The organism is Streptomyces gottesmaniae, assembly GCF_031845845.1.
Taxonomy (GTDB): Bacteria; Actinomycetota; Actinomycetes; order Streptomycetales; family Streptomycetaceae; genus Streptomyces; species Streptomyces akebiae.
The window spans coordinates 286,574-344,244 of the sequence record NZ_JAVRFJ010000003.1 but is presented as its reverse complement, the minus strand read 5'-3'; the positions used below and the strand labels follow the sequence as shown (position 1 = coordinate 344,244).

General features: G+C 71.9%; 44 protein-coding genes and 1 pseudogene (2 of these 45 running past the window's edge). 22 read left to right on the top strand and 23 right to left on the bottom strand.

Annotated features, from left to right (window positions below; all coding sequences use genetic code 11):
* Together RM704_RS05670 and RM704_RS05665 are read left to right on the top strand one after the other, a co-directional pair.
* A protein-coding gene (locus RM704_RS05670; protein WP_033529662.1) for a LamG-like jellyroll fold domain-containing protein crosses the window boundary here: on the top strand, positions 1-450 show its final stretch. Its footprint begins 1,380 nt before the window's first position; the window shows 450 of its 1,830 coding nt (coding positions 1,381-1,830); its start codon lies off the left edge, out of view; its stop codon occupies positions 448-450.
* A 20-nt stretch (positions 451-470) separates the two neighbouring features.
* Positions 471-2,165 (top strand): PHP domain-containing protein, encoded by a 1,695-nt coding sequence (locus tag RM704_RS05665; protein ID WP_033529663.1) that lies wholly within the window; start codon positions 471-473, stop codon positions 2,163-2,165.
* Positions 2,166-2,238: 73 nt separating this feature from the next.
* Here RM704_RS05665 and RM704_RS05660 read toward each other — a convergent pair whose 3' ends face one another.
* The 4 genes from RM704_RS05660 to RM704_RS05645 are packed head-to-tail and all read right to left on the bottom strand — an operon-like array spanning position 2,239 to position 6,083.
* Entirely contained in the window at positions 2,239-2,694 is a 456-nt protein-coding gene (locus tag RM704_RS05660) for a MaoC family dehydratase (RefSeq protein ID WP_033529664.1), read from the bottom strand.
* Positions 2,695-2,708: 14 nt separating this feature from the next.
* Positions 2,709-4,217, bottom strand: coding sequence for an o-succinylbenzoate--CoA ligase (menE, locus tag RM704_RS05655; RefSeq protein ID WP_033529665.1), 1,509 nt, complete (start codon positions 4,215-4,217; stop codon positions 2,709-2,711).
* A 49-nt stretch (positions 4,218-4,266) separates the two neighbouring features.
* Positions 4,267-5,145 (bottom strand): amidohydrolase family protein, encoded by an 879-nt coding sequence (locus tag RM704_RS05650; RefSeq protein ID WP_033529987.1) that lies wholly within the window; start codon positions 5,143-5,145, stop codon positions 4,267-4,269.
* Positions 5,146-5,165: 20 nt separating this feature from the next.
* Positions 5,166-6,083 carry an SDR family NAD(P)-dependent oxidoreductase gene (locus tag RM704_RS05645; protein ID WP_033529666.1) on the bottom strand — a complete coding sequence of 306 codons (918 nt, stop codon included), beginning with the start codon at positions 6,081-6,083 and terminating at the stop codon, positions 5,166-5,168.
* 252 nt (positions 6,084-6,335) lie between these two features.
* On the opposite strand from RM704_RS05645, the gene RM704_RS05640 reads away from it, so the two are divergent.
* Positions 6,336-6,761, top strand: coding sequence for a MarR family winged helix-turn-helix transcriptional regulator (locus RM704_RS05640; RefSeq protein ID WP_033529667.1), 426 nt, complete (start codon positions 6,336-6,338; stop codon positions 6,759-6,761).
* 4 nt (positions 6,762-6,765) lie between these two features.
* The gene (locus RM704_RS05635) at positions 6,766-7,635 is read left to right on the top strand and encodes an IclR family transcriptional regulator (RefSeq protein WP_033529668.1); all 870 of its coding nucleotides are present in this window, start codon (positions 6,766-6,768) and stop codon (positions 7,633-7,635) included.
* Positions 7,636-7,671: 36 nt separating this feature from the next.
* Here the strand turns inward: RM704_RS05635 and RM704_RS05630 are convergent, their stop codons facing one another.
* Both RM704_RS05630 and RM704_RS05625 read right to left on the bottom strand, forming a co-directional pair.
* Positions 7,672-9,471 carry a sulfatase-like hydrolase/transferase gene (locus tag RM704_RS05630; protein ID WP_033529669.1) on the bottom strand — a complete coding sequence of 600 codons (1,800 nt, stop codon included), beginning with the start codon at positions 9,469-9,471 and terminating at the stop codon, positions 7,672-7,674.
* Between the two features lie 282 nt (positions 9,472-9,753).
* Positions 9,754-10,851 (bottom strand): EstA family serine hydrolase, encoded by a 1,098-nt coding sequence (locus RM704_RS05625; protein WP_033529670.1) that lies wholly within the window; start codon positions 10,849-10,851, stop codon positions 9,754-9,756.
* Between the two features lie 172 nt (positions 10,852-11,023).
* On the opposite strand from RM704_RS05625, the gene RM704_RS05620 reads away from it, so the two are divergent.
* A complete protein-coding gene (locus RM704_RS05620) occupies positions 11,024-13,540 on the top strand; it encodes a serine/threonine-protein kinase (RefSeq protein WP_033529671.1) in 2,517 nt (838 codons plus the stop codon).
* A 226-nt stretch (positions 13,541-13,766) separates the two neighbouring features.
* The gene (locus tag RM704_RS05615; RefSeq protein WP_033529672.1) at positions 13,767-15,170 is read left to right on the top strand and encodes a glycoside hydrolase family 16 protein; all 1,404 of its coding nucleotides are present in this window, start codon (positions 13,767-13,769) and stop codon (positions 15,168-15,170) included.
* A 70-nt stretch (positions 15,171-15,240) separates the two neighbouring features.
* On the opposite strand, the gene RM704_RS05610 is transcribed toward RM704_RS05615, so the two are convergent.
* Complete coding sequence (locus tag RM704_RS05610; protein WP_033529673.1) at positions 15,241-16,128, bottom strand: helix-turn-helix domain-containing protein; 888 nt, start codon at positions 16,126-16,128, stop codon at positions 15,241-15,243.
* Between the two features lie 134 nt (positions 16,129-16,262).
* Between RM704_RS05610 and tkt the strand changes: the two genes are divergently transcribed.
* The 4 genes from tkt (at position 16,263) to gnd (ending at position 21,862) form a co-directional block, all read left to right on the top strand.
* A complete protein-coding gene (gene tkt, locus RM704_RS05605; protein WP_033529674.1) occupies positions 16,263-18,332 on the top strand; it encodes a transketolase in 2,070 nt (689 codons plus the stop codon).
* Between the two features lie 133 nt (positions 18,333-18,465).
* Positions 18,466-19,995, top strand: coding sequence for a glucose-6-phosphate dehydrogenase (gene zwf / locus RM704_RS05600; RefSeq protein WP_033529675.1), 1,530 nt, complete (start codon positions 18,466-18,468; stop codon positions 19,993-19,995).
* A complete protein-coding gene (gene opcA, locus RM704_RS05595; protein ID WP_033529676.1) occupies positions 19,992-20,933 on the top strand; it encodes a glucose-6-phosphate dehydrogenase assembly protein OpcA in 942 nt (313 codons plus the stop codon). Before zwf ends, opcA begins: the two co-directional genes overlap by 4 nt.
* A 50-nt stretch (positions 20,934-20,983) precedes the next feature.
* Entirely contained in the window at positions 20,984-21,862 is an 879-nt protein-coding gene (gene gnd / locus RM704_RS05590) for a phosphogluconate dehydrogenase (NAD(+)-dependent, decarboxylating) (protein ID WP_033529677.1), read from the top strand.
* 87 nt (positions 21,863-21,949) lie between these two features.
* Here the strand turns inward: gnd and RM704_RS05585 are convergent, their stop codons facing one another.
* Complete coding sequence (locus tag RM704_RS05585; protein ID WP_052146280.1) at positions 21,950-22,780, bottom strand: phosphotransferase; 831 nt, start codon at positions 22,778-22,780, stop codon at positions 21,950-21,952.
* A gap of 250 nt (positions 22,781-23,030) precedes the next feature.
* Between RM704_RS05585 and RM704_RS05580 the strand changes: the two genes are divergently transcribed.
* From RM704_RS05580 to RM704_RS05570, 3 genes are all read left to right on the top strand, one after another.
* On the top strand, positions 23,031-25,970 hold the full coding sequence (locus tag RM704_RS05580; protein ID WP_052146250.1) for a peroxidase family protein: 2,940 nt from the start codon (positions 23,031-23,033) through the stop codon (positions 25,968-25,970).
* Positions 25,971-26,035: 65 nt separating this feature from the next.
* Entirely contained in the window at positions 26,036-27,508 is a 1,473-nt protein-coding gene (locus tag RM704_RS05575; RefSeq protein WP_033529678.1) for a hypothetical protein, read from the top strand.
* Positions 27,509-27,620: 112 nt separating this feature from the next.
* A complete protein-coding gene (locus tag RM704_RS05570; RefSeq protein ID WP_033529679.1) occupies positions 27,621-29,096 on the top strand; it encodes a pentapeptide repeat-containing protein in 1,476 nt (491 codons plus the stop codon).
* 6 nt (positions 29,097-29,102) lie between these two features.
* Here the strand turns inward: RM704_RS05570 and RM704_RS05565 are convergent, their stop codons facing one another.
* Both RM704_RS05565 and RM704_RS05560 read right to left on the bottom strand, forming a co-directional pair.
* Positions 29,103-30,893, bottom strand: coding sequence for a sugar phosphate isomerase/epimerase and 4-hydroxyphenylpyruvate domain-containing protein (locus RM704_RS05565; RefSeq protein ID WP_033529680.1), 1,791 nt, complete (start codon positions 30,891-30,893; stop codon positions 29,103-29,105).
* 106 nt (positions 30,894-30,999) lie between these two features.
* On the bottom strand, positions 31,000-31,875 hold the full coding sequence (locus tag RM704_RS05560; RefSeq protein ID WP_033529681.1) for a shikimate dehydrogenase: 876 nt from the start codon (positions 31,873-31,875) through the stop codon (positions 31,000-31,002).
* A gap of 130 nt (positions 31,876-32,005) precedes the next feature.
* Between RM704_RS05560 and RM704_RS05555 the strand changes: the two genes are divergently transcribed.
* The 3 genes from RM704_RS05555 to RM704_RS05545 all read left to right on the top strand — a co-directional run bounded on the left by RM704_RS05555 (position 32,006) and on the right by RM704_RS05545 (position 35,067).
* On the top strand, positions 32,006-32,671 hold the full coding sequence (locus tag RM704_RS05555; protein ID WP_033529682.1) for a TetR/AcrR family transcriptional regulator: 666 nt from the start codon (positions 32,006-32,008) through the stop codon (positions 32,669-32,671).
* A 304-nt stretch (positions 32,672-32,975) separates the two neighbouring features.
* Positions 32,976-34,316: an MFS transporter gene (locus tag RM704_RS05550; protein ID WP_033529683.1), complete on the top strand. Its 1,341-nt coding sequence runs from the start codon at positions 32,976-32,978 to the stop codon at positions 34,314-34,316.
* Positions 34,317-34,488: 172 nt separating this feature from the next.
* Positions 34,489-35,067: a hypothetical protein gene (locus RM704_RS05545; RefSeq protein WP_311589807.1), complete on the top strand. Its 579-nt coding sequence runs from the start codon at positions 34,489-34,491 to the stop codon at positions 35,065-35,067.
* A gap of 39 nt (positions 35,068-35,106) precedes the next feature.
* On the opposite strand, the gene RM704_RS05540 is transcribed toward RM704_RS05545, so the two are convergent.
* Positions 35,107-36,222 carry an ABC transporter substrate-binding protein gene (locus RM704_RS05540; protein WP_033529992.1) on the bottom strand — a complete coding sequence of 372 codons (1,116 nt, stop codon included), beginning with the start codon at positions 36,220-36,222 and terminating at the stop codon, positions 35,107-35,109.
* A gap of 86 nt (positions 36,223-36,308) precedes the next feature.
* Between RM704_RS05540 and RM704_RS05535 the strand changes: the two genes are divergently transcribed.
* Genes RM704_RS05535 through RM704_RS05525 form a run of 3 tightly spaced genes read left to right on the top strand, consistent with a single transcriptional unit; the run spans position 36,309 to position 39,593 of the window.
* Positions 36,309-36,887, top strand: coding sequence for a TetR/AcrR family transcriptional regulator (locus RM704_RS05535; RefSeq protein WP_033529684.1), 579 nt, complete (start codon positions 36,309-36,311; stop codon positions 36,885-36,887).
* On the top strand, positions 36,884-38,344 hold the full coding sequence (locus RM704_RS05530; RefSeq protein WP_033529685.1) for an MFS transporter: 1,461 nt from the start codon (positions 36,884-36,886) through the stop codon (positions 38,342-38,344). Before RM704_RS05535 ends, RM704_RS05530 begins: the two co-directional genes overlap by 4 nt.
* A gap of 25 nt (positions 38,345-38,369) precedes the next feature.
* The gene (locus tag RM704_RS05525) at positions 38,370-39,593 is read left to right on the top strand and encodes a serine hydrolase domain-containing protein (protein ID WP_033529686.1); all 1,224 of its coding nucleotides are present in this window, start codon (positions 38,370-38,372) and stop codon (positions 39,591-39,593) included.
* Positions 39,594-39,774: 181 nt separating this feature from the next.
* On the opposite strand, the gene RM704_RS05520 is transcribed toward RM704_RS05525, so the two are convergent.
* The 3 genes from RM704_RS05520 to RM704_RS05510 all read right to left on the bottom strand — a co-directional run bounded on the left by RM704_RS05520 (position 39,775) and on the right by RM704_RS05510 (position 43,137).
* Complete coding sequence (locus RM704_RS05520; protein WP_033529687.1) at positions 39,775-40,608, bottom strand: alpha/beta fold hydrolase; 834 nt, start codon at positions 40,606-40,608, stop codon at positions 39,775-39,777.
* A 137-nt stretch (positions 40,609-40,745) separates the two neighbouring features.
* A complete protein-coding gene (locus RM704_RS05515) occupies positions 40,746-41,594 on the bottom strand; it encodes an alpha/beta fold hydrolase (protein WP_033529688.1) in 849 nt (282 codons plus the stop codon).
* A 394-nt stretch (positions 41,595-41,988) separates the two neighbouring features.
* Complete coding sequence (locus RM704_RS05510; RefSeq protein ID WP_033529689.1) at positions 41,989-43,137, bottom strand: EstA family serine hydrolase; 1,149 nt, start codon at positions 43,135-43,137, stop codon at positions 41,989-41,991.
* A 444-nt stretch (positions 43,138-43,581) separates the two neighbouring features.
* Between RM704_RS05510 and RM704_RS05505 the strand changes: the two genes are divergently transcribed.
* Complete coding sequence (locus RM704_RS05505; protein WP_311589796.1) at positions 43,582-46,752, top strand: AfsR/SARP family transcriptional regulator; 3,171 nt, start codon at positions 43,582-43,584, stop codon at positions 46,750-46,752.
* A 263-nt stretch (positions 46,753-47,015) separates the two neighbouring features.
* Positions 47,016-47,636 (top strand): sigma-70 family RNA polymerase sigma factor, encoded by a 621-nt coding sequence (locus RM704_RS05500; RefSeq protein WP_052146251.1) that lies wholly within the window; start codon positions 47,016-47,018, stop codon positions 47,634-47,636.
* An 81-nt stretch (positions 47,637-47,717) separates the two neighbouring features.
* Here the strand turns inward: RM704_RS05500 and RM704_RS05495 are convergent, their stop codons facing one another.
* From RM704_RS05495 to ribA, 4 genes are all read right to left on the bottom strand, one after another.
* Complete coding sequence (locus RM704_RS05495) at positions 47,718-48,899, bottom strand: saccharopine dehydrogenase family protein (protein ID WP_033529691.1); 1,182 nt, start codon at positions 48,897-48,899, stop codon at positions 47,718-47,720.
* Between the two features lie 7 nt (positions 48,900-48,906).
* Positions 48,907-49,947, bottom strand: a complete 1,041-nt coding sequence (locus RM704_RS05490; RefSeq protein WP_033529692.1) for a saccharopine dehydrogenase — start codon at positions 49,945-49,947, stop codon at positions 48,907-48,909.
* A complete protein-coding gene (locus RM704_RS05485) occupies positions 49,944-51,089 on the bottom strand; it encodes an NAD(P)/FAD-dependent oxidoreductase (RefSeq protein WP_033529693.1) in 1,146 nt (381 codons plus the stop codon). The genes RM704_RS05490 and RM704_RS05485 overlap by 4 nt, the downstream gene beginning before the upstream one ends.
* A gap of 185 nt (positions 51,090-51,274) precedes the next feature.
* Positions 51,275-51,934 (bottom strand): GTP cyclohydrolase II, encoded by a 660-nt coding sequence (ribA, locus tag RM704_RS05480; protein WP_033529694.1) that lies wholly within the window; start codon positions 51,932-51,934, stop codon positions 51,275-51,277.
* Between the two features lie 78 nt (positions 51,935-52,012).
* Here ribA and RM704_RS05475 point away from each other — a divergent pair, with 78 nt between their 5' ends.
* Entirely contained in the window at positions 52,013-52,792 is a 780-nt protein-coding gene (locus tag RM704_RS05475) for a creatininase family protein (RefSeq protein WP_078937277.1), read from the top strand.
* A gap of 71 nt (positions 52,793-52,863) precedes the next feature.
* On the opposite strand, the pseudogene RM704_RS45440 reads toward RM704_RS05475, so the two are convergent.
* The 5 genes and pseudogenes from RM704_RS45440 to RM704_RS05450 form a co-directional block, all read right to left on the bottom strand.
* Positions 52,864-54,267 (bottom strand): annotated as a pseudogene (locus RM704_RS45440) (lysylphosphatidylglycerol synthase transmembrane domain-containing protein); the annotation flags it as partial.
* Positions 54,264-55,298, bottom strand: coding sequence for a methyltransferase domain-containing protein (locus RM704_RS05465; protein WP_033529695.1), 1,035 nt, complete (start codon positions 55,296-55,298; stop codon positions 54,264-54,266). The pseudogene RM704_RS45440 and the gene RM704_RS05465, both read right to left, overlap by 4 nt.
* Positions 55,295-56,539 carry a glycosyltransferase family 4 protein gene (locus RM704_RS05460; protein WP_033529696.1) on the bottom strand — a complete coding sequence of 415 codons (1,245 nt, stop codon included), beginning with the start codon at positions 56,537-56,539 and terminating at the stop codon, positions 55,295-55,297. Before RM704_RS05460 ends, RM704_RS05465 begins: the two co-directional genes overlap by 4 nt.
* Positions 56,536-56,934 carry a 6-pyruvoyl trahydropterin synthase family protein gene (locus RM704_RS05455; RefSeq protein WP_033529697.1) on the bottom strand — a complete coding sequence of 133 codons (399 nt, stop codon included), beginning with the start codon at positions 56,932-56,934 and terminating at the stop codon, positions 56,536-56,538. The genes RM704_RS05460 and RM704_RS05455 overlap by 4 nt, the downstream gene beginning before the upstream one ends.
* Before the next feature lie 169 nt (positions 56,935-57,103).
* Positions 57,104-57,671, bottom strand: partial view of a zinc-dependent alcohol dehydrogenase gene (locus RM704_RS05450; RefSeq protein WP_033529698.1) — the 3' portion only. 413 nt of this gene lie beyond the right edge of the window; only the last 568 of its 981 coding nucleotides appear in the window; the start codon falls outside the window, past its right edge; the stop codon is at positions 57,104-57,106.

Genomic DNA, 57,671 nt, shown 5'->3' with positions numbered 1-57,671 from the left:
CGGCTGCCCGCCGACTGGAATCCCTCGCGCCACGCCTGGGCGGGCCTCCTCGGCCGGACCGGCACGGGCGGCGCGGCCGGCAAGACCGCCGACGACCCGGACGAGCCGCTCGCCACGCTGTCGCTGTCGAACGACCGCGAACCGCAGTGGGCGGTGCGCCCGCTCGACCAGCAGGGCATCGCGACCAACTGGGGTCAGGAGACGCCGTTGGAGACGTGGTGGCACCTCGCGGTCGTCAACGACGGGCGGCACACCACGCTCTATGTGCAGGGCTGCCCGGTCGTGCGCAACCCGAGGGCCACCGCCGTCGGGCTCACCTCCGTCGGACTGCCCTGGATCCTCGGCGGCTACGAGTACGCCGGGAAGATCGACCAGATCCTGCACGGACGCCTCGGTGACGTCCGCGTCGTCGAACGGGCGCTGCCCGTCAAGTCGTTCATGAACCACTGAGACGCGAAGGAACCGCCACCATGTTCGACCTGTCCGGCACCCCCGAGCAGCAGGTGCCCGCCTGGGCCGATCCGTCCGTCTCCGCCGCCGACCTCGACGCGCAGGGGGTGTCGCGCCGTGGACTGCTGCGGGGCGCGGGCCTGTTCGGTGCCGCGTTCGCGATGGGCGCGACGGGCGCCCTGACCACACCGGCCGCGGCTGGTTCCCGCCCGTACGGGGGTGAGGACCCGCGGCTCGCCTATCTCGTCGGCGACCACCACATCCACACCGTCTACAGCCACGACGCCAAGTACACGTTCTCCCAACTGGCCGCGGCGGGCGCCGAGTACGGTCTCGACTGGATGGTGTTCACCGAGCACTCCAACTTCGGGCACGCCGACTTCGGGGCCGCGCTGGAGCACGAGGAGATACTGCGCGCCCGCGCCGAGAACCCCCGCCAGCTGATCTTCCAGGGCCTGGAGTGGTACATCCCGGCCGCCGAGCACTGCACGGTCTTCACCGCCCCCGGCCGGCACGAGGTCGACCTGCTCACCCGCTTCGAGAGCGCGTACGACGGCAAGCTGCTGGGCTACACGGACGGCTCCGTGGGCGGCGCGGACACCGCCCGCAACGAGGCCCACGCCGTGCGGGCCCTCAAGTGGCTTGCCGAGCAACGTCGTTCGGGCTACGTCGACGACGTGCTGGTCCTCGCCAACCACCCCTTGCGCCTCGGCATCGACTCCCCGCACGAACTGCGCGGCTGGCGGGACGCGGCCCCCGAGATCATGATCGGCATGGAGGGCGCGCCCGGCGCCCAGGGCGCGGCCCTCCCCGGCCGGCGGGGAGCGAACTCGATCCGGGGCGAGTACGAGAACAAGCCCTCCGCCCAGTCCTGGCCCGGCTACCCGGCGGAGGCGTACCTCACGTACGGCGGCTTCGACTGGTCGACCGCGACCGTGGGCGGACTGTGGGACGCGATGCTGGCCGAGGGCAGGCCGTTCTCGATCACCACCAACTCCGACGCGCACCGGATCGTCCTCGACACCTGGAAGAACGGCGACTGGCCGGCCGGGCGGAACTTCGACAACACCGGCAAGCTGCCCGACCCGGTGAACACCGACACTCCGCAGCCCGGCAGCGACTTCTGGCCCGGCCAGTTCAGCCGCACCCATGTCGGCGTCACCCGCTGGGGGTACCGCTCGGTGATGGCGGGTCTGCGCGCGGGCCGCGTCTGGGTCGACCACGGCCATCTGCTCGACGGCCTCGATGTCCGGGTGAAGCGCGACCGTGACCACGGCCGGGGCGTCACCCTGGGTGGCCGGCTGCGGGTCCGCAAGGGCGAGAAGCTCACGCTGACGGTGGCCGTGACGACCGCGTCCCGCGCCAACCCGCACGGGATCCTGCCGGAGTTGGCCCATGTCGACGTCATCCGGGGAGCGGTGCGCGGCCCGGTGAGCGACCGCGACGCCTGGCAGGCCCCGGACACGAGGGTGGTCCACACCAAGGACGTGAGCGGTCGCGAGGGCACGTACACGCTGCGCGTCCCGCTCACGGCAGGCGACGAGTCGTTCTACGTCCGTCTGCGCGGCAGCGACGGCAAGCGGAACGGCGCCGGGTATCTGGGCGCCGCCGTGGACCCGCACGGCCCGATCCCCCACGAGCCGGGCGACGGCGATCCGTGGGAGGACACGTGGTTCTACTCGAACCCGGTCTTCGTGGACGTGGTGGGAGGCTGAACGGGAGCGCCCCCGCAGGGGCGTGGGGAACCGCGCGACCGGCCACGACGGACGCGCGGTTCCCCACGAACCCTCACGCGTAGAAGCGAGAAAGGCTCTGCAGCACGGCCGCCGGCTTGGGCGCGCCCTCGATCTCGATCGTGCCGTCGACGGTGATCTGCACGCCTCCCGGCACGTCCTCCACCGACGCCAGCTTCCCGACGAGCCGGATCTTCGACCCGACCTTCACCGGCGACGGGAAACGCACCTTGTTCAGGCCGTAGTTGACCTTCGTCGAGACGCCCTCGACGTCCAGGAGCTCGGTGAAGAGCGGGATGAACAGCGACAGGGTCAGGTACCCGTGGGCGATCGGCGCGCCGAAGGGGCCCTGCGCCGCCTTCTCGGGGTCGACGTGGATCCACTGGTGGTCCCCGGTCGCGTCGGCGAACGTGTCGATGCGCTCCTGGGTGACCTCGATCCACTCGCTGGTGCCGAGGTCGCTGCCGGCGAGCTTCTTGAGCTCGTCGATGCCGTTCACGGTGATGCTCATAGGACGTTCCTTAGCTAAGAGTTGGTGCCGTAGCGCTTGCGCACCCGGGCCTTGAGGAGCTTTCCGGAGGCGGTGCGGGGCAGCTCGTCCGCGATCACCACCGACTTCGGGATCTTGTACTTGGCGAGTCGTCCGGCCAGCGAGGCCAGCACCTCGTCGGCGTCCAGGGCACAGCCCTCCCGGGGCACGACCACGGCTCGCGGCACCTCGCCCCACTTGTCGTCGGGGACGCCGATGACCGCGCACTCGACGATGTCGGGGTGGGCGAGGAGCTGGTCCTCGATCTCGGCGGGGTAGATGTTCTCGCCCCCGGAGATGATCATGTCCTTGATGCGGTCGACGATGAAGACGTAACCGTCCTCGTCGATCCGGGCCGCGTCCCCGCTGCGGAACCAGCCGTCGGCGAAGACCGCGGCCGTCTCCTCGGGCAGCCCCCAGTAGCCGGGCATGACATGGGGACCGCGGACGACGACCTCGCCGGGCTCGTCGACGTCGACCGGGGTCATGTCCGGGCGGACGACCCGTACGTCGCTGAAGAAGTGCGGCACGCCCGCCGACCCGGCCTTGCTCACGGCGTGCTCGGCGTCGAGGAAGAGCGTGCCGGGGGCCGCCTCCGTCATGCCGTAACCCTGGAGGAAGGTGAGCCCGCGCTCCTGGAACGTGGCGATGAGCGGGGTCGGCACCGGGGAGCCGCCGCAGGAGAGCATCCTGAGCGACGACAGGTCGGCGTCGGCCCAGCGCGGGTGCCGGGCGATCTGGTCGAACATGGTCGGCACGCCGAACATGAAGGTGATCCGGTGCCGTTCGATCAGGTCGAAGGTGGCCTCCGGCACGAAGGCCTCGACCAGGACGCAGGTGCCGCCCTTGAGCAGCACCGGCAGGGTGAGCATGTTCAGCCCGGCCGTGTGGAACAACGGGGCGGAGACCAGGGCGCGTTCGTCGGTGATGACGTCCTGGTCGACGAGTACGTTGACGGCGTTCCAGATGATGTTGCCGTGGGTGAGCATCGCGCCCTTGGGGCGGCCCGTGGTCCCCGAGGTGTACATGATGATGCAGGTGTCGTCGGCCGTGACCGGCTGGTCGATCGGCTCGGCCCCGGCCCTCGCGAGCAGCGCCTCGTACTCGGTGCCGATCTCCACGAACGTGCGCACGTCGGTCTCGTCGCCCGGCAGTCCGGCGACGAGTGCGGTGAACCCGGCGCCGTACACCAGCGCCTTGGCCCCGGAGTCCGCCAGCTGGTAGGCGATCTCGGGGCCCGCGAGGCGGGTGTTGAGCGGGACGAAGACCGCGCCGAGCGTGCCGGCGGCGAACAGTGTCTCCAGGTACGAGGGGTGGTTGGGCCCCAGGTAGGCGATGCGGTCGCCGCGGCGTACGCCGGAGGCGCGCAGGGCGTGGGCGAGGCGCGTGGTGCGCTCGTACAGCTCCCCGTAGGTGAGGCTCGTCTCGCCGTGGATCAGCGCGGTGCGGTGCGGGGTCTTGCGGGCCCGGCGGGCGGGCCACGACCCCAGTCCCTCATTGCGCATGTCTGTGCCCCTGTCCGTCATTGCACATGGGGAGGTCCATCTGCGTCCTCTACGGTTTCGTCAGGCCGAGCAGGCGGGCGGCGTTCTCCTTGAGGATCTTCGGCTTGACCTCGTCCTTGATCGACAGCTTCTCGAAGTCGGCGAGCCAGCGGTCGGGGGTGAGGACGGGGTAGTCGGAGCCGAAGAGCACCTTGTCCTTGAGCAGGGTGTTCGCGTACTGCACAAGCTGCGGCGGGAAGTACTTCGGCGACCAGCCGGACAGGTCGATGTGCACGCCCGGCTTGTGCGTGGCGACCGCCAGGGCCTCGTCCTGCCAGGGGAACGACGGGTGCGCCAGGATGATCTTCAGGTGCGGGAAGTCGGCGGCGACGTCGTCCACGTGCAGCGGGTTGGAGTACTTCAGGCGGATGCCGCCGCCCCCCGGCACGCCGGCGCCGATGCCCGTCTGGCCGGTGTGGAAGAGGGCGATCGTGCCCGTCTCCTCGATGACCTCGTAGAGGGCGTACGCCACCGCGCGGTCGTTGGGGAAGAAGCCCTGGACGCTGGGGTGGAACTTGAAGCCCTTGACCCCGTACTCCTCGACCAGCCGCCGGGCCTGCTTCACGCCCGCCCTGCCGCGGAAGGGGTCGATGGAGGCGAAGGGGATCAGCACGTCCGCGTTGGCGGCGGCCGCCTCGGCGACCTCCTCGTTGGGGACGGGCTCGGTGCCGGTCGCGGACTCGGCGTCGACCGTGAAGATCACGGCGGCCATCTTCCGTTCGCGGTAGTAGGCGGCCGTCTCCTCCAGGGTCGGCTTCCGCTTGCCCTCGACCTTGAAGTAGGCGGAGGAGGCGTCGTGCAGTTCGTCGTCCAGCGACGACGTGCCCTTCTTCGAGGACACCTCCGCGTGGGTGTGGACGTCGATCGCGACCAGCTCGTCCACGTTCATGACGGGGTCTGCGGCACTCATCACGCCTCCGGGATCTTCGGGGCGGGGATGCCCACGGTCTGCGGCTCGGCACCCAGCGAGGTCGGCCAGACGTCGGCGAGGGCCTCGGGGGTCCAGCCGCCGTTCGCGTACGCCGTCTTGATCTCCTGCGGATGCGACCAGAGTGCCACCTTGTCGCCGCCGATGCCGATGGCCTGGCCGGTGACTCCGCGCGCCGCCTCGGAGGCGAGGAACGGGATCAGGGCCGCGCAGTCCTCGGGGGTGCCGAAGCCCTCGCCCTTGCGCAGGAAGTCGGGGAACGGCTTGCCCTCGCGCAGGGCCTCCACGTACGGGGCGAAGACCGGGATGGTCTCGGTCATCGCGGTGGCGGCGACCGGCACGATCGCGTTGACGGTGATGTTCGCGCGGCCCAGCTCCATCGCCCAGGTGCGGGCGAAGGCGGCGATGCCGGCCTTGGCGGCGGCGTAGTTGGTCTGGCCGAAGTTGCCGCGCTGGCCGGCCGGGGAGCCGACGAGGATGAGGGAGCCGCCCTCGCCCTGTTCGCGCATGCGGATCGCGGCGGCACGGGCACAGGTGAAGGTGCCCTTGAGGTGGGTGGTGATCACCGCGTCGAAGTCGTCGTCGGACATCTTCCACAGCACCTTGTCGCGGAGGATGCCCGCGTTGGTGACCAGGATGTCGAGCCGCCCGAACTCCTCCACCGCGCGGGCCACCAGACGTTCGGCGGCCTCGGTCGTACCGACCGGGACCACCTCGGCGACGGCCTTGCCGCCCGCCTCGGTGATGGACTTCACGGCCGCCTCGGCCACGGCCTCGTCGATGTCGTTCACGACGACGGAGGCCCCGGCGGCGGCGAGGGCCTGTGCGTAGGCCAGGCCGAGGCCACGGCCACTGCCCGTGACGACGGCGACCTTGCCGGTGAGATCGATGCTGGGCACGAGTGGGGTCCCTTCGAGTGGCGGAGCGGCTTCGAGGTCGAAGTGCGGCTTCGAAATCGAAGTTAAGAGCAATAGTTGTTGACGTCAATAGTTGTTGTTCCCCGGGCGTTGCGTCATGCTGGGACGGTACGCACGCGCCGCCCCACCCAGGGGCGCAGGCCTGATCCGCACGACAGGCCCTGGACCAGGGAGCCCGCCATCACCCGCCAGCAGACACAGGACGCCGCTTCGATCGACGCGCACGAGCCGTGGATGCGCGGGCTGCACGCGGACACCGGCTACCTGCTGTACCGGCTGGGGCTGCGGTCCGGACAGCTGTTCAACGCCTCCCTCCAGGAGTCGGGCCTCAGGCTGCGGCACTACGCCCTGCTGCGCTTCCTGGCCACGTCCCCGGGGGCACTCCAGCGCGAGCTGAGCGCGTCGCTCGGCTACGACCCGAGCGCGATCGTCGGACTGGTGGACGACCTGGAGAAGCTGGGCTTCGCCGAGCGGCGCCCCTCCCCCGACGACCGCCGCAGCCGGATCATCGTGCTCACCGAGGACGGCCGGTCCTTCCTCCGTGACACCGACGAGGCCGGACAGCGCGTCTCCGACGAACTGGTGGAGCCCCTCGACGCCGCCGAGCGCGAGACGCTCCATGTGCTGCTGCAGAAGATCGCCGAGGCCGGACTGGGGTGACACGATGCCGATGACCACCGACGCGCTGCCGACGCCGGGGCCCGTGCCCCAGCAGACCGCGCCGGGCGGCACACCGCCCGGGGCCGTCCGCTCCGCGCCCGACCGGCTGCTCGCGGTGCTGGCCGCCTTCGACCACGGCCACCCGGCGCTCTCGCTGACCGACATCAGCCGCCGGGCCGGGCTGACCCTCACCACGGCCCACCGCCTGGTCGGCGCGCTCACCGAGTGGGGCGCCCTGGAGCGGGACGCGGACGGGATCTACCACGTCGGGCTCAGGCTCTGGGAACTGGCGGCGCTCGCCCCGCGCGGGCTCGCACTGCGCCAGATCGCGCTGCCGTACCTGGAGGACCTGTACGAGGCGACGCACGAGAACGTGCAGCTCGCGGTCCGCGACGGCGACGACGTCGTCTACATCGAGTGGCTCTCCGGACGCTCCGCCGTCGGCGTCCACATACGGGTCGGCGCCCGCTGGCCCCTGCACGCCACGGGCGTGGGCCTGGCGCTCCTCGCGCACAGCGACCCGGCCTCCCAAGAGGCCTACTGCCAGGGGCCGTTGGCCACCTTCACCCCGTACACCATCGGGGCGGCGCCCCAGTTGCGCCGGGTGCTCGCCGAAGTGCGGCGCACGGGCGTTGCGGTGAGTGCCCGTCAGGTCACCGAGGACGCGCTGTCGGTAGCCGCCCCCGTGCGCGGGCCCGGCGGGGCCGTGGTCGCCGCCGTCTCCGTCGTGGTGCCCCACATGGGCGCCCAGGTACCCGTGCTGACGCCCGCCGTGCGCGTGGCGGCGCGCGGTATCTCCCGCGCCCTGGGCTGGCAGCCGGACGAACCCCGCCGAGGTTCACTGATCCCGGGCCGGGGCTCCTCGCCCACCTGACCGGCGGTGCCGCGGGACAGCAGCCCCGAAGGGCGCCTATCTCGTGGCCGACGCCTGCGCCGCGTACATCACCGCGACCCCCGCGTGAGTGGCGGTACCCCGGGCCGTGAGCCACCCCTGCCCGGCATCGGCAGCCGGCGTGACCTCCCAGCGGACGACGAACCGCCCACCAGGGCGGATGCGGTCCGCAGTCACCGTGCCGAGCGCACGCACCCGCCAGCTGCTCGGCGCGGCGAGCGCGAGCCGGGCGGCGGTCCAGGGACGGGCCGACCCGTTGGCGAAGGTCGCGGTGACGCGGAACCCACCGCTCGCGCGGGCGACCTCGAGGGTGACGCCGTAGGGCGCACGCCGGTAGTCGTCCACCCACGAGGACCGCATGAGCCGCACCAACGCGTCGGCCTCGGCGGGCCGCGCCGCCGCGAGGTCGTTCCGCTCCCCGGGATCCCGCGCGAGGTCGTACAGCTCGACCTCCCAGCGGTCGTCGGGCGCCTCACGGTCCTGTCCCGGGGCGAACCGCACGGCCTTGTGGTCCCCGCGCCGCACCGCCTCGGCCAGCCGCCGCGTCCGGCCCCCGTCGACCCGGTCGGCGCGCGGGGTGACCCCGCTGTGGTTGCGGTAGAAGTACAGGTGGTCGTGGCGGGCGGCCTCTTTGCCGCCGGCACGCAGCAGCGGAGCCGCGGAGAGCCCGTCGATGTCCGACGGGGCGGGCGCGCCCGCGAGTTCGGCGAGGGTCGGCAGCAGGTCGATCAGCGGGGTCGGGCGGTCGGTGGTGCCGACGGGGACGCGCTGCGGGGACCAGGCGATGAGGGGGACGCGGATGCCGCCCTCGTACAGATTGCGCTTGTAGCCGCGCAGCGGGCCGTTGCCGTCGAAGAGGTCGGGGTCGGTGCCACCCTCCTCGTGCGGGCCGTTGTCGCTGGTGACGAGGACGACGGTGCGCCGGTCGATGCCGTGTGCCCGGAGTCGGTCCACGAGGGAGCCGACCAGGCCGTCGAGCCCGCTGACCTGGGCGGCGTGGGCCTTGTCGGGGCGGGACCAGGGCTCGTCGGCGTACGCGCCGGGCTTCGGGGCGAGGCTCGGGGCGTGCGGGAGGGTGGGGGCGAGGAACAGCAGGAACGGCTGGTCCTTGTGGGTGTCGACGAAGCCGAGGGCCCGCTCCTCGATGAGGTCGGGGGCGTAGACCTCGCGTGCGCCGTCCCGGTTCTCGGGGATCTCCTGCTTCTCACCGTTGTCCCACAGGTACGTCGGGTAGTACTCGTGCGCGTGCCTGTGCGTGAGATAGCCGTAGAACTGGTCGAAGCCACGGGAGTTGGGGTGGCTGGGCTGGTTCGGGCGCTCCGGGCCGAAGCCCCACTTGCCGATGAGCGCGGTGCGGTAGCCGAGGGCGCGCAGCGCCTCGGCGAACGTGAAGTCCCGCTCGGTCAGGGCGCCCTGGCCGCCCGGCCCCCAGGGGTTCTCCCGGACGGTGGCGTGGCCGCTGTGCAGCCCGGTCAGCAGGGAGCAGCGCGACGGGGCGCACACCGGGGCGGCGGCATAGGCGTCGGTGAAGCGCAGCCCCTCGGCGGCCAGGGCGTCCAGGCGCGGCGTGTCGATCAGTTTCTGTCCGTAGGAGCCGAGTTCGCCGTAGCCGAGGTCGTCGGCGAGGACGACCACGAAGTTGAGGCGCTGCGACGGGGTCCGGGCCGCGGGCACGACCGGCGCGGACGGCCGACTCGTCCCGGGAGCGGCGGCTTCGCGGGCCCCGACCTCGCGTCCCTCGTGCGCGACACAGCCGGCCGCCGCCCCGGTCGCGCCGACGGCGGCGGTCCCGGCGAGGAAACGGCGGCGGCTGGGCATGCGAACTCCTGGGGGATCGACGGGCGGTCGTGGTCCGATGGTGGACGAGGTGCTCGGAGCAGAACCATGCACAGGGCATGAACAGCTTGTTGCGACAGGTCGGCGGAGACCGCGACGACCGACCGCGCGCCCCCGCCCCTGGAGAGGGGGAATGCGGGGTTCTGGTTCCATCGGCTGCGGGTGATCTTGCCAGACGCCCGTGACATGCCTCTCACCGCCCCCGAAGGTGTCCCGGGGGCGGTGAGAGGTGATACCGCCGATGCGGTTGTGCCGTGGGGTCGTTCAGGCCGACAGGCCCTCGTAGGCGGCCGCGAGGATCATGAAGCCCCGTTCGTCGCCGAGACCTCCGTCGATCATCTGGTTCATCACGTACGCCACGGTCATCCGGGCGTCGAGGTCGACCAGGACGAGCGAGCCGCCCCAGCCACCCCAGAAACAGGTACGGGGGTTGGGCAGTTGCCCGCCGTTCAGGCCGTAGCCCATGCCGTAGCGCATCGGGACACGCAGGACGCTGTCGGTGCCGTCGAACTGCTCCTCCAGGACCCGCTCGCACCCCTCCTCCGACAACAGCCGCACGCCCCGCGCCGCGCCGCCGCAGGCCAGCAGCGACTGGACGGCGGCGACCGAGCGGGCGTTGCCGTGACCGTTCGCGGCCGGGATCTCGGCCCGGCGCCAGGCGGTCGTGTTGGGGGTGCCGTCCGGGATGACGGGGTTGGGCGGCGGGCCGTCCCCGGGCGGGGAGGAGGGCGGCATGATGATCGGCGCGACCCGGTGGTCGTGCTCGGCGGAGAGCCCGACGTGGAAGTCGGCGCCCAGCGGTCCCGTGACCTCGTCGGCGAGGAAGGTGCCCAGGCTGCGGCCGGTGACCCGACGCACGATCTCCCCGAGCAGATACCCCTGGGTCATCGCGTGGTAGCCGGCCTCGGTACCGGGTTTCCAGGCCGGCGCCTGCGCGGCCAGGCGCGCGGTGACGGTCGGCCAGTCGTACAGGTCCTCCAGCGTCGTGGGCTCCTCGAAACGGGGCAGCCCGGCCGTGTGCGAGAGCACATGGCTGACGCGCACGTCCTCCTTGCCCGCCGCCGCGAACTCCGGCCAGTACGTCGCCACCGGGGCGTGCAGGTCCAGGGCGCCCCGGTCGGCGAGCATCAGCACGCACAGGGCCGTCATCGTCTTGGTGGTGGACCACACGTGGGTGAGGGTGTCGCGCTCCCACGGAACCGTGCGGTCGAGGTCGGTGTACCCGCCCCAGAGGTCGACCTCGGGCTCGCCGTCCACGTACACGGCGACCGAGGCGCCCACGTCCTTGTCGTCCAACGAGGCCGCCAACGCCTCGCGCACCGCGGTGAACCGGTCCGTGCACGTGCCCTGAGTGTTCGCCATGCGGGGAAGGTAACGGGCCGCATCGGGCGGAGCCATCGAATAAGCCGGGATCCGACGAGGAACCGCTCACCGGTCCCCTCCGGCTCTCCGGCGCCCCACGTCGGGCGGCCCCGTACGGATCGCCTAGGCTGATCCGTACGGGGCTGTCGTACGGACAAGAGCGCGAGGGGAAATGCCGCTGAGGGACGACGATCCCGCCGTCATAGGCGGGTACGCCCTGGAGGACCGGCTCGGCGCGGGTGGCATGGGGGTCGTCTATCGCGCGCGGTCCGCCTCGGGGCGCCTGGTCGCGATCAAGCTGGTGCACGCGCAGTACCGCGACGACGAGGAGTTCCGCTCCCGGTTCCGTCAGGAGGTCGCGGCGGCGCGCCGGGTGAGCGGAGCGTTCACGGCTGCCGTGGTGGACGCCGATCCGGAGGCCGCCAGGCCCTGGATGGCGACGCAGTACGTTCCGGCTCCGACGCTCTCCGATCTGGTGCGCGAGGAGGGTCCGTTGGACGGTGTCCGGATCCGGGGCCTCGCGCTGGGGCTGGTCGAGGCGCTGCGCGACATCCATCGGGCCGGGGTCGTGCACCGGGACCTGAAGCCGGCGAACGTCCTGATGGCCGAGGACGGCCCGCGCGTCATCGACTTCGGCATCTCGCGCGCCGGGGACAACCTGCCGCTCACCGTGACCGGACGCGTGATCGGCACCCCGCCGTTCATGTCACCGGAGCAGCTGCGCTCGGCGAGGGACGTCACCGCCGCGTCGGACGTGTTCTCGCTGGGGTCGCTGCTGGTGTACGCGGCCAGCGGGGACAGCCCGTTCAAGGCCGAGAGCCCCTATCTGGCGGGCTATCAGGTCATGTTCGAGGCCCCGAAGCTGGACGCGGTGCCCGAGCCGCTGCGGGCCATCGCCGAACGCTGCCTGGACAAGGACCCTGTGCGCCGCCCGGGTCTCGCCGAACTGCACGGGTTGTTCCTGGAGTTGGCGACGTCGCCCGGCGGCGGCACCGGGGGCGCCTCGCCGACCCCGACGCCGGTGCCTGGGACGGGGTCGGGATCGGGATCGGGATCAGGGCCGGGAACTCCGACGGGCTCCGGGCGGGCGGACTCCGGGCGAACGGAGACCGACCGGGCGGACTCCGCGCGAACGGAGACCGACCGGACCGACCCCCACCGAAGGACCACTGGACGGCCCAGGACCGACCGGAGGACCACCGGACAGGCCGACGCGGAGCGACCGGACGCGGACCGAACGGACACGGACCGAACGGACACGGAACGAACGGATGCCGGCCGGGCGGACGACACGACCGCGAACGACCGGCGGCCCGACCACCGGCCGGCGGACGGCGGACGCCTCGACAGCGACCCGCTGGACGGCCGACCCGCGGGCAGGCGCCGCACCAGTCTCCGTGGCAGACGGCAGTTGCTCCTCGTCGGCCTCGGCGCCGCCCTGACCGTCTCGGCGCTGAGCGCCGCGCTGCTCCTGTACGCGGGGGCCGAGGACGACACGACGGCGTCCGGCGGCGACAGCGGCAGCGCCGTGGGCTACCGTTCCGCGTCGCTCCCCGACGGCTGGCGGCCGTGGCAGACACGGCTGCGGGCCGACAGCGGTCTTCCCGCCGATCACATCCCGGTCAACTACGACGAGACGGGCTGCGTGACGGACGGGACGGACCTGTACTGCGGCGGTACGGGTTTCCTCGTCGCGAAGGTGGACGCCGCCACCGGGAGCACGGGATGGCGGTACGGGCAACTTCCGCAGACCGCCCGGCCCATCGGCGTACGGGACGGCCTGGTCTTCGTCTACACGGAACCCGACAGCACCCAGCGGCGCCTGGTGGCCCTGGACACCCGGACCGGGAAGGAGCGGTGGGCCCGGCCCATCAGCGCGAGCGAGACGGCGCCCCTCTTCGACCGCGGCGTGCTCACCCTCACGCCCGACCACTCCGAGGTGATCGCCTACGACACGGCGGGCAAGGAGCTGTGGCTGACGTCCGAGCCGGCCGGGGTCAACTGCATCCCCTCGGCGCTCGGCGGCGACCCGTACGAACTGTGCTGGGAGGGCGACGACTTCCTCGACACCCAACCGTTCACGCTGGTACGCCTCGATCCGGACGACGGCACTCCGCGGGCACGCACCCCGCTGCCGAAGAAGTCGCTCGCCCTGGGCGCCGTCGACGGACGACCGCTGTTCCTGAAGGCGGAGACCACCGATGAGGTCTACCAGGCGGGGTACGAGCGACCCTACGACGCGTTCCTGCGGGTGGATCCGGACACCGGGAAGGCCACCCGGATCCCGCTGAAGCGCGCGCTGCGCGGTGCGGCGACACTCGTGGACGGGGTCGTGTACTTCGTGCGGACCAGCGGGTCGGTCACCGCCGTGTCGGCGAAGAGCGGCAAGGTGCTGTGGGAGCGGACCACCGACATGGAGAACCTGTCCGCGCCGGTGGTGTCGGCGGACCGTGACGAGATCTACTTCGCCAACCGGTTCGGCCGGCTGCTGGCCCTGGACAGCAGGACGGGCGCCGAGGTGTGGCGCACGGACGCGCTCGACGACCCGGGGGACATCGCGACCGACACCCCGCCCGGGGTGCTGCTCGTGGACGACGCGATCGTGGCGACGGCCGGGAACATGGCCTTCTCCGTAAACCCGGACGAGCCGACGAAGGCCGGGGCGTCCGTGTCCACCGTCGGGGACTGACCGGTCGTCACACCGCCGTGTGGGCGCGGACGCCTCCCGAGGCAGGCCGGTCTTCACATCGTGAACTCGGCGCTGCCGCAAGGACTTTCTCCGCTTTAACTCTTGACGCCCGCGGCGCCGGAGCGCACATTGACCGCACGCTCTTCTCTGAGAGCGCTCTCAGGACGGGACTCCACGGAGCGCTCCCCCACCCGCGCATTCACTCCGTACACCCGAAGAGGCCGCCATGAGTGAAACCCCCGGCACAACCGTCACCGGCACACCCGTGGGACGTCGCCGCCCGCTCCGGCGCGCGTTCCTCGCCGTGGCCGCCGCGCTGGCGGTGGCCACGGCCTGGGCGACGACCGCGCAGGGCGCCGCCCCCACCCCGCCCGCGGGCTGGACGCAGGTATTCGTCGACGACTTCAACGGCACCGCCGGCACCGGTGTCAACACCTCCAACTGGCAGTACGCTACCGGCACTTCGTACCCCGGCGGCCCCGCGAACTGGGGGACGGGCGAGGTCGAGACGATGACGAACAGCACCGCCAACGTCGCCCTCGACGGCAACGGAAATCTCCGCATCACCCCGATCCGTGACGCGGCGGGGCGCTGGACCTCGGGCCGGATCGAGACCAACCGCACCGACTTCCAGCCCCCGGCGGGCGGCAAGCTGCGGGTCGAGTCCCGGCTCCAGATGCCGAACGTCACCGGGACGGCCGCCGAGGGCTACTGGCCGGCGTTCTGGATGCTGGGCGCGCCCTACCGAGGCAACTACCAGAACTGGCCGAGCGTCGGCGAGCTGGACATCATGGAGAACGTGCACGGGCGCAACCAGGTCTGGGCCACCATGCACTGCGGCACCAACCCCGGCGGCCCGTGCAACGAGACGACCGGCATCGGCAACTCCACCGCGTGCCCCAACACGACCTGCCAGTCCGGGTTCCACACGTACACCATGGAGTGGGACCGCTCGGGGACCCCCGAGACGATCCGGTTCCTCGTCGACGGCACCCAGTTCCACTCGGTCAACGCCAACCAGGTCGACGCGACCACCTGGACCAACGCCACCAACCACGGGTTCTTCGTCATCCTGAACGTGGCCATGGGCGGCGCCTTCCCCGACGCGTTCGGCGGCGGGCTCGACGGTGACACCCGCTCCGGTGTGCCGATGGTCGTCGACTACGTGCAGGTACTGTCGGCCGCCGGGGGCACCACCACCCCACCGCCGACGGGCACCCGTGACGCGTACAGCGCCATCCAGGCCGAGTCGTACAACGCTCAGAGCGGCACCCTCACCGAGACCACGACCGACAGCGGGGGCGGCCAGAACATCGGTGCCCTGGCCAACGGCGACTGGGCGCTCTTCCAGAATGTGAACTTCGGTTCCACGGCCGCGACGCAGTTCGTCGCCCGGGTGGCCTCCGGCGCGGGCGCGGGGGTGAGCGGACTGGTCGAGGTCAGGCTCGACAGCCGCTCGAACGCACCGGTCGGCAGTTTCTCGATCGCCAACACCGGCGGCTGGCAGTCGTGGCGGACGGTGCCCGCGAACATGGCCCGGGTGACCGGCACCCATGACGTGTATCTGACCTTCAGCAGCGGTCAGGCACAGGACTTCGTGAACGTGAACTGGTTCAACTTCGGCCGCTGACGGCCGACTTGGGCGACGGGCGGGACTCCACGGCGGTGGAGTCCCGCCCGTCGCCGTGCGTCGCGGTGCGTCACCGCAGCTCCGCCCGGAACGCCACCGGCGTGGTCCCGGCGTGCAGTTGGAAGAACTTGGAGAAGTTCGCCGCGTCGGGGAAGCCGACGGCGACGCCCACGCGGCCGATCGGCAGGTCCGTGTGGGCCAGCAGCCGCTTCGCCTCCAGGACGACCCGCTTGTCGATGAAGCCCTTCGGGGTCTCGCCGGTCGCCGCGCGGACCGCGCGGACGAGGGTGCGGCGGGAGTAGCCGAGGGCGTCCGCGTAGGCGCTGACGCTGTGGTTGGCGGCGAAGTCCCGTTCGACGGCGTCCCGGAAGCGGGTGAAGGTGGTGTCGTCGAGCCTGTGCTCCTCCTCCGTCGAGCCGGCGGCGAGATGGGCGAGGCGCAGGAGGAAGGCCGTCAGGGAGTGCCGCAGGACGGCGGTGTGGAGGCCGGGCGGCAGGGTGTCGGTGTCGACGTACTCGCGTTCGAGCTGGGCCGACGAGGCCCGTAGTCCCGCGAGTTGGGCCGCGTCCGGGCGGAGCAGCGGCGGCAGGTCGTAGCGGTAGAGGCCGGTCGACTCGACGGTGGCGCGGGGCAGGAAGCCCGGTTGCATGGTGAGGACGGTCCCGCGGTACTCGGTGGCGTGTGAGAAGCGATGCACCTGCCCCGGCCGTATCCACAGCAGTTCGCCCGCGCCCGCCTCGTACTCGGTGAAGTCGACCATGTGGCGCACCGGGCCGCCGTCGAACAGCATCACCACGTGGAAGTCGATGCGGTGGACCCCTTCCAGGGGTATGTCCGCGCGCCAGGGGCGCCGGCCGTCCATCGGGCCGATCCGCATGCCGACGCCGGAGAGGCTGCGGTCGACGGGGAACGGGAAGGTCTTGATCCGGTCACCGTCGGGGAAGTCTCTGTCCGTCATGTCCTCGCCGTCGCGTCGTCGGTGTCCCAGTTTCACCGAAGGCTGGCACACCGCCACCTCGCCCCACAAAAGTCAGACTTTTACTTTTGAAGACGCCAGACAAATTCCGCCGTCTCATCGAGGACTTCTTGAAGATGAACTGGACAGAACTCGACCGGCGCGCCGTCGACACCGCCCGCCTGCTGGCCGCCGACGCCGTGCAGAAAGTCGGCAACGGGCACCCTGGTACGGCGATGAGCCTCGCGCCCGCCGCGTACACGCTCTTTCAGAAGGTGATGCGTCACGATCCCGCCGACCCCGAGTGGACCGGCCGTGACCGCTTCGTCCTCTCCCCCGGCCACACCTCACTGACCCTCTACACCCAGCTGTACCTGGCCGGGTACGAGCTGGAGCTGGACGATCTCAAGGCGTTCCGGACGCACGGCTCGAAGACGCCGGGTCATCCGGAGTACGGGCACACCGCCGGGGTCGAGACCACCACGGGTCCGCTGGGCCAGGGGGTCGCCAACGCCGTGGGCATGGCGATGGCCGCCCGTTACGAGCGCGGTCTGTTCGACCCGGACGCTCCGGAGGGGGCCTCCCCTTTCGACCACACCGTCTGGACGATCGCCTCCGACGGCGACCTGGAGGAGGGCATCTCCGCCGAGGCCTCCTCGCTGGCGGGCCATCAGAAGCTGGGCAACCTGGTCCTCCTGTACGACGACAACCACATCTCCATCGAGGGCGACACGGCCACGGCGTTCTCCGAGGACGTGCTGAAGCGGTACGAGGCGTACGGCTGGCACGTCCAGCGGATCGAGCCGGCGTTCAACGGCAACGTCGACGTGCACGCCCTGTACGACGCGCTGTTGGCCGCGCGGGACGAGACCGGCCGGCCCTCGATCATCGCGATGCGCACGATCATCGCCTGGCCGGCCCCGGGCGCCCAGAACACCGAGGCCTCGCACGGCTCGGCGCTCGGCGCGGACGAGGTCGCGGCCACCAAGCGGGTCCTCGGCTTCGACGCGGCCAAGAGTTTCGACGTCGCCGACGACGTGCTCGCCCACACCCGCCGCGCCCTCGACCGGGGCGCGGAGGCGCACGCCGCCTGGGACAAGCGGATCGCCGAGTGGCGTGCCGGCTCCCCCGAACGGGCCCGGCTCTTCGACCGGGTGGTCGCGGGCCGGCTGCCCGAGGGCTGGGAGCGGGCGCTGCCCGCCTTCGAGGAGGGCACGTCCGTGGCGACCCGGGCCGCGTCCGGCAAGGTGCTCCAGGGGCTGGGCGCGGTGATCCCCGAGCTGTGGGGCGGCTCCGCCGACCTCGCCGGGTCGAACAACACCACCATCGACAAGACGTCCTCCTTCCTCCCGGCGGGCAACCCGCTCCCGGAGGCCGACCCCTACGGCCGTACGATCCACTTCGGCATCCGTGAGCACTCCATGGCCGCCGAGATGAACGGCATCGCGCTGCACGGCAACACCCGTGTCTACGGGGGCACGTTCCTGGTGTTCTCCGACTACATGCGCAACGCCGTGCGGCTGTCGGCCCTGATGCAGCTGCCGGTGACGTACGTGTGGACGCACGACTCGATCGGTCTGGGCGAGGACGGCCCCACCCACCAGCCGGTCGAGCACCTCGCCTCGCTGCGCGCGATCCCCGGCCTGAACGTGGTCCGCCCGGCCGACGCCAACGAGACGGCGATCGCCTGGGCCGAGATCCTGAAGCGGCACACCACGAACCCGGCCCCGCACGGACTGGCGCTCACCCGCCAGGGCGTGCCGACGTACGCCCCCGACTCCGGTACGGCGAAGGGCGGTTACGTACGGGTGGAGGCTTCGACCGCGATCCCGGAGCTGATCCTGATCGCCACCGGCTCCGAGGTGCAGCTGGCCGTCGCCGCCCGGGAGCGGCTGGAGGCCGAGGGGGTCGGCACCCGGGTGGTGTCGATGCCGTCGGTGGAGTGGTTCGAGGAACAGCCGCGCGAATACCGCGAGAGCGTGCTGCCGCCGTCCGTGCGGGCCCGCGTGGCGGTCGAGGCGGGGATCGGTCTGACCTGGTACCGGTACGTCGGTGACCACGGCCGCATCGTCTCCCTCGAACACTTCGGCGCCTCCGCCGACGCGAAGACCCTGTTCGCCGAGTACGGCTTCACCGCCGAGAACGTCGTCGCGGCGGCGAAGGCCGTGCTCGCCGGCACAACTGGACCCGACGCCATGCGCGGCTGACGGGCGCCCCTGAAGGAAGATGATCACTGTGACCACCGAAGCGCCCGTGGGGGCCACCGACGGCCGCCCGAACACCGCGGTGAGCACGTCCTCGAACACGCAAGTCCTTGAACAGCAAGGGAGTTGATGGGCAATGACCGCCGAGTGGCTCAACCCGCTCCGGGACGCGGGCGATCGTCGGCTCCCGAAGATCGCGGGCCCGTCCGGGCTCGTCATCTTCGGGGTGACCGGTGACCTGTCCCGCAAGAAGCTGATGCCGGCCGTGTACGACCTGGCCAACCGGGGTCTGCTGCCGCCGGGCTTCTCGCTGGTGGGGTTCGCCCGCCGGGACTGGGAGGACGAGGACTTCGCGCAGATCGTGCACGACGCGGTCCGTGAACACGCCCGCACCGAGTTCCGCGAGGAGGTCTGGCAGCAGCTCGCCGAGGGGATGCGCTTCATCCCGGGCGACTTCGGTGACGACGAGGCGTTCAAACGGCTCCGCGAGGCCGTCGAGGAGCTGGACGGCTCCCGGGGCACGGGCGGCAACTTCGCCTTCTACCTCTCCGTGCCGCCGAGCATGTTCCCGAAGGTCGTCAAGCAGCTCAAGAAGCACGGTCTGGCCAGTCCGCCCGAGGGTTCCTGGCGGCGCGCCGTCATCGAGAAGCCGTTCGGCCACGACCTGGCCAGCGCCCGCGAGCTGAACGCGGTGCTGCACGAGGTGTTCGACCCCGAGCAGGTCTTCCGCATCGACCACTACCTCGGCAAGGAGACCGTCCAGAACATCCTGGCGCTCCGCTTCGCCAACCAGATGTACGAGCCCATCTGGAACCGGAGTTATGTCGACCACGTACAGATCACCATGGCCGAGGACATCGGCATCGGCGGTCGCGCCGGGTACTACGACGGCATCGGCTCGGCCCGTGACGTCATCCAGAACCATCTGCTGCAGTTGCTGGCCCTGACCGCCATGGAGGAACCGGCGGCCTTCGACGCCGAGTCGCTGCTGACCGAGAAGCTGAAGGCGCTCAAGGCCGTGCGGCTGCCGGACGACCTGGGCCGGCACACCGTGCGCGGCCAGTACGCGGGCGGCTGGCAGGGCGGTGAGCAGGTGCTCGGCTATCTGGAGGAGGAGGGCATCGACCCGTCCTCCACCACGGACACCTACGCGGCGGTCAAGCTGGGCATCGACAACCGCCGTTGGGCCGGGGTCCCCTTCTATCTGCGCACCGGCAAGCGGCTCGGCCGCCGGGTCACCGAGATCGCGGTCGTCTTCCAGCGCGCCCCGCACTCCCCGTTCGACTCCACGGCCACCGAGGAGCTCGGGCAGAACGCGATCGTCATCCGCGTCCAGCCGGACGAGGGGATGACCGTGCGCTTCGGGTCGAAGGTGCCGGGTACCTCGATGGAGATCCGGGACGTCACGATGGACTTCGCGTACGGCGAGTCGTTCACGGAGTCCAGCCCGGAGGCGTACGAACGGCTGATCCTTGATGTGCTGCTCGGCGACGCCAACCTCTTCCCCCGCCACCAGGAGGTGGAGGAGTCCTGGAAGATCCTCGACCCGATCGAGGAGTACTGGGCCAAGCACGGCAGGCCCGCGCAGTACGCCTCGGGCGGTTGGGGGCCCGCGGAAGCGGACGAGATGCTCGCACAAGACGGACGGAGCTGGCGCAGGCCATGAAGATCGACCTGACTGACACCACGGCAAGCAAGATCAACAAGGCCCTGGTGCAGGGCCGCCGGGCCATCGGCACGCCCGCCGTGGGCATGGTCCTCACGATGGTGATCGTGACGGACGAGGAGAACGCGTACGACTCGATCAAGGCCGCCGAGGAGGCCTCGCACGAGCACCCCTCGCGCACCCTGGTCGTCATCAAGCGGCACGCCCGCACCCCGAAGGACCGCACCAAGTCGCACCTGGACGCCGAGGTACGGGTCGGCGCCGACGCCGGCACCGGCGAGACGGTCGTGCTGCGGACCTACGGCGAGGTGTCCGACCACGCCGACTCCGTGGTCCTGCCGCTGCTGCTGCCGGACGCGCCGGTGGTGGTCTGGTGGCCGGTGGACGCGCCGCGGAACCCGGCGAAGGACCCGCTGGGCGCGCTCGCCCAGCGCCGGATCACCGACATGTACGCCGTGGAGACCCCGCTCGCCGCGCTCGAACAGCGGGTCACGTCGTACACCCCCGGCGACACCGACCTCGCCTGGACGCGGCTCACGCCGTGGCGCTCCATGCTCGCCGCCGCCCTCGACCAGGCCAAGGAGACCATCACCTCGGCCGCCGTGGAGAGCGAGGCGGACAACCCCAGCGCCGAGCTGCTGGCCCGCTGGCTGGAGGCCCGTCTGGGCGTGTCCGTCGAGCGCGTCCTGACCGCCGGACCGGTGGTCACCGGTGTGCGGCTCGGCACCGCGAAGGGCGAGGTCGTCATCGACCGCCCCGAGGGCCCGCTCGCCACGCTCACCCTGCCCGGCCAGCCGTCCCGCACCCTCGCCCTGAAGGTGCGCGCCACCTCCGAGCTGATCGCCGAGGAGCTGCGCCGCCTCGACGCCGACGAGATGTACGCCGTCGCCCTGCGCGGCGGAGGGGGCGACGGGCAGACCGCCGCCGCCGACGACTGACACGCCTCCGCTCGACTCCCTCATGGAACAGGTGAACTGACATGGCAACGATGCAGCTGGGTCTCATCGGCCTCGGCAAGATGGGCGGCAACATGCGCGAGCGGATCCGCCGCGCCGGCCACACCGTCATCGGCTACGACCGCAACCCCGAGGTCTCCGACGTGGGCAGCCTCGCCGAACTGGTCGAGCGCCTCGACGGCCCGCGCACGGTGTGGGTGATGGTCCCGGCCGGCGCCGCCACCCAGTCCGTCGTCGACGAGCTGGCGGAGCTGCTGTCGCCGGGCGACACCGTCGTCGACGGCGGCAACTCCCGTTGGACGGACGACGAGAAGCACGCCGCCGAACTGGGCGCCAAGGGGATCGGGTTCGTCGACGCGGGTGTCTCCGGCGGCGTGTGGGGGCTCCAGAACGGCTACGCCCTCATGGTCGGCGGCGACGAGGAGCACGTGCGGCGGCTCCAGCCGATCTTCGAGGCCCTCAAGCCGGAGGGGCCGTACGGCTACGTCCACGCCGGCAAGGTGGGCGCCGGCCACTTCTCCAAGATGGTCCACAACGGCATCGAGTACGCCATGATGCAGGCGTACGCGGAGGGTTGGGAGCTGCTGGAGAAGGTCGACTCGGTGACGAGCGTGCGTGAGGTCTTCCGCTCCTGGCAGGAGGGGACCGTGATCCGCTCCTGGCTGCTGGACCTCGCCGTCAGCGCGCTCGACGAGGACGAACACCTGGAGAAGCTGCGCGGCTACGCCGAGGACTCCGGTGAGGGCCGGTGGACCGTCGAGGCGGCCATCGACCACGCGGTGCCGCTGCCGGCGATCACCGCGTCGCTGTTCACCCGGTTCGCCTCACGGCAGGACGACTCGCCCCAGATGAAGATGATCGCCGCGCTGCGCAACCAGTTCGGCGGCCACGCGGTCGAGGCGAAGCAGTAACCGGTCCGGCTTCGGTGAGCGGGCGCGCGAGGAGCGTCGTGGCCGGTCGCGCGGTTTCCCCCGCGCCTCTTCGGGGGCGCGGGCTCCTCAGGGCAGCAGGGCGGTGCTGAAGGCCTGCTTGTGGGCCCTCAGCCAGGTCCGGACGCGGTCCCAGCGGGCCCAGCCGCCGCGCTCCGCGAGGACCCGGCGGTAGACGGGGTCGCGCTCGGCCACGCGCGCGGCCACGAAGGCCCGGCAGGCCTCCGTGGCCTGTTCGACGACATCGGGCAGCACGGCGCGGTCGGGTGCGGAGAGGCCGTAGCCGTCGGCGAGGACGCGTAGGCGCCGGGGCGCGTCCAGGGGGCCGCCCGGGTAGAGGGCGGCCGCCGATTCGGGGTCGAGCAGGGGGACCCAGTAGCGGGCCGCCATGGCCACGTCCCAGACGGGTCTGCCCGGTGCGGCCAGGTCGAAGTCGATCAGGGCGGTGGCACGGCCGTCACGGAAGACGACGTTGTCGGGACAGACGTCGTTGTGGCAGAGGATCGGCCCGCCCTCGGGGTCGGACAGCTCGCGGGGCCACCCGGCGCCGGTGTCGACCGGGATGTCCGCGCTCGTCGCGTGCAGGTCGCGGAGCAGACTCCCCACCGATGTCAGGGCCGTCTCCGTCAGCGCCCAGGCCGGGAACGGCGGCAGTGCCACGTCGCCCGGGACGAAGGTCAGCTGCTCGCGGCCGTCCGGTGTGCGGCCGACGGGCAGCGGCGCCCCCGTGAATCCGCGTCGGCGCAGGGCGCGCAGGTGCGCGTGGAGGGCGGGCGCGGTGTGCGGCGCCGGACGGTCCACGAGGGAGCCCCGCCGGACGACCGCGCCCGCGTTCACCGTGCCGCCGAGCAGCACGTCGCCGCCGTCCGGTGAGCCCGGCGCCCCACGGTCGTGCGTCATGCGGATCACGCTACCCGCTGCTCCCGGGGCCTCCGTAGGCCCGGTGCCCCGCCCTCGCCGGGCGGAATGCGGCGTTCACCCGCATTATTGTCAGATGTGTACATGGCGTGAACTGTCGCTGTGGCCGGAACCCCGCCGCCGGTAGCGTGCGGCCCCTGTCCGTATGCACTGCGCTCGCATTGCCTACGTCCTCCCACGCATCCGTACGCCTCCGTACGCATCCGTACGTGTCCGCACGAAGGAGACGCCGATGGCCGAGACCGGGCAGCACGATCAGCGGTACGAGCGCTACGACGGGGGCAGCCCCGAGGCCGAGCGGCTCGTGTTCGAGCGGTTGGCCCGGGAGCTGATGGAGGTGCAGGTCCGGAACCGGCGGGCCGGGGGCGGCGGGATCGCGCGGGCGTTCCACGCGAAGGCGCCCCTGGGGGTGGAGAACGCGCGGCTGCGGTTCCACGACGATCTGCCGGTGGCGTTGCGGACCGGTTTCGCGCAGCCGGGCGCCGACTACCCGGCGGTCGTCCGGCTGTCCAACGCGAGCGGGATACGGCAGGGGGACGGGTCGCCGGACCTGCGGGGCGCGGCGGTGCGGGTGCGGGTGGCGGAGGGCGTGAGCCATGACCTGCTGGCGACCAGCTTCCCGGTGTCGCACGCGAGCGACGCCCGGGAGTTCGTGGCGTTCGCCAAGGCCATGGCGGGGGCCCGCGGTCCGCTGCGGAAGGCGTGGGCGCTGTTCGTGAAGCTGCCGTCGGCGGTGGGCCTGAAGACGGCCGCGCGGATGCGGCGCAATGTGACGACGGCCACCCGACGGCAGGTCGACTCCCTTGCCACCGAGACCTATTGGAGCCGTGGGGCCATCCTGTGGGGCGAGGCCGGGCCGGTGCGGTACCTGTTGCGGCCCGCGCCCGGTACACCGGCGGCAACGGCGCCCGACCGCCGGGACCCGGACTTTCTGCACCGGGAGCTGGCGTGGCGGCTCGGGCAGGCGGACGTGGCGTTCGATCTGTGTGTGCAGCGGTACGTGGACGAGCGGCGCACACCGGTCGAGGACGCGGCGGTGGAGTGGACGGACGCGGTGGCGCCGGCGGTGCCGATCGCCCGGCTCACCATCCCCGCACAGGAGTTGGACGGGGCCGAGGCGCGGGCGGCGGCGCGACGGGTCGAGGACCTGACCTTCAACCCCTGGTACACGACCGATGATTTCCGGCCATTGGGCAATATCAACCGCGCGCGGAAGGCCGCCTACCGGGCGAGTGGCGCTCACCGTCTCGGAGAGCGCTTCGTCACCGCGGAACCCTTGCGCAACAGGCTGCTCGGCCGTCTCGTGGGCCCCGCCCTCGGCCTGCTGAACCGAGCCGTGCCGTGGCACCGGCTGCCGTTGTCCCTGAGCCTGCTGAACCTGGCGTTCCTGAGGAAGGTGCTGCGCCGGCTGAACCTGATCGACGCCGAGGTCCGCGAGGCCCCGCCCCAGGCCCAGCCCGTGCCGGAGCCGGTCCCGGAACGGCTGCGCACGGAGCGGTCGTACGACGGGACGTACAACGATCTGTCGGAGCCGACGATGGGAGCGGTGGGTGCCGCCTTCGGGCGGAATCTGCGGCCGGACTACCGGCCGGACACCTTCGACACACCGAACCCGGTGACGGTCAGCAGGCAGTTGCTGCACCGGGAGAGCTTCGTGCCGGCGACCTCGCTCAACGTGCTGGCGGCGGCGTGGATCCAGTTCCAGGTGCATGACTGGGTGAACCACCGGCGGTACAAGACCGGTGACCGCAGTGTGGAGGTGCCGCTGCCGCCCGGTTCCGACGGGACCTGGCAGAACGTGCCGGGCGGGCCGACCGAGCGAGTGATGCGGTTCGCCGAGAACGAGGGCGTGGAGGTGCCCGGCCGCCCGCCGATCCTGTTCGCCAACTCCGCCTCGCACTGGTGGGACGGCTCCGAGGTGTACGGCGAGAACGAGCGGACCGCGCGGTCCCTGCGGGAGCCGGACGGGGGTGCCCGACTCCGCCTGGAGGACGGCCATCTGCCGGGCGGGACGAACGGCATTCCACTCACCGGCTTCAACGAGAGCTGGTGGATGGGGCTCAGCGCGATGCACACCCTGTTCGCGCGCGAGCACAACGCGGTCTGCGACGCGCTGCGCGCGGAGTACCCGTCGATGAGCGAGGAGAAGATCTACCAGACGGCCCGGCTGGTGGTGTCCGCGCTGATCGCGAAGATCCACACCGTGGAGTGGACGCCGGCGATCCTGGCCACCGAGGCGATCGATGTCGCGCTGCGCACCAACTGGTCGGGCCCGCCGAGGAACTGGCTCAACCAGCTGGGCCTGTGGCTGTTCGAGGCGCACTCGCTGACCGGCATCCCGAAGACGCTGCCGGACCACCACACGGCGCCGTACTCGCTGACGGAGGACTTCACCACCGTCTACCGCATGCATCCGCTGATCCCGGACGACTACGAGCTCCGGGAGCACCAGTTCGGGCGGCTGTTGGAGAGGGTGGGCTTCCTCGACATCCAGGGCGGGGCGGCCGAGGCGCAGATCCGCAAGACGGGCCTCGCGAACGCGCTGTACTCGTTCGGCATCGCCCACCCCGGCGCGATCACCCTGCACAACTTCCCGCGCTCGCTCCAGCGCTTCGAGCGGGACGGGGAGATCATCGATCTGTCGGTCGTCGACCTGGTCCGCACGCGCAGGCGTGGGGTGCCGCGCTACAACGACTTCAGGGCCGGGCTGCACCGGGGGCGGATCCGTTCCTTCGAGGAGCTGACCGAGAACCCCGGGACGCTGGCCCGCCTCAAGGACGTCTACCGGGACGTCGACGAGATCGACACCGTGGTCGGGCTGTTCGCGGAGAACCCTCCGGAGGGCTTCGGCTTCAGCGACACCGCCTTCCGGATCTTCGTCCTGATGGCCAGCCGACGGCTGCAGAGCGACCGGTTCCTGACGGTCGACTACCGGCCGGAGGTCTACACACCGCTCGGCATCGACTGGGTCGAGAAGGGCGGCATGAACACGGTGCTCCAGCACCACTGTCCTGAGCTGGCGCCCCTCCTGCCCCGCGACGCGAGCGCCTTCGCGCCGTGGCGGACGGTGCCCACGGGCAACGCCGGTACGGGCAACGCCGGTACGGGCAACGCCGGTACGAGCGACGGCGGTACGAGCGACGGCGGTACGAGCGACGGCGGTTCACCATGATGCCGTGACACACGACCCGGGGGTCGCGAGGCGCCCGGGTCCGAACCACAACGGGGGAAACACGCATGACGTTCACCGACAACCACTCCGAGCTGCCCGGAAACCCGGAGCTGTCCGCGATACCCGGGGCGGGCGAACAGCTCGCTGTCCAGGAGCAGCCCCGGACGAGCGCGGGCACCACCCACCCGGGGCTCGCCGACCTCTTCGACCGTCCGCTGCTGCGGACCGTGTGGCGCCGCCGCACCCACCGCGTGAGCCGGGGGGCGAAGGTGTCCGCCGGGACCATGACCTACACCTCCCGCAACGCGCCGCAGCCCCTGAGCGAGCTGGAGGAGGCGGTGCTGATCGCGATCACCGGTACCACCGGCCTCACCATGCCCGACCGGCCCTTCGAGGACCCGGACAACGGCACCCCCATCATGTCCAAGCCCAACCTGACGATGGCGGGCCGTACCGCGGGCAGCCCGGACAACGCACAGGGCACCCACTTCTTCCTCGTCAACGACTCGGGCACCTACTTCCTGCGCAGGCTGGAACCGGCACCGCAGGAGCCGTTCGACGCCGAGACGCTGGTGGCGCGGGCGCGCGCGGCCAAGGTGAAGGTCCTGGACCACCGCCTCGACGTGGCACCGGACAAGCGGGACTTCCCGGCGTACCTGGACTCCAACCGTTTCCTGTCCAACCTGCCCGGAACGACGCTGCTGTTCCCGGTGGTCGACCTCTCCCATCAGTATGTGAACGCGCTGATGTATCTGCTCACCCAGCCGGACGGGGCCCGCCCGACCCTCGTGGACGACCGCAACTTCTACCGTGCCGCCGGGGTGCGGAAATGGGTGCGGAACGGGTTCCTCAACAGGGACCTGAAGCTGCCGCTCGGCGCCCTCGGCCCCATGCGCACGCAGATCGAGGCGGACCTGCTGCTGCAGAACCTGATGCTCACGGCCGAGGCGATGGGCCTGGGCGCCTGGATCCACGCCACCATCAATCCGCAGATCGCCCTCGGGGACCCGAAGTTCTCCCGGGCGTACGGCAGGATGCTCGGCTTCGACTTCGTCACCCCGCGCTGGCGGCCGGCCGACATCTGGCGCTGGCACATCCCCCTGCCGAAGTACGCGAAGGTGCGCTCGCACCCGGTCCGGCTCCCCTCCCCCGACGGCGGCGCGCCGCTGATCGCCGCCGCGTGCCCGCCCGTGTTCGGCAGCATGTCGGAGGCGGTGGACACGATCATCCGGGAGAAGTTCGGCCGCGGCGGCGTCTACACCGACCGGGACGTCTTCGCCCGGATCTACCGGGAGGACTACGGGCAGCGCTATCTCACCGAGGCCAGCGAGTACGAGGAGCGGGTGGTCGACTGCGCGCGGGACATCTGCGAGTACATCCTCCGCACGCACGGCCGCTTCCCGGCCCACACCGACGCGATCCATGTCCCGGGCGTGTGGCTCCAGGTCCACCACGTGGAGAACGAGTACTACGAGCGGTTCTTCACCAACGGCCTCACGGACGCGCACCGGGCGCATGCCGGGGCGTGGGGGCACTGAGGGCCCCGGCGGCAGGGGATGCCGGCCGCATCCGGCCGGAACGTCAGGCGGCAACGCCAGGCCGGATAGCGGTGGTTGACAGGTACAAGCGTTGCGGGTGAGATTCCCGTTGATGATGATCAACGATCTGACGGCGGCCGAGCGGCGGGTGTGGGACGCCTTCCCGCTCGGCGCGGCGGTGGACTTCGGGGCCGCGGATCCCGGAACCGTCGAGGGCGGCGCCGCCGCGGACGGCGCCGCGTGGGGTCCCGAACGGACCGTCCGTGCCCGGGTGCTGCGGGCGCTGCTGCTGACCGCCCCCCAGGAGGAGGGCGAGGTCGCCGCCCTCAAGATCGAGGGCGCCCGGATCACGGGACGACTGGAACTGAAGTACGCGACGGTCGAGAGCGTCGTCCGGCTGAGCGGCTGTCACTTCGACGAGGTTCCCGACTTCTCGGGCGCGCACTTCAACTACCTCAACCTGTCCAAGTCGGTGCTGCCGGGCCTGCGTTCGGCGCGAGCGCGCGTCGACGGCGGCCTGCGGCTGACGGAGTGCCGGTTCCGGGGGCCGGTGCGGCTCACCGGTGCGCAGATCTCCGGGACGCTGTTCATGGAACGCGCCGAGTTCACCGCGTCGGACGGGGCGGCCGCGCTGCGGCTCAACCAGGCGGAGATCGGGGAGGAGTTGTGCGCTCCCGGGCTGCGCGCGGACGGTGAGGTCCGGCTCGGCGGCGCCCATGTCGCCGGCAAGGTCGACCTGCGACGCGCCCGGCTGCACCGGCCCGGTGGCATCGCCCTCGGCGCCGAGACCCTCGCCACCGAGTCCGATGTCGTCCTGCGGCACGCGGACGTACGCGGGCGGGTCGAGCTGCGCGGGGCACGCGTGGGCGGCTGGCTGGAGCTGTCCTACGCGCGGTTGTCGAACCCCGGCGGTACGGCGCTGCGGGTCAGCAGCAGTGTCATCAGCGAACTCTGGCTGCGCGAGGGCCCGCCGGTCGAAGGGGTCCTGAATCTGCGCCGCGCCCAGATAGAGGTGCTGTTCGTGGAGCCGGACAAGCTGCCGGACCAGGTCCTGGTGAACAGCCTCGCCTACACCTCCCTGATCCCGCACGTGCCCGCCGAGCGGCGACTGCCGATGCTGGAGCGGGACGGCGAGGGCTATCTGCCGTACTCCTACGAGCAGTTGACCGCCGCCTACCGCAGGATCGGTGACGACGACGCCGCCCGGCGCGTCCAGCTCGCCAAGCAGCGCCGGCATCGCGCCACGCTCCGCTGGCACGGGCGGCTCTGGGGGTACGCCCAGGACGCCACCGTCGGCTACGGCTTCCGTCCGCTGCGCGCGGCGATCTGGATGCTGTCGCTGATGGCGGTGGGCTCGGTGGCGTACACGGTGCGAGCGCCCAGCCCGCTCAAGGCGGACGAGGCCCCGGTGTTCAACCCGGTCGTCTACACCCTCGACCTGCTCCTCCCGATCATCGACTTCGGGCAGGAACGGGCCTACGCCCCCGAGGGCTGGTCGCAGTGGCTGTCGTACGTCCTCGTCATCACCGGCTGGATCCTGGCGACGACGGTCGTCACGGGCGTGACCCGCACCGTCAGCCGACAGTGACGCCCTTCAGCGGACAGTCCGTTGAACGTGCTGCGCGGCGAGCCGTACGGGCGCGTTCTGCGCACCGTAGCCCTGGTATCCGGTGTCGCGCTGGACGAGTTCGAAGAAGACGCGGCCGACGGTCTCGGTGTAGCAGTGGCGGAACCCGCCGCCCGCGTCACGGTCGTAGAGGATGCCGAGTTCCCGGTACGTCTCCAGCTCTCCGTCGGTGAACTCGAACCGTGCGGCCAGGTCGTCGTGGTAGTTCGCGGGGACGGCCAGCAGGCGGCCCCCGGCCGCGCGGAAGGCGCGGGCCGCGGCGACGACGTCGTCCGTGGCGAGGGCGATGTGCTGGGCGCGGGCGGTGTCGTCGGTCGGGGCCGGGCCGACGCTGAGGGCGATCCGGACGCTGCCGTCGTCGTTGGTGACCGGACGGCTGCGGAACAGGCCGTAGGGGTCGGCGACGTCGACACTGTCGCTGGCGTGGAGCCCGAGCACCGTTCGGTGGAAGAGCGCGGCCTCGTCGAACTGGTGCCAGGGCTGGGTGAGGGCCAGGTGGTCCACGCGGTGGACGTGGCCGGCGGCCTCCGGGTGTGCGACGGGTCGGAAGTCCCCGGTCCAGCTGGGGAGTCCGGGGCGGTCCGTCGCGCAGAAGAAGAGTTCGGTGCCGTCGGGCGCGGCGACCGCGTCGAGCGGCGCGTCCTCCGTGGCCCGGCGGCGCGGCAGCACCGGCGCGAGCAGCGCCTCGGCGCGGCGGGCGGCGCCGGCCGGGTCCGGTGATTCGAGTCCGATCGCGGCGAGCTGGGTGCCGTCGCGCCGGGCGGCTGGGCCGGTGTTGACCAGCACCCGTGCCTCGCCCTGCTGCCAGAGGTCCACCGGCTTGCTGCGATGGCGTGCGGTGCGGGCGAAGCCGAGCGCACCGAGCAGGGCGGCCACGGGCTCGGCGTCGGGGGTGACGAGTTCGGCGAAGGCGACGCCGGTGGGCACCACCCGCCGCGGCAGCGCGGCGATACCGGCCGCCTCCTGGAGCATCAGCAGCGATCGGTGGGCGTCCACGGCGGTGGGACCCGCCTCGGCCTGCCGGAAGACGTCGTTGAAGACCTCAAGCGACAGCGGCCCGTCGTATCCGGCCGCCCTCACATGCCTGACCAGCCCGGTGACGTCGAGGCCGCCCTGCCCGGGGAAACAGCGGTAGTGCCGACTCCACTGCAGCACGTCCATCGCCATCAGCGGGGCGTCGGCGAGCTGGAGGAAGAAGATCTTCTCGCCCGGGATGTCCTCGATGCCCTTGGGATCGGAGCCCCGGGCCAGGATGTGGAAGCTGTCCAGGCACGTCCCGAGCGCCGGGTGGTCGGCTTCCCGCACGATGCGCCACGCGTGGTCGTACGTACTGACGTGCCGCCCCCAGGCCAGTGCCTCGTAGGCGACCCGGATCCCGAACTCCTCAGCGAGGGTGGCCAGTTCGCGCAGCTGGTACGCGGCGAGCGCGTCGTCGTCCGCGGCGAGCGGATGGACGCTGGAGCAGACGAGCACCGTGTCGCAGCCGAGCCGCCGCATCAGCTCGAACTTGTGCCGGGCCCGCCGCAGGTTCCCTTCGAACACCTCGGCCGGCACGGCCTCGATGTCCCGCATCGGCTGGTAGAGATCGATGCTCAGCCCCAGATCCGCGCAGCGCGCCCGCACCTCCTCCGGCGCGAGCGGACTGGCCAGCAGATCGTTCTCGAAGATCTCCACCCCGTCGAAACCGGCGCGCGCGGCGGCGGCGAGCTTCTCGGTGAGGGACCCGCTGAGGGAGACGGTGGCGATGGATGTACGCATGGGGAACTCCTTGCGACAAGGTCACGCCCCTGTAAGGGGCGCGGGGAACTGCGCGACCAGCCACGACGGACCCGCGGCCGACGCACTGGACCGGCCGTCGCGGCGCTTAGTTACGCGCTCGAGCGACCCCGGCCAACTCACCGATGTCCGCCAACATCCGCGAAGCGTCAGGCTCACGCCCGGTGAACAACCGAAACGCGTCGGCCGCCTGGAACACCGCCATCCCACCCCCGTCGAGCGTGGCGCAGCCGAGCCCCCGCGCGACCCGCAGCAACTCGGTCTCCAACGGCCGGTACACCACCTCCGCCACCCACAGCCCGGGACGCAGCAGCTCCGCGGCGAACGGCAGCCCGGGGTGGGCCGCCATCCCCGTCGGCGTCGCGTGGACGACCCCGTCCGCGGCCCCCAGCAGCGCCGGCAGCGCGTCCGGCGTCGCCGCGGCGGCCCGTCCCGGACCGAAGTGCCGGTTGAGGGAGGCGGCGAGGTCCGCCGCCCGGTCGGGCATCGCGTCGACGACGGTGACGTGCTCGGCGCCGAGGGTGAGCGTGGCGTGGGCGACGGCCGCGCCCGCGCCCCCGGCGCCCAGCTGCACCACCTTCTCCAGCGGCGCGTCGGGCAGCCCGCGCGCGAAGGACGCGGCGAAGCCGGTGACGTCCGTGTTGTGACCGACGGCGCGGCCGTCCTCGAAGACGACCGTGTTGACCGCGCCGAGCGCGGCGGCCTGCGGGGCGAGCCCGTCGAGGTGGTCGATGACCAGCTGCTTGCAGGGGTGCGTGATGTTCAGCCCGTCGAAGCCCAGGTCACGCGCGGCACGCACCAGGTCGCCCACGGCCTCCGGCCCGACACCGAGACCGTCGATGTCGATCAGCCGGTACAGGTAGCGCAGACCCTGCCGGTCGGCCTCCCGCTCGTGCAGGGCGGGGCTGAGGGACGGGCCGATGCCGGAGCCGATGAGGCCGACGAGATACGAGTCCTTGGCCACAGCGGCCCTCCCGCGAGATTTAATGTACGAACCAGTACGTTAGTAATAGCAGCCGACCCCGCCCAAGGGAAGACCGGCCCGGCAGCTCCTAGAATCACGGGCACCGGCCGCACTCGCCCGAAGGAACCCGATGACCAGCGTCGAAGAACCGGCACGACCGAACGGGCGCATCCGTGACGCCGCCCGCACCAAGGCCGAGATCCTCGACGTCGCGACCAAGGAGTTCGCCCGTTCCGGGTTCGCCGGGGCCCGGGTCGACGAGATCGCGGCCCGGACCCGCACCACGAAGCGGATGATCTACTACTACTTCGGCGGCAAGGAGCAGCTGTTCACCGCCGTGCTGGAGCGGGCGTACTCCGTGATCCGGCAGACCGAGCAGGAGCTGGACGTCGAGCATCTGGACCCGGTGGCGGCCATTCGCCGGCTCGCCGAGGTGACGTTCGACCACCACGAGGCGCACCCCGACTTCATCCGTCTGGTCAGCATCGAGAACATCCACGAGGCCGAGCACATCGCCTCCTCGGAGATGCTCGCCAAGATCGGCTCGCCCGCGCTGGACGTGATTCGCCGGATCCTGGAGTCGGGCCGGGAGTCGGGCCTGTTCACCGCCGACGTCGACGCCGTCGACCTGCACGCGATGATCAGCGCGTTCTGCTTCTTCCGGGTGTCCAACCGGCACACCTTCGGCGCCCTGTTCGGCCGCGACCTGATCGACGCCGGACGCCGCGACCACTACCGCCAGATGCTCGGCGACATGGTGATCGCCTACCTGACGGCGGACCGCGCGGCGGACTGAGTCCGCGGCGCGAGGCGCGGGGGCTCGGCAGGCACCCGGCCTCGGAAGGCACACGGTCTCGGTCGGATATCGGCCACAGGATCCTCCGGCATGACCTCTTGACACCCGGGAAACGTCGGCGCAACATCCGTAGCCAACCGCTATTAACTATCCAGTGCGTTAATCAGCCCGGGTAGCACCCGGCACGGCCGCCCCGTCACCCCAGGGGCCCGGTCCCTCCCCCCCATGTGATCCACCCTGCCCCGCCTTGCCTTCCTCCGCTTCACTCCCCTCTCATGGGGGAGATCCTTCGAAGGAGCACGCCGTGTCCGTCCCCGCCGCACCTCCCGGCCAGCCCAAGAAGGCCGCCACGGCCGCCTGGATCGGCAGCGCCCTGGAGTACTACGACTTCTTCATCTACGGCAGTGCCGCCGCCCTGATCTTCCCGACGGTCTTCTTCGACGAGTCCGACCCGGCCACGGCGACCCTGCTCTCGTTGGCCACGTTCGGTGTCGCGTACGCGGCGCGGCCGATCGGCGCGCTGTTCCTCGGGCACTACGGCGACCGGCTGGGCCGCAAGAAGATCATGGTCTTCACGCTGATCCTGATGGGTCTGTCGACGTTCCTGATCGGCTGTCTGCCCACCCGCGACCAGGTGGGCACCCTCGCCCCGGTCCTCCTGGTGATCTGCCGTGTCCTGCAGGGCATATCGGCGGCCGGTGAGCAGGCCAGCGCGAACTCGATGACGCTGGAACACGCGCCGTCGGACCGGCGCGGCTTCTTCACCAGCTTCACCCTGAGCGGCACGCAGGGCGGTCAGTTGCTCGCCACCCTGGTCTTCATCCCCATCGCCGCGCTCCCCGAGGACCAGCTGCTCTCCTGGGGCTGGCGCGTCCCGTTCTGGATGAGCATCGCGGTCGCCGTCGTCGGCTACGTCATCCGCCGCACCCTGGACGAGACCCCGGCCTTCACCCAGCAGACCGAGTCCGAGGGCGTCGCCAAGCTGCCGCTGGCCATCCTGATGCGCGAGCACTGGGCGGACGTGCTCCGGGTGATCGCGGGCGCGCTGGTCGCCTCGGTCTCCACGATCTTCACCGTGTGGGCGCTGGCGTACGGCACGAGCGAGTCGGTCGGCCTGTCCCGTTCCTCGATGCTGTGGGTGGGCGCGCTCGCCAACCTGGTCGCGCTCGGCGCGATCCCCCTGTGGGCCACGCTCTCCGACCGCATCGGCCGCCGCCCGGTGTTCCTGATCGGCGCGGCCGGCAGCGCGGTGATGATGTTCGTCTACCTGTGGGCGATCTCGACCGGCGCCTACCCGCTCGTCCTGGTCCTCGGCATCGTCACCTTCGGTGTCGTCTACAGCGCCGCGAACGGCATCTGGCCCTCCTTCTACGGTGAGATGTTCTCCACCCGGGTCCGGCTGTCCGGCATGGCCATCGGCACCCAGATCGGCTTCGCCATCGCCGGTTTCGCCGTCACCTTCGCCGCGCAGATCGCCGGTCCCGACGGCGACGACTGGTTCGCCGTGGCCCTCTTCACCACCGCCCTCTGCGTCCCGCCGGTCCTCGCCGCCCTCACCGCCCGCGAGACCCACAGGATCCCGACCGAACTCCTCGGCACGCGCGCCCCGGGCGAGAAGAACGACCGGGAGCGCGTCGCGGCCTGAGCCACGGCCCGGTATCCCGCCCCGAGTCCCCGGGCACCCCACGAGGGGCCCGGGGCCTCCCGTGTGGCGCGCCGGTGCCGCGCGTGCGACCCCCCTGCGTAGGCGCGCGCGGCTCGGCGGGATGATGATCGCACCGCCGCGGCCACGCGGCACCGCACCGCAGGGGGACGACGTGAAGCGCGGCGAGGACCCTTACCGAGCCACCCCGCCCCCGTGGCAGGGGTGGCCTTCGGCCGGGACGAGCCGACGGCGCTGGCGGATCGCCCTGCTCGTCCCGCTCGTCGGCGCGGCGGGGTGCGGTGTGCTCTTCCTGCTCGGCGTCGGCGCGTTCGCCGTGCTGTTGATCGTGAGCCGCCTGTCGGTCCCCATCCCTGACGGGGAGCCCCTGGCCATGAGCGCGGCCGAGATCACGGGGACGTGGGCCGACGGGCAGGGCGGGCGGCTGACGTTCGAGGAGGACGGGACGTTCACCTCGGACAAGGTCTGCGGCGACTTCGACGACAACGACGACGACCCCTTCGACGACGTCGCCTCCCCGGCCCCCGGCGCGGGCACCTGGGAACACACCACCGGCACGGACGTCGACACGGACGACTCGGTCTCCACGGTCCACCTCACGTTCACGCCGGACGGGACGCGGGCCCGGTACGAGGCCCGGGGCACGTCGCGCGCCCCCGTCCTGTGGACGTACATCGGCGACCCCGACAGCGGGAAGCTGTGCGTCCTCGAACGCGCCGAGACGTCGAGCTGAGGTGCCCGGCGCACCGAGCGACGCCGGTCGGCGGGGCGATCAGTCTCTGTGCAGGACCCGCAGGCGTAGCGGTGCCGCCGGATCCTGGTCGACGACCTGGACCGGCGCCTCGGCCCACTGCCACACGCCGACGCCCGGCACCCGGGAGAAGCGGATCCGGCCGCGCGTCCCCTCGACCGTGACGCGCGGCCAGGCCGCGGCGATGCCCGCGCGGTCCGTGCCGTGCGAGCGCATGACCTCGGCGAGCACCGCCACCGTGTCGTACCCCTCGAAGGCGACGAAGGAGGGCGCTTCGCCCAACCGATCGCCGAGGACCCTCCCGACACGTGAGCCGAGGGGACCGAGCCGGTCGGGCAGATAGCTCAGGAACGGCACTCCGGCGCCGTCGTCCCCCAGCGACGTCACCCAGTCGGCGAACTCCGGCTGCCCGGCCGGAGCACCGATCAGCACCTCGGCGAGGCGACGGTCACGGCGGACGGCCCGGACGATCGACACGGCCGACTGCGGATGCCCGACCAGCAGGAGAAGGGCTGTCGCGCGCCGGTCGACGAGCGCGTCGCACACGTCCTCGGGGATGAGCGCACCGCTGTCGAGTTCGTCGACGGTGCCGCCGTACGCGGTGAGATGGTCCCGCAGGACGCGGGTCCCGGCCGCCCAGTAGACGCTCGGCTGGGTGACGACGGCGATACGGCGGTGCCCCGTGCCGAGGAGGTGGTCCGCGTAGATCCGCCAGCCCCGGGACTGCGGCGGGGAGAGGCGTGCGATCAGGTCCGTCGGGTGTTCGGTGAGCGCGTCGAGGACCGCCGACGAGCAGAGGTACGGCAGGCCGAGGGCGTGCGCCCGTTCCGCGGCGGCGCGGGCGACGACGCTGTGGTACTCCCCGACCAGGGCGGCCACGCCCAGTTGTGCCAGTTCGTCCACGGCGGCCGCGGCCCGCCGCGGATCGGCGGCGGTGTCCCTGACCACCAGTGCGAGGGGCCGCCCGGCGACACCGCCGGCGTCGTTGACCTCGCCCACACCCACCTCAAGGCCGGCGAGCAGGTGCCGGCCGGCCTCGACCCAGCCGGGCCGGGTCAGAGGGGCGAGGGCGCCGATCCGGATCGGTCCACCGGTGTCGTCCGCGTACCGGTGCGGGCCTCGCTCGCCTGTGATCATGCCGGACATTGCAGCCGCCGTCACCGCCGACGGGCAACCGAATATCGCGGTAGACAGTGTCTACTGACTCTTGGTAGACAGTGTCTATGGATGAACGCAACACGGGACTGCGATCCCGACTGGTCGACGTCGGGGTCGAGTTGGTGACCGCCGAGGGGGTGCAGGCCCTGTCGCTGCGGGAGATCGCCCGGCGCGCCGGCGTGTCCCACGGGGCGCCGCGCCGGTACTTCCCGACGCACCTGGAGCTGCTGTCGGCCATCGCCCGCCGGGGGTTCGAGGAACTGGCGGGCCGGGGGGTCGCGGCGCTCGGGGACGGCACGGCGGGTCCGCGTGAGCAGATCGCGACGCTGGGGCGCGTGTACCTGGACTTCGCGCTGACCAACCGCGGCATGCACGAACTGATGTTCCGTCACGATTTGCTGGAGAGCAACGAGTTGGGGCTGCGCGACGCCAGTCTCCCGATCTTCGCGCTGCTGGTGGATCTCGTCGGGCGGGCCCGGCCCGACGCCGACGCACGGCTCGTCGCGGGCGCGCTGCTGGCGAACCTCTACGGCATCGCCCAGCTGTGGACCTGGGGCAGCCTCCAACTCACCACCGGCGCCGACGACTTCGTACCCCTGCTGCGCACCGCGCTGGACGCGCACCTGGGAAGCGAGGACCGGTGACGGCGCCCACGGCGCAGGCCGGGGTCGATCGGCACGGGACCGTCTCCGTGTCGCACCGCCGCCTCACCCTCGCCAACAGTGTGCTCGGCGCCGCGCTCGTCGCCCTCGACGGAACGGTGCTGACGATCGCCCAACCGACCCTGCGGCGCGACCTGGACGCTTCACTGACCGAGGTGCAGTGGACCAGCACCGGATATCTGATCGCGGTGGCCGGGCTGTTGGTGTTCGCGGGGCGGCTGGGTGACCGGTTCGGTCATGGACGGGTGTTCGCCTGGGGTGTGCTGGGGTTCGGCGCGGCCTCCGCCGGGATCGGGTTCGCGCCCGGTGTGGGCTGGGTGATCGGGTTGCGGGTGGCCCAGGGCGTCTTCGGCGCGCTGCTGCAGCCCGCCACGCTGGGCATGCTGCGGGCCGCGTTCCCGCCCGACCGGCTGGCCATGCCCATCGCGCTGCGAACCAGTGCCATCGGGGTGGCGGTGGCGGCCGGTCCGCTGGTCGGTGGTGTGCTCGTCGACCGGCTGGGCTGGCGGGCGGTGTTCTTCCTCAACGTCGTACCGGCGCTGATCATGGGCCTGCTGACGCTGGCGGTGCGCACCCCCGAGGCCCGGCGGACGGGGTCGGCACCCGGGCCACGCCTCGATCTGCCGGGCGCCACGCTGCTCGCCGTGGCACTCGCGGCCCTCGTGCACACCCTGGTCGGGGTGCCGGAGCACGGCTGGACGGCCGCCGACGTGCTCGGTCTGTCGATCGCCGGAGGCGCGACGGCTGTCCTGGTCCGCCGTGAACGGCGGACCCCGGACCCGTTGCTGCCGCCCGCCGTGCTGGGCTCGGCCACCGTGCGCGCGGCGCTGGGGGTGCTGGTGGCCGCCTCCGCGGCGATGCTGGGGGCCCTGTTCGTGTGCAGCTTCGTCCTCCAGGACGGGCTCGGCATGGATCCGCTGCGCACCAGCCTCGTCGCGCTGCCCGGCGGCGTGGCGATGGTGCTCGGGGCACCGCTGTCGGCCGTCCTGCTGCGCCGGTGGGGCACCCGTCCGACGGCCCTCACGGGGACCGTGCTGCTCACCGCCGGTGTGCTGGCGCTGTCCCGGCTCGGCCCCGGGGTGCCGACGGTACTGATCGGAGGCGGGTTCCTGCTGCTCGGGGCCGGTTTCGGGGCGCTGATGGTCACCGCGACCGCCGTCGTCGTACGGCACGCGCCGCCGGAGGCGGCCGGGGTGGCGGGCGGGCTCCAGCAGACCGCGATGAACGTCGGCCCGACACTCGGTGTGGCGGCCGCGACCACGCTCATGCCGCTCGGCACGGGTCCGGCGCTGCTGCTCCTGGCGGCCGTGGCCGCGACCGGTGCGCCTCTGGCCCTGCGAATGCCCCGACCCGCCCGCCCCGCGAGGGATGGAACGCGATCAGTACGGAACGATGAAGACAAGAAGCGTGAAGGCGACAAGCATGATCGCGAGCCGTGACCCGGGCCACCGGAGGAGAACCACCATGGAACGACTGCGCCGAGAGGTCGAACCGCGCGAGGCCGGCCTCGACCCGAAGACCCTGGCCCGCCTGGACGAGTACCTCGCCCTTCAGGTCGACGAGGGCCGCCTGCCCGGCTACCTCCTCTCCCTCGCCCGCGGCGGTCGCGTCGCCCACCTCACGACGTACGGATCACGCGACCGCGCGGCACGGCTGCCCGTCGAGACGGACACGCTGTGGCGGGTGTACTCCATGACCAAACCGGTCACGTCCGTCGCCGCGCTGATACTGGTCGAGGAGGGACTGCTGTCGCTCTCCGACCCGGTCTCCCGCCACCTCCCGGAGTTCGCCGAGCCCCGCGTGTACGAGTCCGGTGAGGGCACCGACGTCCGGACCCGGCCGGCGCGCCGGCCCCTCCTCGTCCGCCATCTGATGACCCACACCTCGGGCCTGACCTTCGGCTTCTACTACGACCACCCGGTGGACGCGCTCTACCGCGACGCCGGCCTGGAGAACTCCGTACGGCCCGGTGCCACCCTGGCGCAGACGATCACGGAGTACGCGCGCCTGCCCCTGCAGTTCGAGCCGGGCGCCCAGTGGAACTACTCCGTCTCCACCAACGTCCTCGGGCGGATCATCGAGGTGGTGTCGGGGCAGGACCTCGACGCGTTCTTCGCCGAGCGGATCCTCGGCCCGCTCGGCATGACGGACGCGGGCTTCCAGGTGACCCCCGACCAGGCGGAGCGGCTCGCCGAGCTGTACGGGGAGCAGGAGGACGGCTCGATCGCGCCGGTGCCCGGTCTGCCGGTGCGCGGCCGGCCGCGTTTCCTGTCCGGCAGCGGCGGGATGGTCGCCACCGCCCGCGACTACCACCGGTTCGCCGAGTTCCTGCGGCGGCGCGGCGAACTCGACGGCGTACGGCTGCTGTCCCCCGAGTCCGTCGACATGATGGCCACGAACCAGCTGCCGGGCGGAGTCGACATCCACACGTACGGCAGCCCGTTCCACCGGCAACCGGGCAACGTGGGCGTCGGTTTCGGGCTCGGGGTGTCCGTCGTCATCGACCCCACCGTGACCGAGTCCCCCTCCTCCCTGGGGACGTTCGGCTGGACCGGCGCCGCGACGACGATCTTCTGGGTGGACCCGCGGCGGGACCTGACCGTGCAGTTCATGACGCAGGTGCGACGGCGGTCGTCGTTCTCCGTGTACCCCGAGTTGAAGCGGCTGGTGCACGAGGCCGTGCTGTAGGTGTGCCGACCGGCCTCCCTACGCGTCCGTGCACCCCGCCGCCGTGGGAACGGCGGCGGGGTGCACACGGCTCACGGACCTGCCGGCGAGCGGCCTGCGCACGGAGCAGCGGTTTCGGCCTCGTCTCCCCCGCGTGACAGGGCGCGAGCTTGCTCCGGGCGGGAAGGCCGTCGGACGTCGGTCACTTGGCCAGGAAGGCCAGAAGGGCCTCGGTGACTTCCCGGGCGTGGGTCCACAGCAGGCCGTGCGGCGCGCCGTCGATGACGACGTAGTCGGCCTGCGGAAGCGCCTGGTGGAAGGGGGTGCCGGTGGCCTCGATGGGCAGGATGCGGTCGGCGGTGCCGTGCAGGATCAGCGCCGGGACGTCGATCTTGGGCAGATCGGCGCGGAAATCGGTGGACCAGGTCGCCACGCAGGCCAGGGAGGCGTACGCGGAGGCTCCTGCGGCGACGTTCCAACTGTTGCGGACGGCTTCCTCGCTGATGCGGGTGCCGAGGTTCTCGTCGAGGTTGTAGAAGTCCTCGTAGAACGCGGTGAAGTAGGCGTAGCGATCGGCGGTGACGGCCTCTTCGATGCCCTTGAAGACAGCGCCGTCGACACCGCCGGGATTGTCGTCGGTCTTGAGGAGGAAGGGTTCGAGGGAGGCGAGGAAGGCGGCCTTGGCTATCCGGGCGGAGCCGTAGGTGCCCAGGTAGCGGCCGACCTCGCCGGTTCCCATGGAGAAGCCGACCAGGACGACGTCGTCGAGGTCGAGGGTTTCGAGGACCGTGTTCAGGTCGGCGGCGAAGGTGTCGTAGTCGTAGCCGGTGGTGGGCCGGCTGGAGCGGCCGAAACCGCGCCGGTCGTACGTGATCACGCGATAGCCGGCCGACAGCAGAGCGGCGGACTGCTTCTCCCAGGAGTGGCCGTCGAGCGGGTAGCCGTGGATCAGCACGACCGGCTGCCCGGTGCCGTGGTCCTCGTAGTACAGCTCGATGCTGGTGGAGTTCTCCTGGCCTACGGTGATGAACGCCATGGTTCTGCTGCCTTTCGATGAGAGATGTCGATGAGAGATGCGGTGGGTGGTGAAGTGACCGGGTGGGTTCGGCGGTGCAGTGCCCCGCTGGGCATGGCCTCGGAGTTCTCCGAGGCCGACGGGGGCGGTCGCGTCGCTCAGCGGACCGTGCCGGCGGCGCGCTCCACGATGCGGGCGACGGCGTCGGGGCGGGACACCGGCACCGCGTGCGACGCGTCGATGACCGTGGTGCGGGCCCCGGCACGGGCCGACATGTAACGCTGGGCGGCCACAGGGATGTTGAGGTCCTGTGTGGTCACCAGGGACCAGGAGGGGATCGTCTTCCAGGCGGCCTTCGTCGACTTCTCCTCCAGGGCGGCGGCGGCGATCGGACGCTGCCCTGCCGCCATGAGCCTGGCCTTGTCCGCCGGCACGTCGGCGGCGAACTGACCGCGGAACTTCTCCGCCCGGATGTACACGTCCGCGCCCTGACCGCCGTCGGGCAGCGTGTAGTTGACGGACTCGATCGCCTGGCCGAGGGTGCTGCCGGGGAACTTGTTCGTCAGCCCGAGCGAGCTCTCGCCGGTGTCGGGCAGGAACGCGGCGATGTAGACCAGCGCCTTCACCTTGTCCTCCAGGCCCGCGGCGGCCTGGCTGATGACGGTACCGCCGTAGGAGTGGCCGACCAGGACCACGGGCCCGTCGATGTGGTCGACGACGCTGCGCAGGTAGGCGGCATCGGTCGCCGGACCGCGCAGCGGGTTGGCGGCGGACACCACGGGGTAGCCGGCACGCTGCAGCCGCGTGACGACATCGTCCCAGCTCGCGGCGTCGGCGAACGCCCCGTGCTCCAGCACGATCGTGGGCCGTTCCGGGCGGACGGGCGCCGCACCGGCCGCACCGGCCGCACCGGCCGCACCGGGCAGGGTGACGGCGGCCACGGTCAGGCCTACGGCCGCTGTGGCAGCGAGCAGGGCGGATCTGCGGCTGCGAAGGGTGGTGCGCATGCGTGAACGTCCTTTTTCCTTGGCCGTCGGCCCTGACCGGACCCACGGCGAGATGGGGCGGTGCGTTCGAGAGACGAAGCACCGGGTTCCTTTGTGGACAACTGAGGTGGTGTGTGCGGGCCGCGCCGAGTGGCAGGTGCGGAGCGGAGCGGAGGGAGGTGGGCGACGCGGCGCAGCGGCAGGAAGAGCGGCTGTCCGGCTGCGGCCCCAACCGGGCCTGGAGCACCACCGACCCCGGCTGCCCGGGTGGAGTGTCCTGCGTCCTGTCCTACGACCACAGGACCGGTCCGGTTCACCCCGAGTGCGGCGCTGTTCGTTCGCGGACGTCGCACGGCGGTGCGGGGCGGACCGGGCCGCGCTCAGGGGGCGTGCTCAGGCCGTGCTCAGGCCGTACTCAGTCCGTGGAGTCCAGGACTTCGTAGACCTGCCTCAGGTAGCTGTGGGTGCGCTCCGAGCCGAGGATGCCGTCGCCCAGCCGGTTCATCGTGTACGAGAAGGTGACGCGCCGGTCGAGATCCATCATGACGATCGATCCGCCCCGGCCGACCCAGAAGCAGACCCGCCCCGCGGGCATGTGGGGCATCGTCCTCGCGTCGGAGAGCGCGAAACCGATGCCCCAGCGCACGGGGACACCCAGGAAGAGGTCGACTCCGTCGGCCTGCACGTCGAGAACCTTGTCCACCGTGTCCGCGGAGAGGAGCCGGTGACCGTTCACCTCGCCGCGCCGCGAGATCACCGAGAGGGCACGGGCCATACCCCGGGCGTTGCCGTGTCCGTTGACGGCTCCGAGTTCCGCACGGCGCCACTGCGGGGTGTCGACGTGCTCGTCCCGGGCGGGGCTGCCGAGCAGCGTTCTGGTGAAGATCCCCTCGGGATCCAGGCCGGCGGGTATTCCGGAGATCTGCGACGGGGCCACCAGTTCGGCGATACGGGGCCAGTCGGCCTGCCGCGCACCGATCTGTACGTCCGCCTGTGACGGCTTGGCGATCTCGGTGTCGACGAACTCGGTCAGGGTCCGGCCGCTGACCCGCCGGACAAGCTCTCCTAGCAGCTGCCCCTGCGTCTGCACGTGGTAGCCCGAGGCGCTGCCCGGCTCCCACCAGGGCGCCTGCGCGGCCAGGCGGGCGCTCGCGGTCGGCCAGTCGTACAGGTCGTCCATGGTGAAGGGCTGCTGCCAGCCCGAGAGCCCCGAGGTGTGGGCCAGGACGTGCCGCACCTCGATGTCCTGCTTGCCCTGGGCGGCGAATGCGGGCCAGTAGTGCGCGACCGGGCGGTGAAGATCGAGTGCGCCCCGGTCGACGAGGACGAGGGCCGCCAGACTGCTGAGGGTCTTGGTGGTCGACCACAGGCTGACCAACGTGTCCTGACGCCAGGGGACGGTCCGCGCCGCGTCGGTGTGTCCACCCCACAGATCGACTTCCATGACTCCGTCGACGTCGACGGCGATCGACGCCCCCAGCTCCTCGCCGGACTCCAGATGCGCTGCCAGCGCTGCTCGGACCGGTTCGAACCGCGCGGTGCTCGTTCCCTCGACCGTGACCATGACTTCTCCCCACTCGTGACGACGACCGTTCGGTCACACAACGGCAGGGACCCCACGCCGGTTCATATCGGTTCGCGGCGGGGACAGGCGGCCGTCCGGCGGGGACGGGCGGCCGTCCAGCCGGGACAGGCAGCCGTCCTGCGCAGGGCATTCGCAGCATCACGTCACACGGCGCCGACCGCGCCGTCATCGCGCGAGTGGGCCGCTGCTAATGTCCTGTCCGGTTACGCGGGCAGGGACGACGGGGTCCTCGCCGCTCCGGACACCCGCACCGGCCACCCCCCTCTCGGCGGACAGCCCACCGCGACGACAGCGCGCGGATGTCCAGGCGGGCCGGCGCCCGGTTTCCGTCACCGCGGGAGCGGTCGCGCACCTGTCCGCGGGCCATGGTCATGGGTGTGCCCCCGATGGTGGCGCCGTCGAGCGGGATTCCGGATGGATGCGATGACAGCTGTGGGTCAGGGGCTCGACTTCGGTCTGCTGGGTCCGCTGGTGGTACGGCGGGCGGGCGCGGTCCTCGATCCGGGTCGGCGCAGGCAGCGTCTGCTGCTGATCCGCCTGCTGCTCGCCGACGGCCGGGCGGTCGCCCCCCGGACGCTGTGCGAGGAACTGTGGCCGCAGCAACCGGGACGGACCCCGGGCGGAGCGTTGAACTCCCTGCACGCCCACGTCAGCAAGCTGCGCGCGGTCCTGGAACCCCAGCACCTGCGGGGGGATGCCACGTTCGAACTGCTGGTCACCGAGCCCCTGGGCTACGCCCTGCATGTGCCGCCCGAGAGCCGTGACACCGTACGCTTCGAGCGGTCCCTTGCCCGGGCCCGCCTTTTCATGGACCAGGGCCGGTCCGACCGCGTCGTCGAAGAGGCCCGGAACGCCCTGGAGTTGTGGCGTGGCACCCCGTTCGCCGACGCGGCGAACCACCTGTTCGCCACCCAGGAGACAGCCCGCCTGGAAGAACTGCGGCAGACCGCACGCGAGATCCGCACCACCGCACTGCTCATGCAAGGACGGATCACCGAAGCACTCGACGCGGCACAGGAACTGACCACGCAACACCCCCTGCGGGAAACCGGCTGGGCCCTGCTGCTGCGCGCCCTGTACCTCGCCGGCCGGCACCCCGAAGCGCTTCAGCGCTACACCGAACTGCGCCGGCACCTCGCCGACGAACTCGGCCTCGAACCAGGCCCGCCCCTGCGTGCCCTGCACCAGGGCATCCTCCACCACGACCTGCCACCCCTGCACTCAGCCGGTGAGCTGAACGGAGTCGGCGCGGCATCCGCCCCCGGCGGCGGGGGCACCGAGCAGGGCCGCGAGCCGACCGGGCCTGCCGGGTCCGGTGGGCGGGACGAGGGCGAGCCAGGTGCGTCCGCCGGCCGGACCGCCGGTGACGCGGCCGACCGGTCCGAGGCACGTCCCGCCCCGGCCGCGGAGGAGGAAGCCACGCCGACGCCCCTGGCGCGTCCGGCTCAACTGCCGGGCAGTCTCCCGGTGTTCGCGGGGCGGGCCGCCGAGGGTGCGTGGCTGTCGGCCGTGAGCGGTGCACCGGACCGGCCCGGACCGACGGCTGCCTCCGTCGTCGTCATCAGCGGTACTCCCGGTGTCGGCAAGACCACCTTCGCCGTCCACCACGCCCACCGCGTCGCCTCGTCCTTCCCCGACGGACAGCTCTTCGTCAACCTGTGCGGATTCCACCCCCACGCACCCGCCGTGGACCCCGGCGCCGCTCTGCACGGCTTTCTCACCGCTCTCGGCGTTCCCGCGCAGCGCATCCCGGAGGACACCCCGGCCCGCGGCATGCTCTTCCGCAGCCTCCTCGCCGACCGGCGGATCATCCTGGTCCTGGACAACGCCCGCGACGAGCAGCAAGTGCGCCCCCTGCTGCCGGCGGGGGCGGGCTGCCTCACCTTGATCACGAGCCGCAACCGGCTTCCCGGCCTGATCACCACCGACGGCGCCAAACCCCTCACCCTTCCGCTGCCCTCGCAGACCGAGGCCCACCAAGCCCTCGAACGACGTCTGGGAAGCGAGAGACTGGCCGCCGAGCCCGCCGCCACCACCGAGATCATCCGCCTGTGCGGACGACTCCCCCTGGCCATGGCCGTGGTCGCCGCCCGCGCCGAACTCGAACCGTCCTTCCCCCTGCACGCCATCGTCGACGACCTGCGGCACGCTCCCGGCGACCTCGACGCGTTCACCGGCTTCGACAGCAGCACCGACGTGCGCGCCGTCTTCTCCTGGTCCTACCGGTCCCTGGACGAGGACGCCGCCCGGCTCTTCCGCTTCCTGGCCCTGCACCCAGGCCCCCACATCACGGCGTCCGCCGCCGCCGGCCTCGTCGGCCTCCCCCTCGCCCGGACCCGCCGCGCACTCGCCGTCCTGACCGGTTCCTGCCTCCTGGAACAGCCGCTGCCCGGCCGCTACAGCCTGCACGACCTCCTCCGCGCCTACGCAGGCGAACTCACCCAGATCCACGACACCGCCCAGGAACGCCACGACGCCACCCTGCGGGTCCTGGACCACTACTTGTTCACCGCCTACGCGGCCAACCAGCTCCTCAAGCAGGACACGACGGCCGAACTCGACCTCGGGGTGCCAGGCCCGGGTGTCACCCCGGAGAAGTTCACCGGCGCCCAGCAGGCAACCCGGTGGTTCACCGCCGAGCACCGGGTACTGGCCGGCCTGCTCCACTGCGCCGTGAGCCAGGGGCTCGACCACCACACCACCGGACTGGCCTGGTCGCTCAAGGAACATCTCCAGCGCCAGGAGTTCTGGCCCGAAGCCATCACCGCGCTGACCCCCGCCCTCGAAGTGGCCCGGCGCCAGGGCAACCGGCTCGAAGAGGGCCGCTGCCTGCGCCATCTCGGCAGCATCCACGGCTATCTCGGCCACCAGGATGAGGCCCTGCGGCACCTGCGACGCGCCACCGCGATCTTCGAGCAGCTCGACGCGACCGGCGATCAGGCGCGAGCCCACTACGTCATGGCGTGCGCGCTGTTCCTGTTCGGCCGGGTCCAGGAGGCCGTGACGTTCTCCGAGCGGGGACTGGAGCTGTCCCGGGCGACCGGTGAGGAGTTGTGGCTGGCCGAGTGCCTTCTCGAACTCGCCTGGTTCCACTGCAACCTGGGGCAGCTGGAGAAGAGCCTCCGGTACAGCGAGGAGGGCATCGCCCTGTTCCAGCGCCTGGACGCGCCGTGGCAGCTGGCCCAGGGGTGGGACATCGTGGGCCACATCCTCCGTGCGCTCGGCCGTCACGAGGAATCGGTGGCCACCTACCAGCGGGCGACGCGGGCGTTCGAGGAACTGGGCGACCACAGGAACGCCATCGGCACCCTGATGCGACTCGGGGACACCCGGCTGGTCCAGGGCGACCGGGAGGGCGCACGAGCGGACTGGGTCAAGGCCCTCGAGAACGCCGACGAGCGGGGCATGCGCCACAGCGCCCAGCAGGTCCGCGACCGGCTCACCGCCCTGGACATGGATGCGGACCCCTTGCCGGCCGTGCCGGAGAGGGCGGCCGGAAGCCATCGTCTGCCGGTTCCGCACAGCGGTGGTCCCGCGCACCAGGACCCCGGCCGGGGCGGTTCAGCGCACGGTCGCTCGTCCGCTCGTCCCTAGGGGGCCTGTGCCGCCGGGGCCTCGAACGACACCGGGGCGCCGGCCGGCACCGCACCGCCCGCACCGGACAGCAGGACGCGGCGAAGCCGTGGACCGATCACAGATGCTGTTCCTCCCGTCCTGTGAACGCCCGGGACAGGGCGGCGGTTCACGACAAGAAGACGACAAGGTTCGGCCAAGGGCCCCCCACGAGTGTTGAGCCACTCGACCGCGCATGCGGGAGAGCAGGCCACACAACACTTGAACAGGAACGGGCACCACCCATGAACGGAATCATGGAAGCGGGGACCACCACCCTCGCTCCGCCTCCGGCGCACACCCGGCACATCACATCGGACACCGACTGCGATGCCTTCATGCGAGAGGTCTACGACCGGTACGGGCCTCTGCTCGTCCGGTACGCCACGCGGCTGCTCGACGGAGACTGGCACAAGGCGGAGGACATCCTCCAGGAGACCGCGACCCGCGCCTGGAAGCACGGCCGTTCCCTGGGCGACCGCGGCGACCACATCAGGCCTTGGCTGTTCACCGTGGCGAGGAACCTCGTGATCGACCACCATCGGGCCCGGCGCAACCGGCCGCTGGCGCTCATGCCGGTCGAGGACCTGGACGCGTCCTGGGACAGCACGGAATCGACGATCACCACCCATGCGGTGCGTAAGGCCCTGCGGGAACTGAACGAGCAGCAGCGGACCGTCATCCGTCTCATGTACCACCTGGAGTGCAGCGTGGCCCAGACGGCCGAGCACCTCGGTGTCCCGCCCGGCACCGTGAAGAGCCGCGCCTTCTACGCCGTGCGGGCACTGCGCAAGGCGCTGGAGAAGCAGGGTGTTCTCGCGGCGCCGCGGCGAGACCGTCCGACGCGTGCCGAAGGGGCGGCGTGACGCGACCACCCGCTGCGACAAGGCCGGATACTGTCAGCCAGAGCCACAGGCCATGACGACGCACCCCAAACCGACCAACGATCAACCCCACTTTGCGGACGTGGCCCAGGACTTGGCGACGCTCACCCTGAAGTCCACACCCACCCGCGCCAGTTCGGTCAGCCAGACCTCCGCGCGCTCACCCGTCTCCGCCGCCCTGCTCAGGCCCGCCGGCAGTGAGCCGTCCAGGATGTGTCCGACGCCGAGGGCCAGGGGGCGGGACACCAGGCGGGCCATCGCGCTCTCCTCCTCGGTGCCGACGGCGTCGAGGAGGTAGCGGCCGGACCACTCCTCGCCCGCGTCGGTGCGCACGTCGAGGGAGACGGCGAGGACGACTCGGTCGCGGTCGGCGTCGGTGGTGGGGTGTCGGGCCGCCAGTTCACGGGCCAGTTCCGCGATGCGCCGGTCGTCGCCGCGTTCCAGTTCCGCGAAGACCGGGGCCCAGGCGGTGAGCCAGCCGTCGAGACGGAGGGTGCCGCGGACGAAGGTCCTCGGTGTCCAGGCCGCGGGCAGACCGTACTGGGCGACGAAGGGGACGCTGTCGCGGTTGGGGTAGGCCTCGAAGGTCTCGCCGTCGACGACGTGGGCGCGGGTGGCCGTCCAGGGGCGGTCGGCCGTGGTCTCGGCACCGTCCTCGATGTAACGGGCCGGTGAGCGCAGGGCGCCCAGGACGCCGGCCGGGGCCCAGCTGAAGCGGTATCTGAAGTCGTTGGGGACGGCCGGGACCCCGCCGCAGTACGAGGTGAGGGTGTAGGAGGCGGAGGTCTCCGGGCCGATCGCCTCGCTCGCCCGCGCGATCAGGCTGTGCGCGAAGAGGTGGTCCAGGCCCGGGTCGAGGCCCGCCTCGGTGAGGACGGTGACGCCGGCGGCCTCGGCCGCCGGCACCTGGTCCAGGACCGCGTCGGACACATAGCTGGAGCAGGCGAAGTGGGCCCGCGCCCCGACGCAGGCGCCGAGCAGCGGGGCGTGGTCCGGCGCCGGGAGCATGGAGACCACCACGTCTCCCGGGGCGAGGTCCGCCACGAGCGCGGGCAGCGTGTACGCGCGGGGCTCGGCCCGTCCCGTCAGCCCCCGTGCCGCCAGCGCCCGTTCGGCACGCTCCTCGGTGCGGTGCCACAGCCGCACCCGGGCCGCGGTGTCGCACAGCGTCGCCAGGCCGCTGCCCGTGGACAGGCCGGCCCCGACCCAGTGGACGGTGCCGCTCGCGGGGACCACCTCGGTCATCGGGCAACTACCCTTCCGTGAGACCCAGTTCGGTGCTCGCCCGACGGAATCGGTCCAGGCAGCGCCCCCATGCGCCACCCGTCTCGAAGTCCAGCAGCTGCGGCAGCAGCGCGGCCGAGAAGTCGGTGCTCGCCTCACGCGGCAGCAGCGAGGGCAGGTTGTCGATGGCGATGAGATCGAGCGGAGGGTGTTCGCGCAACCGCCGTACCGGGCGGTCCCATTCGGTGGTCGTGTCGTAGACCGGCAGGACGTTCATGGGCGAGCCGACGTCGACCGTGACGTCCGAGAGGGTACGGAGCCGGCGGTCCGGGTCGTCGAGGTCCTTGTCCGTCAGGAACGGCGGGACCGGGCTGGTCGTCAGGACGGTGTTGACCAGCAACTCGTGGGCCAGCAGGGCCGGTCGGTCCAGGTCACGCGTCTCGGCCAGGTCCCAGCAGGTGGGCTCGACGCCGGCCTCGCCGAGCGCGACCCGCGCACCCCGGCCGCTGCGGCCCAGGGCGCCGATCACCAGCGCGGTCACCTCGCCCCGGGACGCCCGGAGTTCGGCCTCCATCTCCTCCTTGGTCGTGGGGACGAGCGGCGCCCGGAGCGCGCCCCGGTGGTGGAGCACGGCGAGGGCCGCGCCCAGATAGCCCGCCCAGAAGCCGAAGGCGGCGAGCCTGCGGCCCTGGTCGTCCACCAGGTACTCCAGGTCGAGCAGCGCCCCGCCCCCGGCCGCGAACCTGCGCAGCAGCGCCTCGGCCCCGGGCTGCCCCTTGTAGGCGTGCCCGAAGAAGACATGGCGGTGCGTCAGTTCGGCCGGGGTGTCCGGCAGTTCCTTGAGGCCCACGATCACCGCTCGCGCCGATGCGGACACCCACGAGCCCGCCTCGGCGACCTGGCAGCCGGCCGCCTCGTACTCGTCCCTGGGGAAGATCCGCTGAGGGGAGTCCTCGACGGTGATCCGGACACCGCTCTCGACGAGCCGCCGGGCGTCGGACGGCACGATCGGGGTGCGCCGTTCGGTGGTGCGGGTCTCGTGGCGCAGCCACAGGTGGAGATCGGTCATACGAGGTTGGCCTCCGGGCGCAACGCGTCGGCCGTGAACCGGTCGACGTTCAAGGGGCTGATGTCGACGAAGGGTACGCGGCCCAGGTACAGGTCGCGGACCACCTCGCCGACCGCCGGGCCCTGGAGGAACCCGTGGCCGGAGAACCCGGTCGCGTACAGGAAGCGGGAGCAGGAACCGGCCTCGCCGATCAGGGCGTTGTGGTCCGGCGTGATCTCGTACAGGCCCGCCCAGCCACCCGTGCGCCGCAGGTCGAGCAGGTCGGGGGCGCGGCGCCGCATGGCCTCGTACAGACGGGGGATCCAGCGGTCGTGGGTGTCGGTGGCGAAGCCGGGCCGTTCGTCGGGGTCGGACATGCCGACGAGGAGGCCGGGGCCCTCGGTGTGGAAGTAGAGGCTGCTGGTGAAGTCGATCGTCATCGGGAGGTTCGGCGGGAGGCCGGGGACCGGTTCGGTGACGGCGATCTGGCGGCGCAGGGGTTGCACCGGGAGGTCGACGCCGACCATGGCGCCGACGGACCGGGACCAGGCGCCGGCCGCGCAGACGACCGTGTCGGTGACGATCCGCCCCTTGCTCGTGACCACCGCGGTGATCGTGTCCCGCCAGGTCTCGATGCCCTGGACCTCGCAGTTGCGCAGCACGGTCGCCCCGTGGCGGCGGGCCCCGGCGGCGTAGCCGTGGACCACCGACTCGGGGGTGCAGTGCCCGTCGTCGGGCGAGAACGCGGCGGCCAGCAGGCCCTCGGTGGAGATCAGCGGGGAGAGCTGCCGGGCCTCTTCGGGGTCGACCATGCGGCTGGGCACACCCAGATCGTTCTGGAGCTGGACGCCCGCCTCGAACTGGGCGACCTCGTCGGGGGTCGTCAGGAGGAAGAGGTAGCCGACGCGGTGCAGGCCGATGTCGTGGCCCAGCTCCTGCCGGAAGCGGCCGAACGCCTCCAGGCTCCGGGCGCCGAGCTGGATGTTGAGCTCGTCGGAGAACTGCGCGCGGACCCCGCCGGCGGCCCGCGCCGTCGATCCGGAGGCCAGTTCGTCGCGTTCGACGAGGACGACGTCGTCCACTCCGGCGGCGGCCAGGTGGTAGGCGATGCTCGTCCCGATGACTCCCCCGCCGATGACGACGACCCGTGCGCTGCGGATCACGAACGCTCCCTTCGTCCGACCGTGGTCGCGATGCCCGACGGAGTCAGGTCTTCCACCCCGGGCGAACGTTCATGCGGGGCGCCCGGGTACTTGCCCGAAGGGGCAGCGTGTGCGGGCCTCGGGGCGGGCGCGGCGGCCGGTGTCGAAAGTCGTCTCCGGGACGGCCGCCGCGCGGACCCCGGCGCTCAGGACGAGTGGACCACCGCGTCCAGGTGCGGCAGGTAGTGGTCGAGCCGCTCCCGCTTGGTGCGCAGGTAGGTGATGTTGTCCTCGCACGGGGTGATGAGCAGCGGGACCTGCTCGGAGACCTTGATGCCGTGGCGCAGCAGCGCCTCCCGCTTGCGCGGGTTGTTCGACATCAGCCGGACCGACCGTACGCCGAGGTCGTGCAGCATCTCGGCCGCCACCCGGTAGTCGCGGGCGTCCACCGGCAGGCCGAGGGCGAGGTTGGCCTCGACGGTGTCCAGGCCCTCCGCCTGGAGCTTCATCGCCTGGAGCTTGGCGAGCAGGCCGATGCCGCGGCCCTCGTGACCGCGCAGATAGACGAGAATGCCGCGCCCCTCGGCGACTATCGCCCGCAGCGCGCTGTCGAGCTGCTCGCCGCATTCGCAGTGCTGCGAGCCGAACGCGTCACCGGTCAGGCACTCCGAGTGCAGCCGGATGAGAATTCCCTCACCGCCGCTGATGTCGCCGTACACCAGCGCCACTTGTTCTTCGCCGCGGTCCTGGTCGAGATAACCTACGGCCTCGAAGTCGCCGTAGGTGGTGGGCAGAGGGGCGTTCACCACGCGTACGGCGCCGGAGGACTGGGCATTCGTGCCGAGTACACCAACATTTTCTGTCATGATCTGGTTCCTATCTGGTGAGTCCTGACGTCATGCGAAAATGACGGAGCATCAGCAGAGACGAAAGGCCGTGAAAAGATGAGCAGTTCGAGTCTTGTTCCGACGGACACCACCGCGGACGTCCGGGAGCGGGGGGCGGCGGCGGGGCGACAGGTCGCGGTGCTTCCGGTCGGCAGCTACGAGCAGCACGGCCCGTATCTGCCGCTGGCCACCGACACGCTGGTCGCCTGCGCGATAGCCCGGGAGATAGCCGCCGCGTACCCGGTGCACCTCCTGCCGCCCGTGACCATCGCCTGCTCGCACGAGCACGCGGCCTGGCCCGGCACCGTCAGCATCTCCGCGACGACGTTGCACGCGATGGTGAGCGACATCGCCGCGTCCCTGCGCCGGTCGGGCGTCGAGGCGCTGGTGGTGGTCAACGGACACGGTGGGAATTACGTTCTGGGCAATGTCGTCCAGGAATCCACCGCGGCGGGACATCGAATGGCGCTTTTCCCGGCGATGGAGGACTGGGACGCCGCGCGCGAACGGGCGGGCGTCCAGACCTCGTTGCTCAGTGATATGCATGCGGGAGAAATTGAGACCTCCATACTTCTGCATTGCCATCCCGAATTGGTCCGACCCGGTCACGAGACCACCGATTTCCTTGCCGACGACCGCCGTCATCTCCTCTCCCTCGGTATGTCGGCCTACACCGACTCCGGTGTCATCGGCCGTCCGTCCCTGGCATCCGCCGCGAAGGGGAAGGAGTTGCTGGCAGGGTTCGTGGAATCCTTCGGAGCGTACTTCTCGTTGGTCACCTCGGACGCCTGGGGCAAGGGTCCGGTTCCGACCGACGCCTCCCCCGCGGGCGACTGACGGCGGGCCCGCAGGGAGCCGTACCAGCGCCCGACGAGCACGAGGGCTCCCGGCAGGGCGGCCGCGAAGCTGAGCACGCCGTAGACGACGGCCACGGTCAGCCCCTGCGAGGCGCCCAGGCCGGCGGCGCCGAAGGACCAGGCGGTGACGCCCTCCCTGGGGCCCCAGCCGCCGACGTTGAGCGGCAGGCTCATCGCGATCAGGGCCAGCAGCGCGAGGGGCAGCAGTTCCAGCGGGGTGGCGGAGGAGCCCGCGACGCGCGCGGCGAGCAGGAACGTCGCCACGTATCCGGCCAGTACCGCCACCGACGAGATCAGCACGGCCGGCCCGCTGTCGCGGTTCAGCAGCACACCGCGTGCCTCGGTGAGGACGACCCTGATCCTGCGGCCCCGGCCCTTCGCGCCCGCGCTCGGCCTGCGGCCCATCCGGACCGCCGCCCAGATCGCGAGCGCGCCCAGCGCGGCGAGCGCCGTCACACCGGCCGCGTGGCGGGTCTGCTCCAGCACGGGGGACGGCAGCACCAGCAGGACCGTTACGCCCACGACTGCCAGCACCAACTGGCCCGCGGTGCGCTCGATCACCACCGCGCGCACGCCCCGGCCCATGTCGCCGGAGCTCTGTCCGTGCCGCACCGCCCGGTGGACGTCGCCGAGGACACCGCCGGGCAGTGCCGCGTTGAGGAAGAGCGCCCGGTAGTAGTCCGCGACGGCCGGACCGAGCGGCAGCCCGAGCCCGAGCGACCGCGTCACCGCGCACCAGCGCCACGCGCTGAACACCGTCGTCAGCACGCCGATCCCGACCGCCGCCGCGAGCGTCCCGCCGTCGATCCGCCGCAGCCCGTCGACGAACACGCCGGTGCCCATCCGCCAGAACACGACCGCGAGGATCGCCGTTCCGGCCAGGGTGCCGAAGTGGGTGCGCAGGACGCGGACGAACGTGGAGGCGGGCCGCGACGCGAGGGGGCGTTCCGGTGCCGCGGAGGGCGCTGGGGTTGCCTGGGGGGACGCCGGGGTTGCCTGGGAGGCCTCCGGGGCTGCCTGGGAGAGGGCCACTGCGGCCCCGACCCGGCTCCGGCCACCGGTTGAGTCGGCGGCCACGGACACGGCGTCGGCCGTATCCACCACGTCGGCCGTATCCGCCACGTCCGCCGCGTCCGTCGAGGGCGTTGCCGAGGCGGCGGTCCGAGGGGGCGCGGTACGGCCGTCCGGCGCGGCCGGGGGCGTCGCCGCCCGGTCGGCCCGGTCCGTGTGGGAAGCGGTCGTCGAGGCCGCGGCCTCCGGCGAACGCGTGCCCGCTGCCGCCGCCACGGGCGGCAGTTCGGGTGAGCGTCCGCCGGGCGTGAGCGCGCGCACCCTCGCCCGCGCACCCGGTGTGCCCGCCTTCACTCGGGCCCGGACTCCGCGCGGGCGTACGCGTACGCGGTCACCCGTCGCCGGTGGATGGGCCTCGACCGTCTCCTCCACCGGTGCCGTCATGAGGCTCCGCCCGTCGGTCGGGGAAGCGCCAGGAGGTCGCTGTGGTGCACGACGACGCGGAGTTCGCCGGCCGCGTTGGCCGCGAGGCGGTCGAGCAGGTAGGCGTCGGCGCGCTCGGTGAGTTCGGGGCGCTGTTCGCAGGCGGCACCGACCCAGCCGCGCAGCCACTCCTCGGTGAGGGCCGTGTGCCGGATGTCGAGCTGCCAGGGGCTCGGGTGGACCCGGACCGTGGCGCCCTGCTGGGCGAACGCCTCACAGGCCATGGTGATCGCGTCCGGGCCGAGCAGATCGCTCGCGCGCTGGTGGGCGTTGAACGCCTCGGCGATCTCGGCGTCCATGGGGTGCGCGGGGACGAGGTCCACGCGGCCCACGACCGAGAGGGTCAGCAGCGCGGGCACTCCGGCGCCCGCGCAGGCCGCCGCGAGCCCCTCGATCTCCTCACGGGTGAGGACGTCGAGCAGCGCGGACGCCGTGACCAGCGAGGCACCGTCGAGGTCGGCCGCCGTCAGCCGCCCGATGTCACCGCGCCGCGTGGTGACCGTGACCGGGCTGCCGTCGGCGGCGGCGCGCGGCGCCCGCGCGACGGCCAGCCGCAGCAGGTTCGGGTCCTGGTCGTGCAGCACCCACCGCTGGGCGCCGTCCAGCCGGGGCGCGAGCCAGCGGCCCATCGAGCCGGTGCCGCAGCCGAGGTCGTGCACGGTCAGCCCGGTGGCACGACCGGGCAGGTTCGCGAGGCGGATCCGCAGCGGGTCCAGCAGATCCGCCGCGCGGGCCTCCGCGTCCGCGCTCTCGCGCAACTCCAGCCACTGCGGGGCGTACTGATGGCCCTCGGGCGCCGGCGTGTTTCCCCCGCGTCCCGCCATGCTCAACGCCCCGCCGACGGCGGGCCCGGTGGCGGCCGTGGTGCCACCGGCGGCGGCCGGCCCCGCGGCGACCGACGTACCCGGCGAGGGGGTCGCCCCCGTGGGCAGCGGTCCGCCCGTCGACAGCGGCCCGCCCGCGGACATGGTCATATCGGCAGAAGTGGTCATGCGGCCCTCCGAGGTTCGTGCCGTAGCCGGCCCAGGACATGGGCGAGGCTGCGGGCCGTGGTCGCCCACCCGTCCAGCGCGGCCCTGCGCCCGCGTGCCGCCGCCTTCAGCCGGCGCCGTACGTCGGCCTCCCCGAACCAGCCGCGCAGCTCCGCCGCGATGGCCGCGGGGTTCTCCGGCGGGACCAGGATGCCGGGCACGCCTCCGTCGGGGGCGCGGCCGACGGCCTCGGGGAGACCGCCGACGTCCGTGGCCAGGACGGGGATTCCACGGGCGAGGGCTTCGGTGACCGCCATGCCGTACGTCTCGGCGTAGGAGGTGAGGACCATGAGGTCGGCGGCGGCGTAGCTGGCGTCGAGTTCCGCGCCGGCCTGCGGTCCGGCGAGGTGGAAGCGGTCCTCCAGGCCGAACTTCGCGATCAGCGAGCGGAGGTGCTCGACGTACTCGGGCTCCTGGTCGAGGCCGCCGACCAGCACGCAGCTCCAGCGCAGTTCGGTGACGGTCGCGAGGGCCTCCACCAGCCGGTGCTGCCCCTTGCGCGGGGTGACCGCGGCCACGCACAGCAGCCGGGAGACGCCGTCGGTGCCGGAGGCGAGGGGCGCGATGTCGGCGCCGGGGGCGGCGACATGGACCCGCTCGGGAGCGAGCCCGTGGTGTGCCACGAGTCTGCGGACCGCCCACTCGCTGGTGGCGATCACGGCGGACACACCCCGCAGTGTGGTGCGCTCCTTGGCGTCGAGTTCGGCGGCGAGTTGGGGCTCCAGGCCGGTCTCGTCGCCGAGCGGCAGATGCACCAGCACGGCCAGGCAGAGGCGTTCGGCCTCGGGGAGGATGATCTCGGGGACGCCGCAGGCGACCAGTCCGTCGAGCAGGACGACCGTGCCGTCGGGGAGCTCGCTCAGCGTACGGGCGAGTTCGGCGCGGGCCGTGTCACCCGGGCGCGGCCAGCTGCCGTCGATCGCGTGCTTGTGCACCTGCCAGCCGAAGCCGGGCAGATCGAGGCAGATCCGTCGGTCGTAGGCGTTGCCGCCGCTGGGCCGGGTGGGGTCGTCGACGCCGCCCGGCATCACGAAGTGCACGGAACGCAGCGACATGGGGATGATCGCGGCGTTCTTCAGCGCCGCGTTCTGCACGGGCACATAGCCGAGCCGCACCTGCTCTCCCCCGTCCGCCTGCACAGCGCTGCCGTATGCCTGGGCGGTGGTGCCGACCGCCGCCCGGTCGATGGTCACGTCGGTCACAGGGCACGCTCGTAACTCGCCCAGGCGATGTGCGACTCGTGCAGGGTGACCGTGAGTCCCGCGATGCCCTTGGCGTTCTCCCCGAGGGCGCCCTTGTGGATCCGCTCGGCGAGGCGGTCGGCGATCACCTTGGCCAGGAACTCCGTGGAGGTGTTGGTGTTGGCGAAGGCGGGCTCGTTGTCGAGGTTGCGGTAGTTCAACTCGCTCACCACGGCACCGAGCTCCTGGGTGGCCAGCCCGATGTCTACGACGATGTTGTCGTCGTCCAGTTCGGCGCGCCGGAAGGTGGCGTCCACGAGGAACGTGGCGCCGTGCAGGCGCTGCGCGGGTCCGAAGACCTCCCCGCGGAAGCTGTGGGCGATCATGATGTGATCGCGAACGGTGATGCTGAACAACGGACGACCCTCCAGTGCGGTACGTCTGCCCCCGGGCCGGGGCATGCCGTGTAGTACGGCTGCTCCCTACCCGTTGTTCAGCCGAGTTTTCCGGATTCTTCGGAGGTCAGCGTTCCGTTCGGGCAGTTCAGGGGCGGGTGGGGCGAAGCGGAACACTCAACTCACGGGCTCACGCGGCGTCGTAGCGCACCCGGTGGCACATCCCCGGCAGCTCTCCGCTCGCGAGCTTCGGCAGGACGTCCGGGAGTTCCTCGAAGGCGCATTCCCCGGTGACGAGGGCGTCGAAGCGGGCGTCGGCGAGGAGTTCGAGGGCGAGCGCCAGCCGGTCCGCGTACGTACGTCCGACGCGTCCGGCCGGGGAGACGGTTCCCACCTGGCTGCTGCGGATGGTGAGCCGGCGGGAATGGAAGACCTCGCCGAGGGGCAGGGCGATCCGGCGGTCGCCGTACCAGCTCAGCTCGATGACCGTGCCCTCGGCGGCGAGGAGTTCGAGGGAACGTACGAGGCCCTGTTCGTTCGCGCTGGCGTGCACGACGAGGTCGCACTCGCCGAGCGCCTCCTCGGGCAGCGCGAAGTCCACGCCGAGGGCGCGGGCGATGTCGGCGCGCGCCGGGTCCGCGTCGACGAGCTGGACGCGCACGCCCGGGTAGCGCGCGAGGAGCGCGGCGACCGAGCAGCCGACCATGCCGCCGCCGACGACGGCGATCCGGTCACCGATGAGCGGAGCCGCGTCCCAC

Excerpts from the sequence above, each read along its gene's own strand:
- RM704_RS05665 (WP_033529663.1), top strand. The coding sequence starts at position 471 with ATGTTCGACCTGTCCGGCACCCCCGAGCAGCAGGTGCCCGCCTGGGCC.
- RM704_RS05660 (WP_033529664.1), bottom strand. The coding sequence starts at position 2,694 with ATGAGCATCACCGTGAACGGCATCGACGAGCTCAAGAAGCTCGCCGGC.
- menE (WP_033529665.1), bottom strand. The coding sequence starts at position 4,217 with ATGCGCAATGAGGGACTGGGGTCGTGGCCCGCCCGCCGGGCCCGCAAG.
- RM704_RS05650 (WP_033529987.1), bottom strand. The coding sequence starts at position 5,145 with ATGAACGTGGACGAGCTGGTCGCGATCGACGTCCACACCCACGCGGAG.
- RM704_RS05640 (WP_033529667.1), top strand. The coding sequence starts at position 6,336 with ATGCGCGGGCTGCACGCGGACACCGGCTACCTGCTGTACCGGCTGGGG.
- RM704_RS05635 (WP_033529668.1), top strand. The coding sequence starts at position 6,766 with ATGCCGATGACCACCGACGCGCTGCCGACGCCGGGGCCCGTGCCCCAG.
- RM704_RS05630 (WP_033529669.1), bottom strand. The coding sequence starts at position 9,471 with ATGCCCAGCCGCCGCCGTTTCCTCGCCGGGACCGCCGCCGTCGGCGCG.
- RM704_RS05625 (WP_033529670.1), bottom strand. The coding sequence starts at position 10,851 with ATGGCGAACACTCAGGGCACGTGCACGGACCGGTTCACCGCGGTGCGC.
- RM704_RS05620 (WP_033529671.1), top strand. The coding sequence starts at position 11,024 with ATGCCGCTGAGGGACGACGATCCCGCCGTCATAGGCGGGTACGCCCTG.
- RM704_RS05615 (WP_033529672.1), top strand. The coding sequence starts at position 13,767 with ATGAGTGAAACCCCCGGCACAACCGTCACCGGCACACCCGTGGGACGT.
- RM704_RS05610 (WP_033529673.1), bottom strand. The coding sequence starts at position 16,128 with ATGACGGACAGAGACTTCCCCGACGGTGACCGGATCAAGACCTTCCCG.
- tkt (WP_033529674.1), top strand. The coding sequence starts at position 16,263 with ATGAACTGGACAGAACTCGACCGGCGCGCCGTCGACACCGCCCGCCTG.
- zwf (WP_033529675.1), top strand. The coding sequence starts at position 18,466 with ATGACCGCCGAGTGGCTCAACCCGCTCCGGGACGCGGGCGATCGTCGG.
- opcA (WP_033529676.1), top strand. The coding sequence starts at position 19,992 with ATGAAGATCGACCTGACTGACACCACGGCAAGCAAGATCAACAAGGCC.
- gnd (WP_033529677.1), top strand. The coding sequence starts at position 20,984 with ATGCAGCTGGGTCTCATCGGCCTCGGCAAGATGGGCGGCAACATGCGC.
- RM704_RS05585 (WP_052146280.1), bottom strand. The coding sequence starts at position 22,780 with ATGACGCACGACCGTGGGGCGCCGGGCTCACCGGACGGCGGCGACGTG.
- RM704_RS05580 (WP_052146250.1), top strand. The coding sequence starts at position 23,031 with ATGGCCGAGACCGGGCAGCACGATCAGCGGTACGAGCGCTACGACGGG.
- RM704_RS05575 (WP_033529678.1), top strand. The coding sequence starts at position 26,036 with ATGACGTTCACCGACAACCACTCCGAGCTGCCCGGAAACCCGGAGCTG.
- RM704_RS05570 (WP_033529679.1), top strand. The coding sequence starts at position 27,621 with ATGATGATCAACGATCTGACGGCGGCCGAGCGGCGGGTGTGGGACGCC.
- RM704_RS05565 (WP_033529680.1), bottom strand. The coding sequence starts at position 30,893 with ATGCGTACATCCATCGCCACCGTCTCCCTCAGCGGGTCCCTCACCGAG.
- RM704_RS05555 (WP_033529682.1), top strand. The coding sequence starts at position 32,006 with ATGACCAGCGTCGAAGAACCGGCACGACCGAACGGGCGCATCCGTGAC.
- RM704_RS05540 (WP_033529992.1), bottom strand. The coding sequence starts at position 36,222 with ATGATCACAGGCGAGCGAGGCCCGCACCGGTACGCGGACGACACCGGT.
- RM704_RS05535 (WP_033529684.1), top strand. The coding sequence starts at position 36,309 with ATGGATGAACGCAACACGGGACTGCGATCCCGACTGGTCGACGTCGGG.
- RM704_RS05525 (WP_033529686.1), top strand. The coding sequence starts at position 38,370 with ATGGAACGACTGCGCCGAGAGGTCGAACCGCGCGAGGCCGGCCTCGAC.
- RM704_RS05520 (WP_033529687.1), bottom strand. The coding sequence starts at position 40,608 with ATGGCGTTCATCACCGTAGGCCAGGAGAACTCCACCAGCATCGAGCTG.
- RM704_RS05515 (WP_033529688.1), bottom strand. The coding sequence starts at position 41,594 with ATGCGCACCACCCTTCGCAGCCGCAGATCCGCCCTGCTCGCTGCCACA.
- RM704_RS05510 (WP_033529689.1), bottom strand. The coding sequence starts at position 43,137 with ATGGTCACGGTCGAGGGAACGAGCACCGCGCGGTTCGAACCGGTCCGA.
- RM704_RS05505 (WP_311589796.1), top strand. The coding sequence starts at position 43,582 with ATGACAGCTGTGGGTCAGGGGCTCGACTTCGGTCTGCTGGGTCCGCTG.
- RM704_RS05500 (WP_052146251.1), top strand. The coding sequence starts at position 47,016 with ATGAACGGAATCATGGAAGCGGGGACCACCACCCTCGCTCCGCCTCCG.
- RM704_RS05495 (WP_033529691.1), bottom strand. The coding sequence starts at position 48,899 with ATGACCGAGGTGGTCCCCGCGAGCGGCACCGTCCACTGGGTCGGGGCC.
- RM704_RS05490 (WP_033529692.1), bottom strand. The coding sequence starts at position 49,947 with ATGACCGATCTCCACCTGTGGCTGCGCCACGAGACCCGCACCACCGAA.
- ribA (WP_033529694.1), bottom strand. The coding sequence starts at position 51,934 with ATGACAGAAAATGTTGGTGTACTCGGCACGAATGCCCAGTCCTCCGGC.
- RM704_RS05475 (WP_078937277.1), top strand. The coding sequence starts at position 52,013 with ATGAGCAGTTCGAGTCTTGTTCCGACGGACACCACCGCGGACGTCCGG.
- RM704_RS05465 (WP_033529695.1), bottom strand. The coding sequence starts at position 55,298 with ATGACCACTTCTGCCGATATGACCATGTCCGCGGGCGGGCCGCTGTCG.